Raw genomic sequence first — 55,146 nt, 5'->3', positions numbered from 1 at the left:
CAGAAATCATCAACGTGTCTCCTTGATTTGGGAATTTGTGCCAGCAATATGCTCGGCAACTTGATTGTCAAAATCTTTGGGAATAGTAGGGGCATCAAACCAGATGTGTTTGATTGTTAGTAAAAGAACAATCTTAATTATTAATATGATTGTAATTTCTTTAACTAAGCGTCGATTAAAATCTTTTTTCACCAAGCTCATATATACAAGCCTATTGGACTGAATAATACATATTATTCATGACATCATTAAAAAAATAAACAACAAAAACAATTAAAATAAAAATATATTATTAAATTCATTAAAATCAATGGTTTGAATTAAAAAATTTTACTCTTAATAAAATAATATAAAGTATATTAAAACACTTGTATTTAAGTAAAAATAAACCAGACTAAAACAGTTGTATTTAAAGTTGTAAAACCAACTAAAATGCTAATAATTAAGTTTTAGACGAATTTAAATAACCTACAAAAAAGCTCGGATTATAGTGATATCATGTTTTGGTAGATAAAATTTTAATTTTATAATTTACTCTTTGGGTTTGAATTATCCTATGTGAGCTTTTCTTGTTGATCAAAATATATACATGATTATTGTTGTGGTGTAAATAAGTGATTTGATACGGCAATTTTTTTGGCAATGTAATGTGTTTGTTTGAAACGGATAAGAATAACTTGCGAGCGAAATTCTAATTCGCCAAATTCTGGTTCAACTTGAACATAATGAATTTGACCAAATTCGTCCCGGATGCGAGCTTGTGCAGAAAAACCTGGGCGGGCATTTCCGCTAGAGATTGTTGCGAGTCGGCCCAACAGGCTAGTATGATGATGCTCAAGTTGCGGTTTAATTACTTGATCCAGACAGTGAATCATGAATACAGTGAAAAATATGGCAATAATAAAAGCAGGCAGGATCAGGTAGAAGGGGGAAACAAAACTATGCTGCCTGGCAAAAAAAGCAAGCTGCAAAAAATAACCGGCAAAACTGAAATTAATCAGTAAAAAAACTAAAATAAGAACTTTTGAAAATTTGACATTCAGCAGTGGTGAATAGACCAGCCAGTTTGGAGAAATCTTTCGGATCAAATTGCTGGGACGGATACCTATATAAATGCCGATAGTTTCTGCCATACTTAACAGAATTAAAGCAACCACACTTAAATGAAAAGGCATCAAGTCATAGCTGAAAAAAAATTCTGGCATGGCAAAAACCTGAGAAATTATTCTGTTAAGTAAATTCCACCATCTGAATGTACCTGAATTTCAACTTTCGTCAAAAATTCACCTAAACACGGTCCAGAAATACATTCACCAGTTTCTACATTGAACAGCGCGCCATGAGTTGAGCATTGAATAAATTCCTGATCTTGATCCAGAAATTGATTTTCTAGAAACTCAAGTTCAACTTGCAGATGGGGACAGATATTTTGGTAAGCAAAAAATCCGCCATCGCACTGGGTAATAAAAATGGTATCTCCGCGAGAAATCTCATAAGAACGCGCTTCACGTTCAGGGATATCCTCGGTCATGCAAATCTTTTCCATGTTTAAGCACATTCAGTCTGGAAATTTTTGAGCAGTTTAGCATAGTTTTCAATATCTAAACGTGGGCCATATTGAGCAACAACTTCACTTGAAACAAGAATTGCAAGTTGAGTTGCATCTTCGAGAGACTTATTTTGATTTAGAGCGTACAAGAAAGCTCCTGCAAAGGCATCACCAGCACCGTTAGCATCTACAGCCGTCACTCGACGTCCACCTAAATGAAAATGTGTATTCGCCGAATATACAGAAGCCCCATTGGCGCTTTGTGTAATGACAATGGTATGGTTTTTTAATTTCAATTTGGCAAAAGCTTGATCAATCGTTTGAGTTTCTGTGTACATTATTGCTTCTTGTTCATTACAAAATAACAAATCCACACCGTCATCAATCAATTCGTCTAAACCGTCACGCGCATATTGAACCATGGCAGGATCTGAAAGTGATAACGCAATTTTTACATCATTTTCACGAGCAATTTGGCGCGCTTGTTTCACTGCTAAACGAGCAGATGGGCTAGTAGATAGATATCCTTCAATATAAAGCCATTTGGCATTTTTTAATGGCTCGTAATCTACCTGATCGGCAGAAAGTTCAGTGGTGATACCTAAATAGGTATGCATGGTACGCTCAGTATCAGGACTAATAAGCACCATACAGGTACCTGTAACGCCATCAGTTTTTGATTTTTCTGAAGTGAGAATATCGGCATCATTCAAACCATCAAGATAGATTTGACCCAATTCATCGTTTCCAACACGACAAGCATAAAATGCTGAACCACCTAAAGCACTAAAAGCTACAGTTGTATTGGCTGCTGAGCCACCACTGGCTTGACCTTTATAATCCTGAGAATCCAATAAAGTTTGATATAATGCGGTTTGAGTGGAACCATCAGTTAACTGCATGGTGCCTTTTTGCAAGCCTTGCTGGGCTAAAAAATCATCAGATACTTTAAATTCCTGATCAATAAGCGCATTACCAATTGCAAAAAGCTCTACAGTTGCCATGATTGTATTCACACGTAAAAAATCAAAGCACTCAGTTTACACGATTGTTCAGTTTTGCTGTAGTTCGATGAATAAATTTCATCAGTTTGCTGATAAAAAGCTAATTTATTCACCTTGATTTGATCAACTCATTCAAACTTAATACCGATTTTCGGGAAGCGGTTCAGTTCTACCTAAAATGGTTGATACTTTTTTGTGGATAGGCACAGAAATTATTGAAAAGATATTTTGAATTATTCAATATGGGTTCAATTATTCATTGGAAATTTGAGATAAATTTTGAATTTGGATAATTTGGTTTGAGTAAGCACAAAAATATACTAAAACAAAGGGATTGTGTCGGATTAAAACTACCAAATTGGTTTGATACTAAGGCTATAATGGAACCAAGTTAACGAAGAGAAATTTATAGGAGATCACATGACGGTAGATGTCACTGAAACCATTAATCAAACTGTACATCCTGCGTTTCAGTTGGTACGTCAACACCATGTTGAAGCTTTAGATATTCTAGTCTCTGAATATACGCATAAAGTGACGGGCGCTGTTCATTATCATCTAGCTACTTCACACGATGAAAATGTTTTTTTAGTGGCATTTCGCACACAGCCAATGGATTCAAAAGGCACAGCACATATTCTTGAGCATACTGCGTTATGTGGCTCGGAGAAGTTTCCTGTACGCGATCCATTTTTTCTAATGATCCGCCGTTCACTCAATACCTTTATGAATGCATTTACCGCAGCAGATTGGACGGCATATCCTTTTGCGACACAAAATAAAAAAGATTTCCAGAATCTATTGTCTGTTTATCTCGATGCAGCGTTTGCCGCAAATTTGAATCCTCTGGATTTTGCACAAGAAGGTATTCGCATTGAGCTTGAAAATGGCGAACCTGTGTATAAAGGTGTGGTGTTCAATGAAATGAAAGGGGCCATGAGCGCACCTTCAGATCAGCTTTATCATCAACTTGCTTATCATTTATTTCCAGAAACGACTTACCACTATAATTCTGGTGGTGATCCGAAAGATATTCCAGACCTTAGTTACGAGCAATTGGTTGAATTTTATAAAACGCATTATCATCCGAGTAATGCCGTGTTTATGACTTTTGGTAATCAAAGTGCTTATGAGTTACAAGAGCAGTTTGAAAAATTGGCTTTGGCTCAATTTGAAAAAGGTACCACACTTTATTCAACGCCTGAAAGACGTCTGGCTGCGCCTATTGAAGTTACTGAAACTTATGCGGTGGATAGCGAAGATTTAGCCGATAAAACCTATCATGTTCTGGCCTGGTTATTACCTCAGGCTAGTGAGATTAAATTGCGTTTAGGTATGCGTCTGGTTGAGGGTATTTTACTGGAAAATTCTGCTTCTCCGCTGCGCCATTATTTGGAAACTTGTGGTTATGCTCAATCTACAGGTCCACTGATGGGTGTAGATGACTCTAATTTTGAAATGACGTTCTATTGTGGTGTTCAGGGTTCAAATGCTGAAAATGCGGAAGAATTTAAACAGGGCGTTCTTAAAGTTTTACAGGATGTTGCATCTAAACCGATCGATCAGGCACAAGTCGATGCAATTTTGCATCAGATTGAGTTGCATCAACGTGAAATCAATGGTGATGGTATGCCGTATGGTTTGAGCCTAATTCTAAATGGTTTAAGTAGTGCGATTCACCACAATGATCCTGTTCATGTCTGGGATGTAGATACTGCGATTGATCAGGTGAAGGAAGAGCTGAAAGATCCGATGTGGTTGTCAAATCTAATTCAGACTTATCTTCTGGATAATTCACACCGTGTACAAATGACGCTGATTCCAGATGCAGAAAAGTCACTAAAAGAACAAGCAGAAGAAAAAGCGCGTTTGGCTCAAATTGGTGAACATTTAACACAAGCTGATCGTGTCGAGATTGAGGCTAATACTGAGGCATTGAAGCAACGTCAGGATACACCTGATGATTTAGATTTATTGCCTAAAGTTGGACTGGAAGATGTGCCAGCAGATTTGCACATTGTACAAGGACAACTCCGCGAGATTATTTCAAATCGCCATGATTATCCATTGAATTTATATCATGCGGGAACCAATGGCATTTACTATCAGCAGGTTTTAATTGAAATTCCTGACGAAGTCGTACATTCCCCTTATTTTAATTTATTGTCTATTTTAATGGGGGAAGTTGGTGCAGGGGAATATGACTATTTGACTTTACAGCAGTTGCAAACCGCAGTAAGTGGCGGTTTGGGAATGGGTGCTTCCTTACGAAGTAAGGTTGATGATAAAGGCAAAATTAGTGCATGGCTGACATTAACTACGAAATCTTTAAATGAAAAATTTGATGCCATTGGCTTATTAAAGTTAGCCTTTGAAAAGCTTCGTTTTGATGAGAAAGACCGCATCGTTGAGCTACTTCAACAACGTAAAACGCGTTGGCAGTCTCGTCTATCTGGTTCTGGTCATAGCTATGCGATGCAAGTTGCATCGCGGAACATGAGTGCGTTGGCACAACGCGACTATCACAATACGGGTTTGGGCGCTTTAAATTGGCTGAATGATCTGGTTGATGATATTGAAAAAAATGAAGATGCTTATAATCAATTGATTGCTGAATTAAAAGCGATTCATTTGAAGCTGCTACAGGCACCAAAACAGTTCTTGCTGGTGTGTGAAGAGCAGCTTTCTGAACAGTTGCTTGAAGAAATTCAAACTGTCTGGGACAAAGTTGAAATTGATAGCAATATCCCTAATCTTCAAAATATCGATTACCAGCCAAATGATCAGGATGAAGCATGGTTGATTCAGGCCAATGTCCAGTTCTGTGCATCAGCTTATCCAGCCGTTGACGTTTCAGATCCTGATGCAGCACCACTTATGGTTTTGGCGGCATATCTGCGTAACGGTTATTTGCATAGCGCTATTCGTGAAAAAGGTGGAGCTTACGGTGGTGGTGCAAGTTATGATGGCAATGCATGTTCATTCCGTTTTTATAGCTATCGCGATCCGCGTTTGGCAGAAACCTTTAAGGACTTTGATGCGAGTGTGGAATGGCTTTTGCATACTCAGCAGCAACCTCACCAACTTGAAGAAGCAATTTTGGGTCTGGTAGCGAGTATGGATAAACCAGGCTCACCTGCAGGGGAAGCGATTACTGCGTGTTATGCGCTGTTGCATGCACGTACGCCAGCATTTAGGAAAACCTTGCGCACAAGGTTGTTAAATGTGACTCTGGATGATTTGCAACGCGTTGCAAAACAATATTTAATTAACCAGAAGCCTACAAAAGCAGTAGTTGCTCCGTTTGCAAAACGACAGGAACTTGAACAGCTTGGTTTCCAAATTAAGCAAGTGAATTAAAACAAAAAACTGGAGAACTTTATGTCGTTCAAATCTTTTGAACGAGCACCATTAAAACTGAGTATGTTGAGCATGCTCAGTTGTATGGGTGTATCCGCAGCAAATGCTGAAATATCAACAAATGATACTGCTATTGCCAAAACTACAGTAGTTGCATCTGCTAGCCCTGCAAGTGCTAAAGCTTGTGTTGCATTGGATTCTAATGCAGACCGGTTAGCCTGTTACGATGCACTTTTTAAAGTGCCAGTGGATACGACAAATGCGATTGCGGCACAAGCTGCTGCGCCAGCCGAATCTGAACAGGCTAAAGCGCAACCTACCTCTTTGAAAGAAAAGGTGGGTAATTTATTTGCTCTGGAAGCTGATCCGCTTGATCCGAATGTTTCTTTGTTGGATAAACGTTGGGAATTATCTGAGAAAGCAAAGCTTGGAACATGGAATATTCGTGCCTTTAAGCCTGTATATTTGCTGCCTGTATTTTGGACAACCAAGAAAAATGAATTTCCTTCTAGTCCAAATCCCAATAACACGGTTGATGAAGATCAAAATTTAAAGTCATTGGAATCCAAGTTTCAATTGTCTTTAAAAACCAAAGCTTGGGAAAATATCATCGGTAACAATGGTGATTTATGGTTAGGTTACACTCAGTCTTCACGCTGGCAGGTTTATAATGGTGAAGAATCTCGACCTTTTCGAGAAACTAACTATGAACCAGAAGCAAGTTTGATGTTTCGCACCAATTATAAAGTCTTTGGTCTGGATGGGCGTCTGCTTGGTGTGACATTGAACCACCAGTCCAATGGTCGTTCAGATCCATTATCACGTAGCTGGAACCGTGTGATTTTTAATGTAGGATTTGAAAAAGATAATTTTGCCTTAATGTTACGACCTTGGATTCGTATTCAGGAAGATAGCAAAAATGACAACAATCCGGATATTGAAGATTATGTCGGACGTGGTGATTTAACAGCATTTTATAAATGGAATGATCATGATTTTTCTCTAATGTTACGTCATTCTTTGAAAGATGGAGATGATTCGCATGGAGCCGCTCAGTTTGACTGGACATTTCCCATTAGTGGAAAGTTACGTGGACATTTTCAGGTCTTTGATGGTTATGGTGAAAGTCTGATTGATTATAATCACAGAGCAACTTATTTTGGTTTGGGTATTTCCTTGATGGACTGGTATTGAGGCCAGAAAATTATATGTTTATCCGTATTTAATAAAATGCCCAACAAGTTTGTTGGGCATTTTATATTCGCGGGTTTCAATATTTAGCAAATTAACCAATTTGAATATCTGCACTCGGGTGCTTAAGCCGACTTTTCTTGGGTGTTGCAATTAGATAAGCCAATGTCAGTGGCCCTAAACGACCAGCAAACATCAGTAAACTGAGTACAAATAGACTGCCATTATGTAATTCGCCTGTTATGCCACGTGATAAACCCACTGTGCATGCAGCAGACACCACTTCAAAAAATAAATCTAAAAAGTTTTTATGGGGTTCTAAAACTAAAATAGTCATGAGTCCAATAAAAACCAAGCTTAACGTAATGATCACAACTGCAAGCGCTTTAAATGTACTTTCATAAGAAATGGAATGGTTAAATACCCGAATTTCATCATTACGGCGTAAAAAAGAAACGACACTCAGAACCAAAATAAAGAAAGTACCTACTTTAATACCGCCTGCTGTACTGAGAGAACCACCACCAATAAACATGAGAACCATGGTGAGTAAAGTTGAGCTATTCATTAAAGATGCGGTATCAATGGTGTTAAAACCAGAAGAACGCGGGACAGTTGCTTGAAACCATGCATTGATGGCCTGTTCCCCCAATGTCATTTGATTAAGCGTTAAAGGATTATTTGCTTCCATTAACCAAATCAATAAAAAACCACTCACATTTAAAATGGCAATCGTGGATAAGACCACTTTGCTGTTTGTACTTAGCTTTTTCCAACGTTTATTTTGCTTAATATCCATAAGTACCAAAAAACCGATACCGCCTAATATATAAAGAAAACTAATAGCAAGACAGGCAAAGTAATGGCTTTGAAAACTTATTAAACTATCCGGGAATAGGGAAAATCCTGCGTTGTTAAAGGCTGAGACACTATAAAAAAATGCATAATACAACGCATGAGTAAATCCGAATTCTGATGTCCAGATCATTGTTAGAATCACTATTCCAGTTATTTCAAAGAATAGGGAATAAAAAAATACGGACTGTGCAATAGTGGTGACTTTAGAAAGACTGGTTTGGCCCAGAGAATCCTGTGCCATCATTTGTTGTTTAAGCCCCAACTGAGGAGCTAGGCTTAATGCTGCCAGTATCGCAAAGGTCATAAAACCCAAACCGCCACACTGAATCAAAAAGAGTAGGATAAGTTGTCCAGTTGTGGTGAGAGACTGACCAACATTAACTACTGACAGGCCCGTGATCGTTACAGCAGAAGTTGCGGTAAAAAGTGCATCCATCCAGCTCAAATGACCATTATTGGCCACTGGTAATTTAAGTAAAAGCGTTCCCGCAATAATAAAACTTAAGAATCCCAATGCTAAAAGAGAAGGAGGGCTTAAGTTAAATGTTTTATTTTTAAATTTTTGTTTCATCATGACTTAAAAATCGTTTTGAAAGTTTTTTGAGTGGTTCAAGATGACCTTCTACAATCAAAATATCTTTTGACTGAACTGTATAAGCCGGATCTGGATCATAAATAATATCTTTCCCGCGTTGTAATAAAATTGTTCTAACATGTTGGGTCGCATCGATTAGACCTAATAAATGCACCCCATTTAAATGTTTGGGGATTTCAATCTTGACAATGAAATGATCATCATTGAGTGCCATATAACGACTGACCATTGGGTAGTTCAATGCTTGGGCGACACGTACTCCCATATCTTCTTCTGGATGAATAATTTTATCGACATGCAGATGGGATAAAATCATATGGTGTGCTTTCGTTTTCGCTTTGACCCAAATTTTAGGCACACCTAGATTTTTTAGATGGAGTACGCACAAGATACTGGCTTCAATATCTTCACCAATGGCAACCACAACCGCTGCACAATTTTTAATATTCAGTTCTTCAAGCACATGTTCATCACTGGCATCTGCAATAACCGCGTGAGTCAATTGATCGCTGACATCCTCAACATTGCGCTTGATGGTATCTATACCAATGACATCATGCTTTAACTGAGCGAGCTGTATGGCGACAGTCGCACCAAAACTTCCTAAACCGATGACAGCAAATTGGGCCATATTCAACCTGATAATATTTGTATGCATTGGAGCTTGATAAGAATGAATTCGCTTTTTCATTCTCAAGATAAAATTTATCTTTTATAAAAACCAGTTCGATTAGACTTCCCTGCATTTAGCAGTTTACCTATATATGTATGTGCTTCACTGATGGTTTTGTCTAAGCCGTAATTTTCCTGAGTTTTCCTTAAAAGATCAAATCTCAACACGTCCTAAATCTTGGATAAAGTGTTATTTATCCAGTTTATTATTTTTAAATAAGTTTTAAAGCAAAGAAGTGTTAAAAACCGATAAGGCGTGTGACATCGTCCTTATCGGTTGTTGCCCTATAAAAATTACTTCAAGAAACGTTGATAACCAATATTTTGAGTAATTTCTTCATAAGGGTAGGTAATATTTTCAAGTGTTTCGATTAACACATCCGGGTTTTCCTGTGTATCTGTCGCTTGTAATCCAACCAATACGCGACCTTCAGCAGCGCCGTGGTTACGATAGTGAAATAGGCTAATATTATGAGTAGGGCCCAAACGCTCAAGAAATGTGAGCAATGCACCTGGACGTTCTGGAAATTCAACGCGGAATAAGCGTTCATTTGCAATATTGGCATGACCACCAATCAAGTAGCGAATATGTAGTTTAGCAACTTCATCATCCGATAGATCATCAACTTCATACAACTCTTTCAAATGGTTGTAAATTTCCTGACGTTCTGCTTCGCCAGATTTTAGACTAATTCCAACAAACACTTGCGCTTGATCACTCTCACTGGCACGGTAATTAAACTCAGTGATATTACGACCATGTAAAGCACGACAGAAATTTAAAAAAGCGCCTTTTTGTTCAGGAATTGTCACAGCAAAAATTGCTTCTTTGCGTTCGCCCAATTCGGTACGCTCAGCAATATAGCGTAACCGGTCAAAATTCATATTTGCACCGCAGACAATCGAAACGATGTTTTTGTTTTGAAGCTGATGTTGCTCTACATATTTTTTAATGCCCGCCAAAGCCATTGCTCCAGACGGTTCTACAATACTACGGCATTCATCAAAAGTATCTTTAATCGCAGCACAGATTTCATCAGTATTAACCAAAATTACATCACGTTCTACAATGGGGCCAGAGTTATCTGATTTTTGCAATTGAATAACTTCAAAGGGTTTCTCACCAATTTGGGCTACAGCAGTACCATCTGCAAATAAGCCAACGTGGGGCAAGATCACGCGTTCATTTGTTTCAAAAGCCGCTTTTAAACAGGCCGATTCGTCATATTCAACAGGAATGACTTTGACATGGGGAGCAACGTCACCTAAATAAGCAGCGACACCCGCGATTAAACCGCCTCCACCGACTGCCACAAACACATATTCAACATCACGCCATTGACGTAAAATTTCATTGGCAATTGTTCCTTGTCCTGCCATGACCAATTCATCATCATAAGGTGGAATAAAGGTCATGCCTTCATCTTTGGCACGTTGAATTGCGTATTTATTGGCCACATCAAATGAGTCACCATGCAATACCACTTCACCACCCAGACGCTTTACGGCTTGTACCTTAATATCAGGTGTAGTTTTGGGCATGACAATAATGGCGCGAATTCCTAACTTTTGACCAGAAAGAGCTACGCCTTGGGCATGATTACCGGCCGAAGCAGTAATTACGCCGCGTTCCAATTGAGATTTCGGAAGCTGACTAATACGATTGTAGGCACCGCGTAGTTTAAACGAAAAGACAGGTTGTAAATCTTCGCGTTTAAAGCAAATGTTATTGTTAAGCTTTTCACTAATTCGTGGCGCTGCTTCGAGTGGGGTTTCGATTGCAACATCATACACCGTTGCCTGTAAAATTTGTCGAACCAAACGAGACAGCATGTTAATCTTCCATCTAACAGTTTAAAATAAACGATTATTGTAACAAACCCCTACACATTTGCGCCGATTAATTCGCCCAAATGTGAAAAATAGTTGAGTGATGTCATGAGCCTGTATGCGACCCAAGATGAGAAAAAACAAGCTGCTGCGCAAGCCGCTTTAAAACACTTGCCAAGAGGTGGCATTTTAGGAGTGGGAACGGGCAGTACAGTTAATTTTTTGATCGATTTATTGCCAGAATTACAGCTTGAGGCTGCAGTAGCTAGTTCGCAGGCAACCGCAGAGCGTTTACAAAAGCTAGGTATCGACGTGGTCGATATGAATCATGTCGGTGGACTGGACGCATATGTTGATGGTGCTGATGAAATTGATCGTCATATGCATATGATTAAGGGTGGCGGTGCTGCACTCACACGTGAAAAGATTGTTGCCTCTATTGCTAGGAAGTTTGTCTGCATTGTTGATGATTCAAAATGGGTCGAACAATTAGGACGTGAATTTCCATTACCTGTCGAGGTAATTCCAATGGCACGTTCTGCGGTAGCTCGTAAAATCGTCACTTTAGGCGGTGATCCTGTTTATCGTGAAGGTGTGGTGACAGATAATGGTAATGTAATTTTAGATGTTTATAATTTGAATATTTTAAATGCACTTGAGCTTGAGAAAACCCTGAATGATATTCCTGGTGTGGTGACGAATGGCATATTTGCACTGAATCCTGCCACTATTGCCATTGTTGCAACCAATCAGGGTATTGAAGAACGTACTGCGATTTAATGCAATTGCAACCATTACCCGAAATTAAGATTGTTAGACATGTAAGGGCAAGACGTTTGCGCTTACGTGTCGAACCGCATCAAGTGCGCTTAACCGTACCCTTATTTTGTACAAAAAAACAAATCCAGCAATTTTTAGATCAGTCACAGGACTGGTTAATGCAAACGTGGCAAAAACAAACTCAACAACAACTCGCAAATTCAAATTTTCAGCATATTCGCTTTTTCAATCAGGAGTTGCCGTATCAGATCATCTCTCGTAAACAACACAAAAATTATATGATTGACTCTGAGCAGGCATGTATTTTTATTCGAGAAGATAAAGGCGCTGTGGTATTGAAAGACGTGGTTTATGAGTACGCAAAACAATATTTACCTTTATATTTGGGCGAGATTAGTCAGCAAATCGAATTATCTTTTAGCGATTGTAGTATCAAACGACCTAAAACGCGTTGGGGAAGTTGTAGTGCACAGCATAATATTATGCTGCATGCGGGTTTGGTCTTAATGCAACCAGAAATTGTACGTTATGTATGTGTGCATGAATTGGCGCATACTCGCTATTTTAATCATAGCGCTCAATTTTGGGCAGAAGTAGAAAAATTTGATCCCGACTATTTAATACACCGTAAACAATTGAAGAGTTACCAACTACCTGCATGGTGGTATTAGGAGCTGTAAGATTTTACAGCTCCTAACTCTATTTATTTAATTGAAAGTACAGCTTAGTTGTTCGTTTTCCAATTGCGCAGGAGAAGTATGTTTATCTAAGCCAGCACTTGCAGATAAAACTTTATTGGCTTTAATTTTAAGCTGTATGAATGGATATTGTTGAGAACTATTACTTGGCTCGGCAGATCCGCTATTTAGAATATATTCCTGTGTCGATGCGTTCACTTGTAATAGATTATCTGTACTTCCGCCATCCAGAGTAGATTTATAACTTTGACTTCCTTGACTTAGTTCAATTTCACCCGTAGCTCTAATTTTCAGTACACAGCTGTTGGCTTCATAACGACCAATTAGGTATTCAATAGTTGGGAAGTTGAGATCTGTATTGTCATTATTAATGCCGCTAATGCCTTGCTTGCAAAGATAAATAGAATCTCCACATATACTTGATGTTGTAAATCCAACAGCGCGACGATAGTCACCAGCGCCAGCAGTACGAATAAGTAAAGAGGTGTATGGAGTATCCGGGGTTCCGCTATAGGCTCGTTCTGTTAATGCCTTATAGCCTATACTATTTAAACTTGGCTGAAGCTGACGAACAGCTAAATTAAGCACCGCATCTTTTAAACCATTTGCAAACTGATCACGGGCTGTTTTTTGATTTGCTCCAATACCCGGAGCTGTATTTAAGAGCGGATCGGTATTTTCAACCGTCGTTACGAGTGGTGTAAAATCAGTTTTATTGCCAATTACACTTTTACCATCGAGATAACCATCTGCTAAATCAAGCGCAATGTTTTGAGTAAACTCTGAATAGTAGCTACTAGTTTGATTATGGGTGTTATACCAATAGACAAAATAGCCAAAACTTAGATAACTATCTAAATAAGTATTTTGTGGTAATGTCGAATAGCTTAGATTAGTTAAAGCATTAGCATTTGTAATAGTGGGCGTGTTTTCATTTTTAAAGGCATTCAATAACGCAGTGTTTATATCCTGCATTGCCATAATGAAATGAGTATCGTTGATTTTAGAGGTTTCTATATTTTCATCAGGTAACTGCCCCGCACGAACTAAAGCACGTTGATAAACGGCTTCTGAAACAGGGCTAACAAAAAATATTCTGGATTTAGTCGAGGTTGGCCAAAGTAATGCATGATAGGTTCCATCTAGAGTTACATATTTATCATTAATAAAGTCATAAATTTGTGAGTTCTGGCTGGCGGTAATTTCAAGGCGATAAATTCGATTTGCTTTCTCAATAGGAAATTTCAGAACAGATGATGTCCCGCTAAAAGATGCGATTTCGGTTACGACTTGATTACTACTATTATCATAAAGTTTAAGATTAACATTGCGCATTTCCAATGGAAGTTTTATTAGAACTTCATTAGGTTGCAACGTACTGCTGCTTGAATTGTCCTCGTTGGTCTGTGATGTTGGAGGGGTGTTAGAGCTTCCTCCACAACTGGCCAAATAAGTGCTGAGTATTACAATGCCAATTGATTTAAATAGATTGGTATATTGATATTGTCTGCTTTTAAAAAAAGGCATTCCTTCACCCCTGAAGTTTTAGTCATCCGTGCCAACCAAGGAATCAGTTTTATCATCACTGATAATCTATTATTTAAATTAGAGATTTAAGTCCTTGTCATTTAACGACATAAAATACTTTTTTATACCTTAAAATGGCTTTTAAAAGTTTTATCCAGTTTAAACTATTGGCTTTATTTCATTTTATGCTATCTCAATATAACGGCTAAAGTAATTTTTGACCAGTGGTAGAGTATGTGACAAATACTTTATTACCTCACTTCACGCTATCTACTTTAAAAAGCTTTTTTGAGCATGTGGAGTTGATTGTAGAAATCCAAGTAAACTGCCATACTATCCGCCATTCGGTTGAAATTTAGAGGTAATGATCGTGGTCTCTGTCGGAATTGTTGGGGGAACTGGATATACAGGCGTTGAATTATTGCGTCTTTTATTACGACATCCGCAGGTCACTGTTCAAATACTTACTTCACGTACAGAAGCGGGTAAACGTGTTGCAGATATGTTTCCAAGCCTTCGGGGTCATACTGAGCTTGAATTTTCCGATTTAAATCTGGATAGTTTAAAACAATGTGATGTGGTTTTTTTTGCTACTCCGCATGGGGTCGCTATGCAGCATGCAAAAGAACTGGTTGCAGCCCATACTAAAGTTATTGATCTTGCGGCTGATTTTCGTCTGCAGAATTTAGAACAATTTGAGAAATGGTATGGTTTACAACATAGCTGCCCAGATATTTTAAAAGATTCGGCTTATGGTTTGTCTGAGTTAAATCGCGAGAACATTAAAAAAGCTCATGTAATTGGTAATCCAGGTTGTTATCCTACGACAGTCCAATTAGGTTTAGCGCCATTGCTCAAGTCTGAACAAGATTTGATAGACCCTTCAAGTATTATTATTGATGCAAAATCAGGGGTATCGGGTGCTGGCCGTAAAGCGAGCATGGGGATGATTTATTCAGAAAATGCTGATAATTTTAAAGCTTATGGTGTAAATGGACATCGTCATCATCCTGAAATCGTTGAAGCTCTGGAAAATATTTCAGGTCAAAAAGGTGTATTTGATCACATTGTATTTGTGCCGCATTTAGTGCCGATGATTCGGGGAATGCTCAGTACAATTTATGTCGATTTGACTGAAGAAGGTGCAAATACTGATCTTCAGGCGCTGTACGAGCAATTTTATGCTAATGAAAAATTTGTGGATGTGATGCCTCCTAACAGTTCACCTGAAACACGCAGTGTAAGGGGAGCAAATGAGTTACGAATTGCATTATATAAACCTCAACCGCATAAACTAATTGTGCTGTCAGTGCAGGATAATCTGGTTAAGGGTGCCGCAGGTCAAGCCGTACAAAATATGAACTTAATGTTTGGCTTTGCAGAAGATGCAGGTCTAACAGGCATAGGTTTATTACCATAAAAAACGCTTTTAAACTTCACACACATTTAAATTTCGATTTAAATGTGTGCTTTGGTTCTATCTTCAAATTGAGATGGTGATGCAGAATACTGAACAAATAAATAATGATGATCTACAAATGCCTAAGCCTTCATTTTGGCACACGAATAGACCATTGGTAATTGGAGCAGTTGTTCTGATTTCTGGTAGCTTTCTATTGGGTTATACGGTGGGGCATCGTCAGGGATTAACCGTTGTCGGTTATGATGCCGATGCAGAGCAATTGGTGGAAGTCGTTCAAAAACAGAAAACTGCACTGGATGCGGTCAATAAAAGTTTAAACGCAACCGTACAAGAGCGTGATGTCGCTGTAAGTAATGCCAATGATTTATATCAGGGGATTACACAGGCAAAAAATGACAAGGCACAAATGGAAGGCATGAGTGCGATTTATCGTGAAGTTCTGCGTCAACGTGGTGGCTTAAGTCTCACGATTCAGAATTTAGCTATAAAACCTTTACCTGAAAATGCTTTTGAGTATCAACTTGATTTAGTGCAAGTCAGCCCAAATAAACGTCGTGCTGCTGGATCTCTAGAAATGCGCTTGATTCAGGGTGATGAAATACTGGTTGTACCGTTAGAAGATAATAATTTTAATTTTGATGATTTTGAGCGTTTAACAGGACGCTGGACGATGCCAAAAGGATTTACTCCGCAGTTTATAGAGATTCGTTTGACAGGTTCAACCCCTGTAACCAAACGTTTTAGTTGGCAGCGCGGTAAACCAGTCGATGCAGAATCTGCTTTTGTTGCAGAAATTCCCCAAGCAGAAGCAAACGCAAATTAAGAGTGAATCAAAGAGTATATGCGAACCAATAAGCGACAAATTAGTTTAAAAGACGTGAAAGCTTCCTTTTACCAATCTGGATATGTCGATTGGCATATCAATCCGCGCTTAAGTGATTCGCAGAGCAATGAGGCAGACGGTGATGTCGCGATACAAACCGCTGAACCTCAGCTAAAACGTCCACCTATGTATGCTGTGGTATTATTGAACGATGATTACACTCCAATGGACTTTGTAATTGAAATTTTACAACAATACTTTGCATTGAATCTTGACCAAGCTACTCAAGTAATGCTAACAGTACACTATGAAGGTAAAGGTGTTGCTGGCGTCTATCCACGAGACATCGCGGAGACCAAAGCAAACCAAGTAAATAATTACGCTCGATCCCAAGGTCATCCATTACTTTGTCAGATCGAACCCAAAGATTAAGGGGGTCGTATGCTCAGTCGTCAATTAGAAGTATCCTTACGTTTGGCTGTAAGCATGGCTCGTCAAAAAAGGCATGAGTTTCTGACTGTAGAACACTTATTGCTGGCTTTGCTCGATAATGATTCAGCTGTAAATGCGCTTAAGGCATGTGGTGCTGATATAGTTTCATTGCGTAAAGAGCTAGAAGAATATGTAGAACAACATACGCCTAAGCTTGGTGAAAATAACGATCAGGCTCCACATCCAACTGAAAGTTTTGATCGTATTTTGCAGCGCGCAATTTTCCATGTGCAATCTAGTGGCGGTGATCGTACTGTTGAGGGTGCAGATGTATTAGTGGCAATGTATTCTGAACGTGATTCTTTTGCGGTTTATTTGTTAAAACGTCATCAAATTAATCGTTTGACTCTGACACAGTATTTGTCTCACGGTACACGTAAAGAAGACGTCCAGCCGGAAGAAGAAGTTGAAGATATTGAGGGTGATGCATCTGCATCTTCAAATGCAGGTCCATTGGAACAATTTACCCTCAATTTAAATAACGAAGCGCTGAAAGGCAAAACAGATCCTTTGATTGGTCGTGAAAAAGAGATTGAACGTACTGCACAAATTCTTTGCCGCCGTCGTAAAAATAATCCGCTTTTGGTGGGCGATCCGGGTGTAGGTAAAACCTCTATAGCAGAAGGTTTAGCGTGGTTGATCGTTAATGGCAGAGCGCCAAAGCCGCTTGCAAATGCTGAAGTTTATAGCCTTGATATTGGTGCTTTAGTTGCAGGAACCAAATATCGTGGTGATTTTGAAAAGCGTTTAAAACAACTTTTAAACGCTTTAAAGAAAAATCCAAACGCGATTTTATTTATTGATGAAATTCATATGATTATTGGTGCTGGTTCAAGCATGGGCAGTACCATGGACGCATCAAATTTAATCAAGCCTGCACTGGCTAATGGTAGTTTACGTTGTATTGGTTCAACGACTTTTCAGGAATATCGTCAAGTTTTTGAAAAAGATCATGCCTTGTCTCGTCGTTTCCAAAAAATTGATGTAAATGAGCCAAGTGTTTCTGAAACCATCGATATTTTGCGTGGACTCAAAACCAAATTTGAAGATTTTCATCATGTTGAGTATGAAGATAAAGCCTTAGTTGCTGCGGTTGAACTGTCCTCTAAATTTATTAATGATCGATTCTTGCCAGATAAAGCCATCGATGTCATTGATGAGGCAGGCGCGCAACGTCGTTTAAAAGCGGAAGCAGATGGCACTCTGATTACTATTGAGAATATCGAAGACATTGTTTCCAAAATTGCACGGATACCACCGAAAACCGTGTCTAAAGATGATAAAGCTGTTCTTGGATATCTGGAACGTGATCTTAAGCGTGTGGTCTTTGGTCAGGATGAAGCGATTGCCGCATTGGCATCCGCAATCAAACTTTCCCGTGCGGGTTTGAAAGCTCCCGATAAACCTGTTGGTAGCTTTGTATTTGCTGGTCCAACTGGGGTCGGTAAAACAGAAGTGACTAAGCAATTGGCCAAATTGCTAGGAGTGGAGCTGGTACGTTTTGATATGTCTGAATATATGGAGCGTCATGCAGTTTCACGTTTGATTGGTGCGCCTCCAGGCTATGTTGGATATGATCAGGGTGGTTTATTAACAGATGCCATTCATAAAAATCCACATTGTGTATTATTGCTGGACGAAATTGAAAAAGCGCATCCTGATGTGTTCAATTTGTTGCTGCAAGTCATGGATCATGGTGCTTTAACTGACAATAATGGTCGCAAGTCTGATTTCAGAAATGTAATTATTGTTTTAACGACTAACATTGGTGCGGAAAGCATTTCTAGAACCAGCATTGGTTTTACAGAGCAAGACAATAGTAATGATAATCAGGAAGCAATGAAACGTGCTTTTGCACCTGAATTCCGAAACCGTCTTGATGGTGTAATTCAATTTAAAGCCTTACCAACTTCGGTGATCGAGTCAGTCGTTGATAAATTCCTAACGGAATTACAAGCCCAGCTGGATGACAAAAAAGTGGTGCTTGAGGTTGACCAATCTGCGCGTGATTGGTTGGCAGCGAATGGTTATGATCGTTTAATGGGGGCACGCCCAATGCAACGATTGATTCAGGAACATTTGAAGAAGCCACTTGCTGAAATGATTTTATTTGGTGAGTTGGCTGATCATGGTGGGAATGTCGCGGTTTCTGTGAAAAAAGAAGAGGGCAAAGAGGTTGGATTACAGCTTTCTGTCTTTGAAGATCAAACGGCCGAGCCTGCTTAATCGATGTTAGAATATCTTTCGATAACCCGAATATTGAGTGTATTCGGGTTATTTTTATTGACAGCGATTGCTGAAATTTTAGGCTGCTATTTCCCTTATCTAATTTTAAAAGAAGGAAAAAGTGCGTGGTTATGGATTCCCACTGTAATTAGCCTTGCTGTATTTGTATGGCTTTTAACCTTACATCCAGCCGCTTCTGGTCGTATCTATGCGGCGTATGGTGGGATTTATATTTTTACGGCACTCATGTGGCTTCGATTTGTTGATCAGGTTGCATTGACACGTTGGGATCTTTTAGGTGGCCTAGTGGTTTTAATGGGTGCATGTTTAATTATTTTACAACCGCAAGGTTTGATCCGATAGAGCCTAAACCTAATGTTTAAATGTAAAAAAACGCTGTTTGAACAGCGTTTTTTTATCGAAAAATTTTAATTATTTTGAATTTTCGTTAAGTAAAAATTCCATTAAAGCTTTTTGCGCATGTAATCGATTTTCAGCCTCATCCCATACTACAGAATTTTTGTGATCCAGCATATGCTCTGAAATTTCTTCGCCACGATGCGCAGGTAAACAATGCATAAATAAACAATCTGGATGAGCAATATCCATGAGTTTTTCATTGACCTGAAAGTTTGCAAATGCTCTTTCACGAAGCTTTTGTTCTTCTTCTTGTCCCATGCTTGCCCAGACATCCGTCACAATTAAATCTGCATTTACTGCCGCATCTTCAGCATTGTCAAAAACTTCAACACAATGCGCAAATTCAGATAAAAACTCTGGCTTGGGTTCATAACCTTTAGGTGATGCAATTTTTAATTTAAATCCCATCATATGGGCAGCTTCGATATACGAGTTGCACATATTATTACCATCCCCAATCCAGGCAACAGTTTTACCTTTAATGCTCCCACGATGCTCCTGATAGGTTTGCAGATCAGCGAGAAGCTGACAAGGATGATGATCATCTGTTAAGCCATTAATCACGGGAACTTTTGAATAAGAAGCAAACTGTTCAACGATCTCATGACCGAAGGTACGAATCATGACAATATCTAGCATACTGGAAATAACGCGGGCAGAATCTTCAATTGGTTCACCACGGCCTAATTGAGTATCACGTGGTGAAAGAAAAATAGCACTACCACCAAATTGATTAATCCCTGCTTCAAAAGAAATGCGTGTACGTGTACTCGATTTCTCAAAAATCATTCCTAGAACTTTACCTACAAAAGGCTGAAATATCTGTTTCTCATGCTGTAAGCGTTTTAGTTCGCTCGCACGATCTAAAATATGGTGTAATTCCAAAGAAGATAAGTCGCGTAAAGTTAAGAAATGCCGTAGAGCCATAGTTACTCCACAATAATTGTTGTTAAACAACAATTAGTTGCTGATAAATGAACGAAAAAAGAATCAAATACTATACTACACGTATTTGAAAATGCAAAGAAATTAGCTTATTCGATGGCCATTCAAAAACACATCGACGCAATATTCAATGTGATCAAGAATTTCTTGATGATCAATAGTCATGGGAACTCCCATAATGATTTTCCATTCAATATTACGCAATATGCCAAAATACATCATGGCAGAATTAAAAGGTTGAGGGCAGTAGATTTGATTTTGTTGTGCGGCTTGCTCCAAAGCGCAGGCAATGGTCTTTTGCACAAATTCTGGGCCACGTTCATGTAAATATAAAGCCAATTCTGGATCACTTTGAGAACGTTCAATAACCAAACGCATAAAAGCAGCGTTTTCAGTACAGGTAATTTTTTGGTAAAAACCAATAAGAGTTTGAATCAAATAACTTCTTAAATCTTGAATATGGCTATTAAATGCAACACACATATTTTTAAAAAAAAGTTCACGTCTATAATCGCAGATGGCTTTAAACAATCCTTCTTTGCTACCAAAGTATTTATAAATAGATGCTTTTGAACCACCAGCATGATTAACAATATCATCCAGAGAAACGGCCTCATAGCCGCGTTCTAAAAATAACTCAGTGCCACTTAACAAGAGCGCTACTCGGCGTTCGTGTCCTCGTCTGGTTTGTGGCAGTTCGCAGCAGGCGTGTTGAGTCATAAGGTTCAGTGTTCTCTACATAAAAATAGTGAAAATTTAAGAAATTAAACGTCTTAATGGCAGTATAACAAAAATTAATAGAGCTGACTGTAAAGGTGGCTTTATCGATAAGAGCTTATGTATATATGGGTACAAATATGGAAGATTCAACAAAAAATGTTTTAAGGTGCTGTAAATAAGCTAATTCGCAAAATATTTACGATTATATATGTAGGGTTAACGAAAAATAGTAGGGACAACGTTTGAGGGTGGATAGATTAATGGATATTCGAGCTAGATTTTTTGCATCATTTTTAAAAATAATTAAACAGTCGTCATTTTTAAAATTAATATGATTCAAAGAATCCTAGAGCTTATAGATCACAATCATTCAATTATATTCATTAAATTAAAAAATGAATTTTTGTTTAGATGTTCATTTATGTCGCATTTTCTGAAATTTATGTGCACCATGTTGACTACTTTTTAAAGGTTAATTAAAGAAACTGTGTAAAAAAAAGACACTTAGCGCGTAAAATACAAAAACTAAAACTAAAGTATAACAAAAAAGGAATTTTTTAATCTTTTCATTTTTTTTCAAGAGCGTATAAAAAGAGCTATTATCAATCGATAATAAGTAATAATTAAAAGTTGGCTTGATAATTGCAACTAGGAAAAACAAGCTCATCCTTTAGTATCTTTGAATAATACCAACAGATACCAAAGGAGAGAACTTATAATCAAGGAGTTTTTATGAAACATTCAGCGACCTCACTACTTGTATCTGCACTTATGGTTTTTACAGTCGGAGGAGCAACACAGGTTCAAGCTGCCGATACATTGGCAAAAATTCAAAAGAGCGGAAAAATTATTATTGGGCATCGTGAATCTTCTGATCCAATTTCTTATGTAGTGGGCGGTAAACCAGTCGGTTATGCAGTTGATATCTGTAATAACTTTGCCAATGAAATCAAGAAAGACCTTAAGATGCCAAATCTTAAAGTTGAATATAAAGCCGTGACTTCATCGACCCGTATTCCTGAACTTCTATCAGGCAATATTGATATGGAATGTGGTACTACAACTAACTCTAAACAGCGTCAGGAACAAGTAGGTTTTTCAACCAATTACTATGCAACTGAAGTCCGTATGGCTGTTAAAGCTAATTCTGGTATTAAGAGTCTTGGTGACTTAAATGGTAAAGCGGTTGTAACAACTCAGGGAACTACATCTGATAAGTACATTAAAATGAATGAGCGCGGCCAAAAAATTAATGTACAAAACATTTATGGTAAAGACCATGCAGATTCATTCTCAATGATGGCTTCTGGTCGTGCAGCAGCATTTGTGATGGATGATAATATTCTGGCAGGGCTTATTGCTAAGTCATCTAACCCGAAAGAATTTGCAATTGTTGGCCCTGTATTATCCTCTGAACCCTATGGCATCATGATTGCCAAAGATGATCCAAAATTTAAGGCAATTGCAGATCGTACAGTAAAAGGCATGTGGAAATCTGGTCAGATGGATGCTTTATATAAAAAATGGTTCCAGTCAGCCATTCCACCTAAAAATACCAATTTGAATATGCCACAAAGTCAATCGTTTAAAAAATTAAAAGCAAATCCTACTGATGCGGGTATTTAACTCATCATTTTAATGAATAGTAGGTAGACCGTTGGCTCATGTAGTGATTTTTACTGCATGAGCTGTGCTTTTTTGAATTTTAATAAAAGGGGCAGCTATGTCAGTTGGTTCATTAAACTGGACTGCATTTTGTGCTGAATCTAATGAATACGGAATGGATAAAGCCGCATGGGCTGAATCAGTCTGTAAAGGATTAGGTAGCGCAAGTTATTCTCCTTATGCCGATGCACCTACATGGCTTCAAATGCTAGGTTCAGGCGTATTTACGATGGTTTGGACAGCCGTTGTTGCGTTTTTAATTGCATTCTTGTTAGGGTCATTACTGGGTATTATTCGTACTTTACCTAACAAACCTTTAGCTTTTATTGGCAACTGCTATGTTGAAATTTTCCGTAATATTCCTTTAATTGTACAACTTTTCTTCTGGGCTTTTGTATTTCCTGAGTTTCTACCTGACAGTTTGAGTTCTGGAAGTGGAGATATCGTTGCAGGTGGTTGGTGGAAAAATATTTTAAATACTCATCCAGCTGTTATTGGTGTTTTTGCTCTGGGTCTTTATACAGCGGCACGCGTTTCTGAGCATATCCGGGCGGGGATTAATACAGTATCACGCGGTCAAAAATATGCTGCTTCTGCACTTGGTTTTACTACAGGTCAAAGCTATCGCTATGTGATTTTACCTGTGGCTTATCGGATCGTTTGGCCGACCATTACGTCTGAAGCCATGAACGTTTTTAAGAATTCGGCAGTACTCTATGCACTCAGTGTACTCAATTTCTTTGCCTATACTAAAACGATGCGTGAAGAGACTTCTCAAGATATTGTTATTCTAATTTTATCTACGCCAGTATATTTAATTATCACTTATGGCATTAAATTTGTGATGGCTTGGATTGAGAAAAGAATGGCTGTGCCTGGTTTAGGCTCGGGAGGGAAGTAATATGGATTTTAGTTTATTACAACATCCTGATGTGATTCACGCATTAAAAGAAGGGTTTATTTTTACCCTTACGGTAACAGTTTTAGCTATGATTGGCGGGATTCTTATTGGTACGCCTCTGGCAATGATGCGTTTATCCGATAACTTTGTAGCGCGTAATTTTGCCAAGTTTTATGTGGATGTTTTTCGTGGTATTCCACTGATTCAGGTCATTTTTATTTTCTATTTTCTGTTGCCTAAAGTATTTGCTTTCCAGTCGGACACGTATTGGGGGCCATTATTTTCTAGTGTGGTTACGTTTGCTATTTTTGAAGCAGCGTTCTTTTCTGAGATTGTACGTTCTGGTATTCAGTCTGTTTCAAAAGGTCAGGTGAATGCGGGTTATGCATTAGGCTTTACCTATGGTCAATCCATGAAATACGTAGTGTTACCACAAGCTTTTCGCAATATGTTGCCCGTGCTTTTAACACAAACGATTATTTTATTTCAGGATATTTCGTTGGTCTATGTAATCAGTGCGCCAGACTTTTTAGGCCGTGCAGATACGCTAGCCAATACTTATGGCCCTGAAACAAAAGCAACCTTTTATTTTATTGTAGCTCTGGTTTATTTCTGTAGTTCGTTCTTGCTTTCGCAACTCGTTAAACGATTACAGCAGAAAATTGCCATCATTCGCTAATTGGAGATTTTAAATGCCAATGATAGACATCCAACATATCTCTAAATGGTATGGTGATTTTCAGGTTTTAACAGATTGCACCACTAGCATTGAAAAAGGGGAAGTGGTCGTCGTTTGTGGCCCATCAGGTTCTGGAAAATCAACATTGATTAAAACAGTCAATGCACTTGAACCCATACAAGAAGGCAATATTTTAGTCGATGGAGTATCACTGCGTGATCCTAAAACAAATCTTGCCAAATTTCGTTCAAAAGTCGGAATGGTATTTCAGCATTTTGAACTATTTCCACATATGACAGTACTTGAAAATTTAACGGTTGCACAGGTTAAAGTACTGAAACGTTCCGTGGCGGAAGCTCGTGAAAAAGGTGTGAAGTATCTGGAACGGGTAGGTTTACTTGCTCATAAGGATAAATTTCCCGGACAGCTTTCTGGCGGGCAACAGCAACGTGTCGCGATTGCCCGTGGACTATCAATGGATCCGATTTGTATGTTGTTTGATGAACCCACGTCTGCACTTGACCCTGAAATGGTGGGTGAGGTTTTAGAGGTGATGATGCAACTTGCCAATGAAGGCATGACTATGATGTGCGTAACGCATGAGATGGGCTTTGCTAAACGTGTGTCAAACCGTGTTATTTTCATGGATGAAGGTAAAATTCTGGAAGATTGTGCGACAAGCGAATTTTTTGGTAATTTGCATGCTCGTCATGATCGCGCCAAATTGTTTTTAGATAAGATCCAAATGATGCATTAAAGGTCTCTATAGTAAAAGGGAGCTGATAATTCGGCTCTTTTTTATGGATTAAAAATTTATAATTTATTTGCAAAAAACCACAGATGTACTGTGGTTTTTTTAAACAGAAATGAATTATAAATTTTTCTGTTAATTAGAAGCTATATTTTGCCATTAAATTCAAACGTGAATAATCACCATCATTTGACTTGGTAGGATCAAGCTGTTCAAAAATCTTACGTTGACCATAGGTATATTCCACGCCTAAATCAATTGCTTTGGTCGGGCTGTAGAACGAATTGACAATGATATTATACAAGGTTTTATTTAAACCATCACGTGTCGTTGCTGCAGTGGCGGCACGTGACGCAAAATCTGCATAACCATTATCATCTTTATACCAGATACCGCCAGCTGCAATCGTTGATCTGAATTTTGGACTCCATGTGCGCGAATAACCAATAAGTCCTGAATCAAACTCACTTTCTGAAATATTTAAGCTACCATCAGCATTGCTTGAAGCAACATAAGCGGGGTTGCCGTAAAGTAAATAACGGTTATCACCTTTAACGTGATAGTAGTTGGCAAATACTGTGTCTACATCGGTAATTTTATATTTGGCACCTAAACCAATACCCCAGCCAAGTTTTTCTTCGTCGTTGCTGTCATTGGTAGAGATACGATTTTCATGTAGAAGTGCATGTGCTTGGCCTAAAAATTTATTATCAGCTGTTTTAAAATCGTATCGGGCAGTAACGGCAGGGAATCGGTTACCACCACTCGAAGTTGTACCATTGGCATTGACCGTCGTGTTCGCTGTAGTAATGTTGTCAACATCACCACCTTCCAGTGCAAGCAACAATTTCTGGTTGGCATCAATTGGTTGAGTATAGCGAACCTGAACAGTACGCGTTGAACCATAACCCATTGGCCCATTGAAGTCGACCGTTTCAGGGGCGGTATCGACATTGACAAACGGAGAAGTGGTTTGTCCTGCTAACCATTTTCCGACATTTACATAGGCATGACGCACACGTAATGAACCTGTACCATTTGTTCCTGATGAGCCCATAAAGTCAGCTTCAATTTTACCCGTAATTTCACCAATATCACTTGGACGAGAGAAATCCAAACCAAAACGAGTCGTTGCAGCAGACACGTTTAGTGCATCTTCGGTTGCATTGGCTGAGTTTAGAGGAACTTTGTTGGTTGGATTACTGATATTCGTTGTATCGGCATTCGTGCCTTTAAAGTCATACGTGGCATCTGCGCGGATACTACCATACAACTTCACTTGAGTTTGACCATCTGGCAAAGTTAACCAGCCTGGTTTTGCATTGGCTGGAGCTGGTGTAGCTGGCGCTTGTGCAAGAACTGGGGCTGGAGGTGGAGTAACATAAGCGGGTCGAGCTTTTTGTTCTGCCACGATTTGTTTTTGAGCTACTGCCTGTTGTTGGATCAATGCGCGAAGTTCTGCGACTTCTGAACGTAATTGTTGGATCTCTTGCTGCTCACTTGTTGCTGCAAAAGTTGGAAAAGAGATTGCTGTTAGCCCAAATGTACTCATGCAAAGTACTAATTTATTAAGTTTGATCACGATGACTCCAATAATTATGATAAAAGCTCAAATCAAAAAGCTTCATATTTTTGCAAACAAGAATAGTGCCAATAATTAAGTCAAGCTAATGAGTCTTTTTTTTGTTTGCTTAAAAAATATTCAATTATTTAAATAAGACCATTTAAATATTCAATTTGTTAAAAACAAAGAGGGAAATTTTATTAATGATTCAGTTTTAAATCATACTTAAATTCATTTAATAAACTAAATTTGGAAAAAAATAGTAATATGTGGGGTTTGTATGAAAAATAATTTAAATTTGACTTGGTTTTTTATGATTTTAGGGAAATAATCCCATATAGATATTGGTACTTTATACATCAGGGTGTGATGGGGATCGAAAAGAGTGATCTACGGATTGGGAGATACGTAGATCTGACCCAAAAGGTCTCAATTCGGCTTTGACAGGATTAACCACAAGTTAATTACAAGACGCATTCATTTATCAGTGAAATAGTCGTCACAAGTAAACAAGTGTTTTCCCTTGACCCTGTAAAAATTGAATAACTATAAACGTTCCAATAAACCACAATAGTCTGATTATGATTGCGGAGTAACGATGGAACTGGATCGTTTTGATAAACAAATTCTTGAAATATTAACCCATGAAGATGTCAATCTGAATGAGCTTTCTGAGCGTATCAGTCTTTCAGTTAGTTCAGTTCATCGACGTATTAAGCACTTAATTGAAACCAATATCATGAGTAGTCTCAAACGTGATATTAATTTCGCTAAACTTGGATTTAGTTTGCATATTCTTTTACAGGTTTCATTAAGCAAACATGATACGGAAACGTTTGACAAATTTTTGACTGAAATTGAAGATATTCCAGAAGTCACCAATGCTTTTTTGGTCACAGGGCAGAGTGCTGATTTTATTTTAGAGTTAGTTGCTCGTAATATGGATGATTATAGTGATATTTTGCTACGCCGAATTGGAAAAATTGATAATGTAGTGGCATTACATTCGAGTTTCGTAATTAAGGAATACAATGTATTTAACTGTTATAAACTATTAAACAAATTATAAAAAAAACGCGCATAAAGTGCGTATGTGATTAGTATTGATAGATGCTTAACTTTAATTAAATTATAATTTTCAATGCTTTATGATTTATGGTGAAAAACCATTTGATATGTTTTTTCATTAAATTTAAGATCTACTGCAACAAAAGTGCAGCAAGATTTTAGTCATGGCAACATTTCAAAAGCGCAATGGTAGAGTCACCGCTACAGTTCGAATCAAGCATCATCCTGCAAAAAGTAAAACCTTCAATACTAAAAAAGAGGCTAAATCTTGGGCGGATGATCTTGAGCATCAATTAAAGAATGAAAATAATAAAATATATACTCACGTGACACTTGAGCAAGCATTAACTGAATATCGAGATACGGTTTCTACAACCAAGAAAGGTGCAAAACAAGAAAAGGTGAGAATCAATCAACTCTTAAAATTAATGAATGTCGAAATTTCACTGTCAGACATTAACAAAGAATTCTTAAATAGCTTTTTAGACTTTAGGTTAGAAAAGGTGAGTCCTTCCACTGCAAAACGTGATATGCAGCTTCTATCCTCAATTCTTACCTGGTGCGTAGAGAAGAAATTCTGGCTGAATGCATCACCGATGACAAACTTTAAACTTCCTCAGGCGAACCCACATAGAGAACGGGTCATCTATGAACACGAAATTGAGCTTTTACTGAAGCACTTGAGTGGTGAGTTAAAGTATATTTTCATGATTGCGTTAGAGACTGGCATGAGGCTAGGCGAGATCTGCTCACTGGAGTGGGAGCGGATTTACTTGGACAAGCATTATTTGCATCTTAAAACCACCAAAAATGGGAGATCAAGAGAAGTTCCTTTGAGCAAAGTTGCTATTCAAACCTTCAAGCAAATGAACCCAAAGAAATCTGGTTTAATTTTTAATTATCAATCTCAATATGCGAGTTCAGATTTTATGAAGGCTCGTATTGAAGCAGGATTGAACGATTTGACCTTTCACGATACACGGCATACTGCAGCCACTCGTATCGCAAAAAAACTGACATTGCTCGATCTGTGTAAAATGTTTGGGTGGAGTGATCCAAAACGGGCGATGATTTACTACAATCCAACCTCTAGTCAGATTGCAGCATTGCTTTAACGGCTTTAAGTGAGTATTTACCGCGTATATCCTTTAACTTGTGCTTCTTACGCATACCGTTAAATGTATGCCATGTTAGCCCTGGTATGCGCTTAGTAAGCTCTGTAATTGTTAATAGCTCATCGTTCTGATCGGCTAAGGCTTTCTTAACTGCATTTTGACAAACTTGGTCCATTAAATGGACCAGTTCGTCAACCGGCATTGTAATAAATCGAACCTCTGTCATCTTGTTTTCCCCTTGAAAAATTTATTGCGCATAGCAGAAGCGTGTTGAACACCAAAAATACATATTTAAGATCTCATTTTTTCAAAAGACTGCTGTCGAGCGACCTTTTGGTTAGTTAGTAGGGAAACCGATACATCCTTGATGAGTTCATTTCCCTGTAAGATCTGTTGTTTTGCATGGAGAGCCGTAGTTGCTTCTACACGTCCACGTAAGTTGCCTTTGCCGTGAAGCTTGGCCACATACTTGAAGATGTAGGTTTTTAAGCACTCCAACCCTCCAAATCCTTTTTTGCTCTGCATGCCTGTACAATCTGAGGCTCAAAGCGAGTTCCCTTGAAATATTGATAAATTGGTTTTAAAACGGCTTCTTCTTTAGCAAACTGAATATCTTTTAAGGCCTTTTGAAAGTCCTGAGTCAGTTGCTGCGCTGTATTAGATGGGGCATGCTGATTCTGTTGCTGAACCTTAGGCTGCTGGCGTGTTTGCTGATTTTGCTGATGGTGCTGATTTTGAGCAGGCGTCTTTTGCTGTTCATGAAATGCGTCTGTATCAGGATCTTGTGTGTCATCAATCAGAAATAGTCCATTTAAGGCGTATTTACGTGCATAGGAGCTTGACGCACCAAAGGTCTGCGCGACGTCCATGCCTTTCTTGTCGATATCGACACCTGCATGGGCTGTAATCACCGTCTGTCTGCCATCTGCTTCTGTAAAGATAGCTTTAGCGGTAATTACGACTAATGGGCCAACTTGCTGTACTTCATCACTTACAACAAGTGTTGCACCATACTTATGCAGTAAGGGCTTTACTGCTTCCAGAATATCTTCACAGCTACGATAGTGGAAATTACCAAATTTGTTGAATTTGCTTTTAGGTGCTTTTAGCTCAAGCTGGATGAGTTGCAATGTACTAAATGCATTCATTGCAGTTAAGTTCTCTGTATTTACGGCTACATTCATCATCATATTCCTCAAGCGTTGTTGTATTGTTTGTTACGGTAGGCGATACACTGTTCTTTGCTGTAACGGGGCGACTGAGTAGCTACCCGCCGTTTAATAGCACGCTGATAGTTGACTACTTTCTTGATACTAGGCTTAAGCCATTTAACTGTTAATTCATCTTCAGTAATGGAGCGAGGTTCACTGTCTGTCTTGTCTTTCACTAGTATGGTGTGCCAGTCAAATGCTCGTTCAGAACGTCCACCGAAAAATTCATTGTCAAAGTTAGGGGTGTAATTTTCAGACACTCTAACCATATAAATTTTTGGACCAAGACGCAGGGTGTAATAACCATTTGAGTCTTTCCCCATATATTCTTCGAATGGGGTGGTATAGTGTTTCTTTTGCATCACATGCTCCACAATATTGTTTGTTTCGGCTGTTGCGAATTCAGAACTTGAAGCACTACGCTGAGTAGTGTTTCGATTCGGAGAGGTAGGGGTAGGTTTACTGAATCCACACTTTATAAATGGTGTCACAACCCTAGTATTTACATACCTTTCAAGCTGGTGTGCGCCATAACTTGTCGGTTGTATTTTGTACTGTGATTGAGTAAAAAATAAGCACCTTATAATGTAAGAAACTGGCTTAAAGATAATCATGTTTTATCCTCAGCCAAATGATTCTTCTCAATATATGTAGCGATGAGAGTGTTGATATTGCGATGATCATTACGATCTGTGAAGTCACTGTATTCTTGTCCGCCAATTGACGTAATGCGGTCAATTGCCAAGTTGGTGATTTCAATCACTTCATGTTCTGAACCGATAACACCGTAGTTTTCTTTATGCATCTCAAAATCAAAGCTTGTATAGATATAGAAACCATCAAGCTTCATAACCGCTTCACCTGAGCTTTTATTGTTATCGACTTTAATTGCTGAAACACCATATTCAGTAGGTTTAGATAGCGGATAGGTTGTGATTGGTGTAGGTTTTTCAGAAACTAGGGCATATGCGCCTGTTAAACCGAATAGCATTGATGCACCAATTGCTACATGCTTCATTCGAAGCTGAAAGCTTGATCTATTGTGATTCAATGTGTTTTGTTCCATAATGAACTCCATAACACTTGTGTTGTAGATAAGAAGCCCTGTTTTGATGTGAGAGTCGGCAGGGCTTTTTGTTGGCTTTATGGATTTATATTAGCATACTAATATTAGTAGTCAACAGGATTATCAACGAAATATTAGAATACTTATTTTATGGAGTTTGGTTTATGTATTAATAGACAAAAGAAAACCCATCACATGGATGGGCTTTTGAAAAAAAATTAAATGATCTTATTTTTTAGGTTCTTCAACAAACTCTTTAAAATCTGCTTTACGAATCATGGCGTGAATGCCTTTTGTACGGTCCACTACTTGAGAAACTTGGAAATCAGTCGCTGCACTTAAGTATGCGTAAGCAATGGCTTCATCAATACCAAATTCATTCTTTAAGAATGCAATAGCTTCACGAGTTGATTTTTTCATTGCTTCATCAAGATCAGGATCTAGACCGGGAGTAATCCAAAATTCTGCATTTTCAGCTAAAGGTTGTTTAATCTCTTTACCTGGTATTTTATCGCGTCCAGATTTGAGTAGTGTGATTTTTAAAGTAGCTCGTGCAGATCCTTCCAGTGCGGTTAATGCAACTTCACCATCTCCCTGAACAAAATGACTATCTCCAGTGTAGAACATAGCTCCTGGAACTTGAACAGGGTAATAGGCCGTGGCACCAGCACCTAACTCATTAATATCAATGTTACCTCCAAAGAAAGAAGGAGGAACAGAATTAACAGGTTCGCTAGTATTTGCCGCTACACCCATCGTACCCATAAATGGATAGAGTGGAAAACGTATAGATTTTCCAGAATCAGTTTTCATAACACCTTCATACTCTCCTTTAGCATTCTTCTCGATAGGAGTGAATATAGAGACATTGCCAAATGAAGCTGGATCTTTTACAGAGGGATTTGGGCTAGCTGGAGTTTTAGGAAATTCACCTACTAAGGTGCCTTTGCCATGACGATTTGAAATTACACCATAAGGAACACGGGGCTCAACTTTGATGATCTCAACCTTTAAAACATCGCCTGGCATTGCACCTTCAATAGCCACAGGGCCAGTAATAATATGAGGACCATCTTTAAAGAAATCATGTTTTAAATCAGATTTCGTTATCATTTTAGCTTCTTCTAAAATGTATTCTGATTTGACACCTTTAGAGTTAAAGTATTTTTCAGCGTCACGCCCCTGATCTTCAAGTAATCCTTCATGTGAAACCGTATCAAATGTAATAGTGCTTCCTGATGGAACAGTTAGGACTGATTTTGTATCTTTATTTGGCAAATATCCCCATTTGATGGTCGACAGAGTAGAAGGTACATAATAATTACCAGAATATGGTCCACTTTTAAGCAAGGTCGGTTTATCAGAGATTTGCTTTAATACTGTAAAATCGTCCGCATATGCTGAACCGAATGCAGAGCACCCCATGACAAGTATTGATAAAAGTGACTTTTTCAAAATAACCGCTCCATTTTAAGCAAAATTTAAGGAAAGTGTTATTTTGAGAAGCAAGATAAGTGCCAAGTATACAAAACCCGCACGAGGCGGGTTTAGACTTGAAAATAATTATTTGATATCAGAAAGTGATTCTAAAATATATTTGGGTCTGCTGTTGCCCACACGAATGACGGTAAAAGTTACTTTAGCAGTTTTTTTGTACCATTCAGTATTGAGCTTTTCAGGGTTTTCTATATCTTTACTTATTTTACCTCTAATGACCTCTCCTTCGAGATCTGTCTTAAACTCAAAATTTCTTGCAGAGGGCAAAGCTCCTTGGAAATACCCTTTGAATGTTAATTTTTCTTCATGCATATTTTGATCGTCAAGACGATTGATTGCGTATTCAAGTTGATTATTATCACTAAATTTGAAAAATTTATTATCAAATTCTAATCCACACTTCGCATTTTGCTCATCAAGAAATGCAAGAAAATCATGAATTTTATGAACAGCTCGTGGATGAATTTCTTCAATTAGGTCATTGAGATCATCATCAGTTCCAGTAGCTGCAACCTCAAATAATTTCCTAATTTCGTCTACAGCCTTTTCAACAATAGATTGTTCTGGGCATAAATCAAATGCATCAGGTCGCGGTAGTTCGAATTCAAAACCAAAAGAACCAATAGCTGTTCCAGTAATCATTAATTGATTAGTATGACTATCGGGTATTGGACCCATAAAATTTAGATTTCCCGATAATCCAGCGGAAACAGTAGCAACAGCTTCTGAAAAAAATTTCGTCGCTTTTGCAGCAAAATTTGCAGAAATAGCCTCACTACCGACAACTGGTGAACCCCTAAATGTTAATTGGGCTTTCTTCCTTAGGTGATAAGGGTTAACCTGCAAAAGTGCATTTTTAGCACTATCTAAACGGTTTTGAAGACTAATGCGGTCAAATATATTTGCTTCTGGGATTCCTTTTATTAGCTCTTCTAATGTTGAAATCTCAGAAGTTAAATTATTGAATTCAGAAATATTCATACTAACTCCTTTTCAATTTCGGTTAATAGAAAAAAAGCTGCACTATCTTCATTTGGAGATAATGGAACCTGTAAAAAGCCTTTCCACATGTTATCACTTTTCCTATGTGACCACATGCTGTACCAATAACTTAGCATTTTAGCGGTGTAATCCACAAACTCACTTCCAAGTTGCATGCCATATGCATCGACCTGAAACAAAGGTTTGGTATATTTAGTGTCTATTAGTTTACTAAATTCTTGAATAAATTCTGATGTAATTTCATTGTTTGGAAATTCGGGCAAGTAAAAAAAAGTAACAACATCCATATCATTTGGATCTCGATTCTCTATCATCTCAACATTTTGACAAAAACTCCCATCTATCCATTGGAATCCCCTTGTCACATGTTGTTGGTATATCTCATATCTATACTCTAAGAAGCCTTTTAAGATACTTATTCTTTTATTGGATGTAGCAAAATGCGAAATAATCTCTATGATATCGACAACATAGGGGGACCTATCGTTTGAGTGTCCTAGTTCACCTGGCCTAATAGGTGGAATTACTCCACTAGAATTAAATTTAGGAATCAAAATCATAGCCCCTTATTTTTCATCACTCTTCCTAATACGTTTTGGATTTAATCTATAACTCGATGTCAAATTGAGACGGATTAAAAGTTTATTCACACTGAATATTTTCTTTAGCTTTGTAAAAATCCAATGCTGATTTCAAATCATTTAGCAGCTTAGCTTCGGTATAGTGATTATTTTCACTTTTAAGCAGAGCTGGCATGTAGTTCTTCTTATATTCAGCAGGGTAGTCTTTGCAAAGTATTTGAGTTTTTTCCTCACGTGACGTATTCGTGTTATCTAATTTATCCAAGTAAGAACTGATGATAGCATCAGATTTTTCAAATTGTTTAGATACAATACCATCGACCTTAACACCTTGATCATCTTGTGGTTTTTGACAACCCGCAAGAGTGATCATTATTGCCAGTATTATTTTTATCTTCATTTCAGTTTTCATCAATAATAATATGATCTTAAATTATTTTTATCCATTTAAAGAATTTAGGTCATCACTTCTCAGAATATTTTCCTAAAAACTCGTCTATCCAGCCTTGAGCTACATCCAGATTGGTTATGTCAGTCAGTTTTAGAGTAGTCTCTTCAGCTTCATTGAAACCTTCAATGATTGCCTCAAAGATATTTGCCTCACTTATGATTTCACGAGCCATTTCCGCGGGGTCATAGCTTTGCTTGGCTTTCTTAAATCCTGTTATTTGCTTATCAATTCCGTCGCCAATTTTACCTAGTGCAAGTTTAAATTCTTGGCGATTAATCGTTAGTGCAGTTTTTGATTTATTAAGTGTTGCGATCATTATTTTCTCGTTCTCTAAATGGTTTAAAGTACTTGGCATTCCATCACATTGATTTCTTAATACTTAAAAACTCTATTGTGAGCCACAACCACACCAATTATTGAAATTTCTATCTGTGTAGAGTTAAGTGTAGGAAAGTCAGGGTTTAATGGTACGAGTTCAATTACATCTACACCAAACTCATTAACACCTATCACTCTATATTTCTTAAATGTTGTTCTGGCAACACCGTGCTGGATTTCTTGTGCAATTACCAATGAACCCGGTTTAGGCTCTAAAGAACCGTCAACTACCAATTCATCACCTGGCACAAACTCTGGAGCCATGCTTAAGCCTTCCACTTTTAGAGAGAATACACACTCAGGTCGTGCTCCCTCGTAAGTAGTCCAGCTTGTTCCCAAAGGATTTAGACCGTCATATCCAACTTCGTGAAATAACCCAGCTTGAACATAATCAAGCAAAGGGATTTGTCTTAATGGGGAATTAATGAAAGAAACATTACTTTCAAACTTATCATTATCTAATTTAGATGAATTTGGCAATTCGCCAGTTTGCAGCCAATAAGCATCTACATTCAGAAACCTGGCAATTGACGGTAGGTGAGATGATGAAGAAACCAATCCATTCTCCAATTGACTTAAAGCTGATTGAGTAATTCCAATCGCCTCAACTACATCCTTTTGAGATTTGCCTGCTTTTTTTCTCGCTTCTTTAAGTCTAGCGCCAATCATATCTAAAACCTCAAAAACCAAAACTAAGGATATTAGACACCTAATATTTTATCAAATTAGAATACTTATTGACTATATATTAGAATGCTAATAATATTAATTAAATTACTTATATCTGTGAGATGGCTATGCAAACCATTTACCAAAATCTTGTGGAGTATTTTGGCGGACAAGATGCTGCCGCAAAAGCTCTAAATGTTAGTCAATCAAATATTAGCGGCTATACATCTGGTCGCTGGAATATGTCTGCAAAAGTAGCAATACGTGCAGAGAAAGCCACTGAAGGAAAATTTAAAGCTTTTGATTTATGTCCAGCTTTAAAAGAATTCCAGTCACTAAGTGCATAGGTAACTTCATGAGCAAAGTATTACCTGAGCTATCAGAAATAGCCCGCAATAATGCATCGTTAATATTGCGACACATTAATGCAAGTAATCAAAGCAAGGTTGCGGAGCAGGTTGGAGTTGATGCTAGTACTCTATCGCGACTTAAAAATGATAAGAAAACCAGTGGCTTGACAGAGCTTGAATTTATTGGAGTTTTATTGAGTGCTATTGGGTTAAAAGTTGTGCCTGAAAGTGATGTGTATTGTTCGCCTGAAATTGCCGAAGCAACCAGAGTTTATCTAGCACATGCATTCACATCACCAGAATATATTCGAATTTTATTTAAATAATAAAAAACCACTATCTGCGCGAACAGTAGTGGTTGGCATTCATAAACTTACAAAGGTAATGAACATGACAAATTTAACAGATCAGCAACTTGAAGACAATCGGGAATTTTTAGTGGGTGATGTGGTGGTGATTAAGGACCACGTATTAGGGCCCTATTTAAGTGATTCAATTTTTCACATCATCGAATACAAAGAAGATTTCTTAGGAGGTCATGTGCAAATGCAAGACTCTTCAGGAAAAATTTGGACTTCTGGGTGTCAACATCCTCGACTTGCAGAACCAATTGAAATCAAATTTTGTCGCCGTTTGACTGAGGCTGAAATCGCTTTAACGGAGGTGCCATGAATACACTTCCAGAACATAAACATATTCAGGTCATTCAGTCATGGTATGAACCCGCGTTACGAACTCTGTCTAAGATTCTGGCCAAAAAAGAAGAAAACCTTAGAAAAATTAATCGTGATATTAAGAATGCCGCCGTTAGTCGTGATGAATATGTTGAGGCTTTGCTAAAAGATCATCGTACTTTGTACCACTCCCACGCGAGTGAAATTATCTCGAGTTTATATCGTGCAGGAAAAATCCGTTACTTGGGTAAATTTATTCAGATGAATGTAAGGGATGGTGCAGCATGACATCTATAGCTCACCCAATTATCCGTTATCACGGTGGTAAATTCTGCATCGTTGATTGGATTATTTCAAAATTTCCTGATTTAGGGCTGGACCATATCGAACCAGAATTCAAAGGTGGTGATTCAAGTTCTGAAAATTTACAGACTATGTGTAGATCCTGCAATTTAGCCAAAGGTGCGAAATACGATGGTGTTGATCGGAGGGATTTATGAGCTTAGATGCCACAAACTGGGCTTGGAGAAAGCGCCAGGTTCAAAAGAAAGGTGGTTCATTAAAACCCCTTAAAAAATTGGTTCTCCTTTCTCTTGCAGATCGTGCAGGCGAAGACCACTGCGCTTATCCAAGTATTGCACGTTTGGTGGAAGATACCGAGATGGAGCGCAAGACAGTTCTCAAAATTATTAATGAGCTAATTGAAGATGGTTTAATTGTCGATACAGGTGAGCGTAAAGGACGTACCAAGCAGGTTAAAGTCTATCAATTAGTCGGTGTAAATGGACGTGAAACAGTGCCAATAACGGTACTGTTAGATAGTGAAAAAGAGGATTTAAACAGTACCAATATTGGGACTCTTTTAGATATCAAAGAGTCCCAACAATGGAACAGTTCCAACAACGGAACAGTTCCAACAATTCCGTTAAAGAGTCCCAACAATTCCGTTAAAGAGTCCCAACAACGGGACACGGAATCTTTTAAAGAATCTTTTAATGAATCTAAAAATAAAAATACTTGGCTTTGCTTAAAAAAACTTCGTGAAGAAATTGCACAAGCTAATCCTGATTTAAATCCAATGGATCTGTTTCAATCCTCTTGGTTTGAACGAGAGAAAAATGCATTTGAGCGATTCAACGAATCAAAACAGCTTTGTGATGATCTTATGGTTTATCACTTTGCTGATTGGTTACTCAACGCCAAAGGCAAATACCAACCACGAGAGCATGTTCAAAGGGCAAATTATGTTGGACAGGCTCAACATTCATCATCGGCAGCGCATCTTACCGAAAAACAGATTTCAGCGTTTTCGCTCAAGTTAGCGCACCATCCCGAGTTCGCAGGTTTCTTTGCTCGGGCGGGTGAGAGTTATGAGCAACTCGCTGCACGTATCGCCGTAAAACTTTCTGATCCTTCACAAGCAAAAAAATGGGAATCGTATCTCACCCAAGTTGGATTTAATGGCTCATTGAGGGGTGTTGCATGAAAAATTTAAAAGTGGGTTCAAGAGTCAAAGTTGATTTCATAAGCGAATCAAAAACGATCTATTCAGGCAAACGCTTTATAGGTTCCGGTGTTGTTGATCGTGTTGAAGATGGGCGAGTTTATGGTCGTTTATATGATGGTCGGCCGTTTATATGATGGTCGGCCGTTTATGTGCTTTCCTGAAGATGTTGAGGTGATCGAAGAGCAAGGGGGACAAAATGAGAAATAAATCCCATATTGACCGCTTCGATACATACTTGCAAATCATTAGTTTTGCTATCGAAAACAAAAGACGAATTTCTTCAAGTGATTTGATTCAAGAGATGGGTTTGACGCTGAGATCAGCACAACGCTACTTAAGCGACTTGGTCAAGGCAGATTGGCTGCTTACTGATTATTCATCACCAAGGGGATATATGCCGTCAGACAAGGCTAAGAAAATATTTAAGGTGGAAGTATGAAGAATCTTTTTTTAGTTGGCGATAAAGTCCAGCATGACGTTGAACATTGGAAGCAAGCAACAAGCACATTGACAGTGACACACATTAAAAATCTTGTGGTGGCTGCAGTTGATGACAGTGGGCAAAAGTTTGTTGGAAATTATGGCTGCTTTACTTTGATCAAACGAGGTGAGTCTAAGTGACCTCAATAAGCCTTGCCGAATACCGTACTAAATTTCTAGTAAAGAAAGGTAAGAAACGCCGTTCAGTTAAATGCCAAAGAGTTCAAAGCGAAGGTGAAGTTACATTGGCAAGGCATTTAAAAGCTTTAAAAATAGCGTTTGAACAAGAATACAAGTTTCATCCTGAACGAAATTGGCGGGCTGATTTCTTGATAACAGGGACGAATATTTTGATTGAAGTGGAAGGCGGTATTTGGAGTAACGGACGACATACAAGAGCAAAAGGTTATCTGGGGGATATGGAAAAATACAACGCGGCAGCGGTTTTGGGTTTTAAGGTCCTGCGGTTCAGTACGCAGCAAGTAATAAGCGGTTTGACGATAAAGCAGATTGAAGATTTGGTGAGAGGTGGTTTGTGATGAATGCAGCGGTAACAATAATGCAAGCAACGGATTGGTCCAAATACAGTCTAGAAGAATGGCTTTATCAGTTTGGGGCATGGATGTACTCAAACACTGGAATTTGTGGTAAGAGCATAAATCCGATTGCTGTCGCTATGGATCAGGCAGTAACAAAGCGGAAGAAGTTTAAGCTTGGTGTTAAAAAGAAGCGTCAAATGATTGCATATTACATTTCAAGTGAAGAACAACCTACGGTTAGGCGTAAAGGCTGTGCTTGTGAAATTACAGATAATGAAGCACGTGCTGTACAACGCCTCATCTTGGACATGCAAGGTCAGTCAGAAATATTAGATGAGTGGCTTGATGCTGTTATTGACCGTTATTTTTATGGGAACTCATGGCCTAACATGGTGATTAAGGTCGGGCGTGTAGATAACCCTACAATCTTACGCTCAGAAATGGATGCTCGTTCTGATGTGAAATGTGGTTTAGCGGCGCTTCATAGTCGATATGGATTTATTAAATATAAATAAGCTACTTAACTTGACCCTGTACAGGTAATATGGCATATTTCTGTTATAGTGGACGAAGTTATAGTAATTCACTAAGTATTTAAAAGCTCATCATTCGATGGGCTTTTTTGTTGTCTGCAAAAAGACAACCAATGTATCCGATCTGATTTCGTCACAGATTGAGTTAGCCTCAGAGCCTTAAAATTGGGGTGACACCCCGCCCAATGGAATTGAAAGACACAGGGCGGATCAATAGCTAACTTTGAGAAGTTTATTGTGTTGAGTAGCGGTAGATCAGTTGCCGAGCTGATCAATATCGTAATCTAAGGCAGGGATGTGGCAGATCACCACGTCTTTTTAAATTTTAAAGTTAATATAGTGTATGTCTTCTATGCTATTGTCTTGATTTTAATTTAAGAGTTAATCTCATGAGCAAAGCAAAAACCAATTATAAAATTAAACATATAGCCTCAGGAAAGGTTTTTAATATTTATTCATTTGTTAGTACTGAGCTAACAGGAAGCAGGAATCTTGCTGATCCTTTATTAAGATCATCATCTCAATTTTTTGATGAAAACCACAATAAAATTGATATTGAAAAACTTGACGAGAGTGAAATATCTATAGGTTCTAAAATTTTAGTGGGGATTATCGGTTCAGACAAATTTGAATATGAAGTTATTAGTATTGATTAACACAAATTTAATCTAAAGCCTCCTTCGGGTGGTTTTTTATTGTCAGACATGGCTTACTTTATTTGTGAAAAAATGGTATCTATTTAACAAATTTAAATAAATTAGCCCAATGAAAAGATTCCCAATGCGGCCTATAGTGGTTGTTTCACCTTGGACCACTGAACAAGATATTTTTTTAATCGAAAACAGTGACATGCCCAATGAAAGCCTAGCTTTAAATTTGCCATTCTCCTTAGACGAAATTATTGCACGCAAAAAAGTCCTAGGGCTGATGAGACGCCAAAGACACATGATAAAAGGATTTAGGTGAACTTATTTACAACAATTTACTAAATTACTTTAATTTTCACGTAAAGTGATCATGCAGGAATTAGAACTTAATTTCTGTAATCAGCCTTGATAGCCCATATTGCTAAAACAGTATGGGTTTTTTTATGAAAACTTAATTAACGATGATTCCATAAGATGTACAGAAAAATTAAACCTAGTATTGTTAGCACTATCAATATCGTGGTAATGCTCATGGAGTTGTCTCAATAAGGGATAGAATTAGTTTTTCTAATTAATTCCTATTAAATAGGTTTCTTAACGTTTGGTAAACAATTATCTAGAAAGTTCTGTATGTATTTTTCGATAACAAACCTACAAATGTGACATTATTTGCTATTTTGGATGTAATAGAGAAGTAGTAATAGGGCAATGATTGCCAACAAAACATAAGGTATTTGAATCATCATTTTAAAGTCCTGATCGTTTTTTTATCATTGTACAATTACATCGCTTAAAAAATAATTAGGAAATATTAAGTTAAGTATTAGAAGTATTGAGGTGAGCATGGAATTTAACCAGTTGTTCACAATAAAGTCACATGATCAGATTACAAGTGTTATTGCTTATTTGCAGAGCAACTATTTATGGAAATAGACATATATAAATCCAAAACCAAAAAATTGCCGTTAAAACCCAAACCAAGAACAAAACCACTCCCTAAAGCTAAGCAAAATTATCTCGAAGCTGAAGAAACCCTATTCCAAGAACTAGAAGAAAATCTCATTGGTTATCGCCGTAGATTTAAATTTGAATCAACAAAAAATTGGCGGTTTGATTTCTATATTGTGAAATTGAATCTTCTCATTGAAATCGCGGGTAGCTCTTGGGCGGTGGGTCGCTGTGGCAAAAAGATAGCGAATGCATATAGTAAATATGATTTAGCTGAAGAACTTGGGTATCAACATATTCGTTTTGATCCGTGTAATATCGAATCAGGTTATGTGATTCATTGGATTAAGAGCGAATTAGCGAGATTAGAAAATGGACCAGATCAGACCATTCCCGAAGACTGACTTTATCGATCAAGCTGAAGAAGAGGAAGCAATTCGTATAATCGCTGCACCGGATCTAAAAGAGTGGGTGATTGCCAATTTCTTAACTTTAGGTGGTGAGCTGCACAACCCAGACCATGACCATATCGCTGAACTGCTTCATGACGACGAAACTTTTTTGGCATTTGCTTGGGCATCATCTGCCGCCGTAGCTAAAAAGCGAATGGTATTGGGTCAATGTGAAAAAGTGATGTTTAATCAGGGTGGATGGAAGAAAGCACGACAAGAACAACAGATGCGTGATTGGTTCGGCTTTGTACCTGTTTATCTTATTACAATTGATGCCAGCTTTTGTGAACAAGCGAGTGATCGAGAGTTTTGTGCTCTCATCGAACATGAACTCTATCACATCGGTGTTGAGCGTGACGAAGATGGTGAGCCGCTCTATAGCGACATGACTGGCCTACCAAAGCACTATTTAGCTAGCCATGACGTTGAAGAATTTGTCGGTGTAGTCAAACGCTGGGGCGCAAGTGATAGTGTTAAACGTTTGATCGAAGTCGCAAAACAAGCGCCGTTTGTATCAGAGAAAAATATAGCTGCGTGCTGTGGGACTTGCATTATTAATTGAGCCTCCGGGCTCTTTTTTTTGCCTGTCTTGTACGACGTAGCACGACAAAGGTGAGTTTATGGCAGCACTAAAAGAGCCTGTAAAAATATTTATAGTTCAGTCTCTTGCTTGCTTTGAAACACCTCAACAAGTGGCTGACTCGGTAGAAGAAACCTACAACATTAAAATTGACCGAAAACAGTGCCATAGTTACGACCCAACTAAATATGCAGGGCGCAACTTAAGCAAAAAATTAAAAGATCTTTTTTATGAGACTCGTAAAAAATTTCAAGAAAACATTTTGGATATCCCAATTGCTAATAAGGCATTTCGTTTAAAAGAAATTCAGAATATGTACGAAGATTCTGGGCGCAATAAACGGGCTAAACAGAATTTGCTTAAGCAGGCATTCCAAGAGACAGATGGGCGGGTGATACGTCAAGAAGTTACAGGTGCTAATGGTGGGGCCATAAAGACTGAGTCAGAGCAAAAACAATCTATTCCAACCTACACACCTGAAGATCTTGCGAAACTTACACCTCAAGAACTCTCGCGCTTAGCGATTAATGGAAAGTTATGACATATGCACTGGATGAAATAGCGCCATTAATTAAAGAATGGACGATCAATACACGGTTACCTGAAGTCATTGCGGAGATGACACGCCGTTACTACTACAAGGCAGTGATTGAACAAAATGAACTCAGCATTCAAGCTGAAATGTACAAGTGCAAAAATGATCCAGCTCACTGGTTTGATCACTGGATATGGACCTACGATCCGCGCGGCATGCCGTTTGGGTTGCCCGCTAATTTGCCGTTTGTGCTGCGCCCGAAACAGGTCGAGCTGATCGATTGGCTACTTGAACGTGAAAACACTCAGACACATGGCTTGATTGAAAAATCCCGTGATGAGGGAATGAGCTACGTTGTGCTTGGATTTTATTTGCACCGTTGGTTATTTGTTGATGGCTTTGCAGGTGGTGTAGGTAGCCGTAAAGAAGAACTAGTGGATAAAAAGGGTGATCCAAAAACCTTATTACACAAGTTCCGAGATATGTTTAGCAAAATGCCTGACTGGATGAAACCAAAAGGCTTTGTTGAGAAAGTTCATGACAACTACATGCGAATCATTAACCCGGACAATGGTGCAACTATCACGGGTGAGGCTGGCGATAACATTGGTCGTGGTGGACGTACCACAATGTACTTTCTTGACGAATGGGCATTCGTAGAGCGTCAGGAAGCGGTAGACGCTGCTATTTCGCAAAATACAAACGTTCATATCAAAGGATCAACACCTAATGGTATTGGTGATCGATTTCATCAGGATAGATTTAGCGGTCGTTACGCCGTGTTTACTATGCCTTGGCGGGCTAATCCAGATAAGAATTGGACTGTTATATATAACGGTAAGCTCATTAATCCTTGGTACGAAAAACAGTTGGCCACTTTAGATGATGTGGTTTTAGCGCAAGAAGTGGACATTAACTATGCTGCGTCGGTTGAGGGTGTATTGATTCCTAGTACATGGATTCAAGCTGCTCTTGATGCACATATCAAACTTGGCATTGAAGCCACAGGTGATCGTATTGGTGGGCTTGATGTTGCGGATGAGGGTAAAGATAAAAACTCACTCGCATGGCGTCACGGTATCGTGCTTAAACGGCTTGATACATGGTCAGGCAAAGGTGATGACATCTTTGGCACAACTCAAAAGGCAATGGATATCTCAATTGAGGATTCAATCGATACCCTGTTTTATGATGCTGATGGTTTAGGTGCGGGTGTGCGTGGCGATTCGAGAGTAGTCAACGATCAGCAGCGTGAAAAAGGATTGCCTGAGGTAGATGTACAACCGTTTAGAGGTTCAGGCGCTGTTCATGATCCAGATGGACAGATGGTAGAAAGTCGATTTAACAAAGACTTTTTTGCAAACCTCAAGGCTCAATCGTGGTGGTCCTTACGCCTAAGGTTCCAAGAGACATACCGCGCAATCAATGGGCGTGAGTATGATCCAGATATGCTCATTTCTCTATCTAGTGCAGATATTGATACCAAAGAGTTGGCATTACTTACTACAGAGCTATCACAGCCGACTTATACCAAAAATGGTGTAGGTAAAATCTTAGTCAACAAGCAACCAGACGGCACAGCATCACCGAACCGAGCTGATAGCGTCATGATCTGTTATAACCCGCAAGTTTCAGAGCTGAGTGTCTGGGGCAAGCTTTAATTCGAGAAAAATATGGGATTACTTAAATTTACTGCGGATAGTTTTCAAAACTTCGCGGCTCGGGTTGGCTTGGGCGCAGGAAGTCAACACGATCAGTCAACATACAATCCAAACTATCTAAGCCGTAACCGTGTCAAGCTTGAATCGATGTATCGTTCGAGTTGGGTAGTAGGTCAGGCAGTTGATGTGGTTGCTGATGATATGACACGCGAAGGCATTAATATGCGTGGACTAGAATCGCCTGAAGATGCTGAGGAAATCCAACAAGAGTTAGATCGATTGCAAGTCTGGGATAAGCTAAACAAAACAATTAAGTGGTCTCGTCTCTATGGTGGTGCAATCGCCGTGATGCTCATTGATGGGCAAAACGTCTCAACGCCGTTAAATATTAAAACCGTTGGTAGGGATCAATTCAAAGGTTTATTGGTATTAGACCGCTGGATGGTTACGCCCACACTTCATGATCTGGTTACTGAGTATGGACCATATTATGGGATGCCCAAGTTTTATGATGTGATTACTCATTCAGTAGGCTTGTGTGACCAACGAGTGCATTACTCGCGCATCATTCGTATGGATGGGGTTGAACTTCCATATTGGCAATCCATTGCTGAAAACCTATGGGGTCAATCAGTTATTGAGCGCCTAGAAGATCGTTTAACGATTTTTGATAGTGCAACATTAGGCGCTGGCCAGCTTGTTTATAAGGCTCACTTGCGGACATACAAGGTCAATGGTTTGCGGGCAATTATTGCTAAGGGCGGTCAGCTTTATGATGCATTAGTGAAACAGATCGAACAGATTCGCATGTGGCAGTCCAACGAAGGCATGACACTGATGGATGCAAGCGATACCTTTGAGACGCATCAATATAGCTTTTCTGGACTGGATGATTTACTTATTCAATTTGGACAGCAGATTTCAGGGGCATTGGGTATTCCACTTGTGCGTTTATTCGGCCAGTCCCCTGCGGGCATGAATGCTACAGGTGAGTCGGATCTGTCGAACTACTACGACAATATCAACCAGCAACAAGAAGGTCGTATGCGTACGCCGTTGCAAACGCTGATTGAAGTTGTATCGCTATCTAAGATGGGTAAGGCTTTACCTGATTCATTCAAATTTGACTTTGCTTCACTTTGGCAGATTGATGAAAAGGTTAAGGCTGAGGTGGCAAATACGATTGTTCAGGCTGTCTCAACTGCCGAGGAAAACGGTTTAATTAGCCGTAGTACTGCCCTTAAAGAACTGCGTCAATCATCTGAAGTTACGGGCGTGTTTTCGCATATCACCGATGAGGAAATTGAAAATGCGGACGATGATCCACCGCCACCCCGGAGCAAGTTAGAAGATGAAGAACCAAATCAACCGACTGACACCGCACCGGGCGCGGAAAATGGAGATAAGGTACAGTCAGCAGCTTAGAAAAATTGCTGGCTATATCGATACAATCGTTAAGGGCTTTGATGTAAATAACCCTCAAACCTATCCTTTGATTGTTGCCGCATTGAATGAGTACAGCAACACGCTAGAGCACTGGGCCAAGAATGCAGCTGGTCGTATCATCACTGACGTTTCATTGCGTGATGAGAAAACATGGCTCATTTACGCGCAAGACTTGTCACGTGGTGTGAAAGATCAGATTCGTAATACTGATGTCGGTGCGGTATATCAGCAGCTCTTACATGAGCAAGTACGATTGATTAAGTCATTGCCTTTAGATGCAGCACAACGTATTCAGGATCTATCGACGCGGGCGCTCATCGAGGGCAGCCGAGCGAGCGAAATCTCAAGCATGATCATGGCAAGTGGGCATGTGGCAAAGTCTAGAGCCAACACTATTGCGCGTACCGAGATTAGCCGAGCACAGAGCATTTTTACTCAAGCCAGAGCTGAGAATCTAGGTTCTGAGGGTTATATTTGGCGTACCAGTGAAGATGAGGATGTGCGAAAGAGACACGAGGAATTAAACGGAAAATTTATCTACTGGGATGAACCACCTATCGTGGACCTTAAATCTGGTCGCCGTGCTCATGCCGGGTGTGATATTAATTGTAGATGTTATCCCGAACCTGTTATTCCTGATGATTACTAGCCACCGAAAGGTGGTTTTTTTACGCCTAAACATAGGTGATGTATGGCAAAGAAAAAAACCAAAGATCGAAAAACAGTAGATCGTTCAAATATTTTTACCACTGGATTGATTGGTCGCACACGGGAAACCACACCTGAAGGCTACTTACTTTGTCGTGATGTTCGCCTTGCGCGTATAGGTGATCTTACTTATGCCGATGGTGAGGTACCCGTTGCCGCGGACATGACAGGGCAAATCACAATTTCACGTGGTGAAGATGTTTTATTTAATCCTCTAACGATAGCGAGTTGTGAAGGTAAGCCGATTACAGATGATCATCCTGAAGATTGGGTTACACCAAAAAACTGGAAAAATCTATCTAAGGGTACTGTACACAACGTTCATCGCGGTGAGGGTGAAGATTCTGAATTCATGATGGGTGATTTATTGGTAATGGATGAAGACGCCATTACAGCCGTCATGGGTGGGAAGGTAGAAATCTCTCTTGGTTACGATGCTGACTATATTGAAGTCGGCAAGGGCAAAGGGTTACAGAGCAATATTCGGATCAACCATATTGCATTAGTTGATAAAGGGCGTTGCGGTTCCCGCTGCTCGATAGGAGATAGTCTTATGTCTGACAAGACAAAAAAGAAAAAGGTTAGCTTTGCTGATCGTATTCGTAATTTGGTCAAAACCAAAGACGCTGAAGAAGCTGAGAAATTAGCCAAGGCGGTTGAAGATGAAGCACCAGATATTAAAACTGAGGATGATGATCCAGAGGATGAGCCAACCAAAACTGGTGATGCTGCGTTTCAGGCAGAAATGCGTAGTTTCATGAAAACCATGGATAAACGTATGTCTGCAATTGAAAAGAAAAAAACCAAAGACTCGGATGATCCTGAAAAGGAAACAGAAGACGATGATCCTGATGATGAGCCAACAAAGGACAATGGAGATCTAACAACTCCAAACCCAGCAAAAAAACTGAATGAATCTGGCACTCAAACGTATACGGGTGATTCACTTAAAGAAGTGATGTCACGTGCAGAAATCCTTTCCCCAGGTTATCGTCTACCAACGTTTGATAGCGTAAACAACGGCAAAGCCGTACTGAATGCTAAACGTGCTGTATTAAAGCAGGCCCATGCAACTGAAGACGGACAAAAAGCCATTTCGCCGTTTGTGGGTACTAACCCTGACTTTGACAAGTTACCCGCGCATACGATTGATGCTGCATTCGCTGGTGCTTCTGAACTCATCAAGCAGCAAAACAATATGAAAGGTGTTCGCTCTGGAATCTCTACCAAAGACTTTGGTAAGGCATCTCCATCACCAGCGGACATTAACGCTAAAAACCGTGCATTCTATGCAAACAAAGGATAAAACAAAATGAGCAACGCATTTTTATATCGCATGCCGTCTGGCATTCCAGGTGATGTTTCTCGTAAATCTCAATCAACCATTGAATCGCATCATGTGGGTGGTCAATTTGCTGCGTTCGGTCTATTCGGTAAATTGTCAGCCACGACTGGGGATTTTGTTCCGTTGGAATCTACTGACACCGCTGTATATGGGCTATTGGTTCGCGCATACCCAACTCAATCAGCTCAAAATGAACTTGGCAATGCGGTACCAGTTGCATCAGGTGTTCAAGATGTTTTAGTTCGCGGTTATATGACTGTCCGTTGTAATGCGGGTACTGCGAAGAAGGCTGGTAAGGTTTTTGTCCGTGTCGCTGCGGGGACCACTGTAAAACCAGTCGGTGGTATTGAAGCGGTAGCAGACTCTACAAACACAATTGAAATCACAAAAGCCATGTTTATGCATGATGCAGATGCACAGGGCAATGTTGAAATCGCATTCAATATCTAAAAATTCAACTTAAGGCACGGCTCGCATTTAGCGAGTTTTTTTGTGCTTGGAGAAAACAAAACATGGGTAAATTACTCTTAGCTCATTCCATGGCAGCTGCTGTGGCGATGGGTTCAAAACCAACACCTGTCCGTGCTCGCACACGTGACCAATGGCAAACATTTGATGCACAGACGATTGATAGCACTGGTGCATTTCTTGTGGGGGAACTTGAACGTTTAGATCCAACAATCCACGAGCCATTAGCTGATGTGACTTGGGGGCGTGATATTGATTTGCGCTCTGATGTCTCAATTGCTGATGAGGTGTCTAGTTTTAGTAATGCTACATTTGCAGCTGCTGGTGGTGCTTCACCAAAAGGAAAATCATGGGTCGGTAAAAATGCTGATACCATTGCAGGCATTGCGCTTGATATTGGCAAGACTGCGCAGCCATTAACATTGTGGGCCATGCAGTTAGGGTGGACAATTCCAGAGCTTGAGTCTGCGAAAAAACTTGGTCGTCCAGTTGATACGATGAAGCATACAGGCCTTACCCTTAAACACAACATGGATGTCGATGAGCAAGTTTATATCGGCGATGACGTCATTGGTGTTGAAGGTTTGCTGAACTCATCAAAAGTGGGTGCAACCAATGTCAATAAAGCATGGAAAACTGCAACTGCAGATGAAATCTTAGATGACGTTAATATGATTTTGTACAACGCTTGGATTGCATCTGGCTTCGCTGTATGCCCTTCAAAATTACTCTTACCACCAGAGCAATTTGGGTTGCTTGTGACACGCAAAGTATCTGATGCGGGGAACATTTCAATTCTTGAGTACATCAAAGTCAACTGTATCTCTAACGCGAAAAACGGCAATCCTTTAGATATTCAGCCATCTAAGTGGTGTGTAGGTCGTGGTACTGCCGGTACTGACCGTGCAATGGTGTACACGCAGTCAGAAAGCCGTGTCCGTTTCCCAATGGTGCCGCTGCAACGTACACCCATTGAATATCGCGACTTGCGTCAATTGACCACTTACTTTGGTCGCTTGGGTGTGGTCGAGTTTGTTTACCCTGAAACTGCATATTATGCAGATGGACTATAAGGAGATTTAAAATGTCTAAGACGGTTAAAATTCTCCTTACTCGCCCTTTAAATGTAAATTTAGGGCGAGATGAAAATGGGCAGGTTAAATCGGTTCAGCTTCATGCGGGCTTTCAAGAAGTTGAACAGGAAGTCGCTGAAAATTGGTTTGTTAAAGCACATTGTCAAGAAATCACCACTGATGATGTTCAAAATGCAGAGTTGCAAATGCAACTAGACAAGGCAAATGAGGATCTGGTTGTACTACAAGCCCAATCGGATGCGGCCACGGCTAAGATCATTGAACTTGAAAGTTCGATTAAAGAGCGTGATCAAAAGATCAAAGATCTTGAAATTCTGGTAACCAAAGCTGAGCAATCTCAAGCCCAATCGGATGCTGCTAAAAGTACGGACACTTCGGCTGCAGATACTGCAAAGACAACTAAGGCAAAATAATCATGATTACTGAATCATCCTTTCATGAAGCTATGCCCATGTTTGCTGATACTGTGGAATACCCCTCGTTTCAGTTCAATTTCTATTTAACCTTAGGAAAAAAACTGCTGCCTGTTTCACGTTGGGGTGATCCAAAAGATCCTGATAGCCTGATTGATTTTGGTTTAACCCTTTTTATTGCTCACTATCTCACGCTGTATAAACGTGCGATGGATGCAGCAAGTATTGGTGGTGATGCAGGTAAAGTCGTTGGCAATGAAACCTCAAAGTCCGTTGATAGTGTTGCCAAGTCAATGGATGTATCGGGTGTGATCAATACCGATGCAGGTCATTGGAACATGACAACGTTTGGCATTCAGTTTTATGAGCTCATGATGATGGCAGGTGCGGGAGGTATTCAACTATGAGCGGAATTACATCATCTGGTAATGGATTGATGGATATTCTAAACGCTGTCTCAGAACTTTCTCAGATCGAGGTATTAGTCGGTGTACCACACGGTGAAGCACGAAGTGATGGCGACGGCATGACCAATGCAGCCATTGGTTATTTGCTAGAAACTGGTTCACCCGCAATGAATCTTCCCCCACGCCCGCACTTAGTGCCGGGTGTTGAGGAGGTGCAGGACATCATCGGCGAAAAACTTTCGTACGCATTAGATGCGGCGCTCACAGGCAACATGAAGCGCATGTATTTCTATCTTGAATCGGCAGGCATGAAAGCAACGATGAATGTTAAAAAATTCATTAATGCAGGTGATTTTGTTGCACTGGCACCATTAACTATTCTAGAGCGTAAACGCCGTGGTCGTAAATCTGAAAAACCTCTTGTTGATACTGGTCAATATCGCAACTCTCACACTTACATCATCATGAAAAAAGATAAGGAGATCAAACGTGCCTAATTTAGACGTATCTGATGTTCTTCTTGATCCTGATTTTATGACGAAGGATTTGAAGTGTAAGCGGGTTTCTGTTGTGGTTGGTGGCAATGGACGACCTAATAAAACTGAGCAAGAGTTTCAATTTAGTGGTGTGGTGACAACAAACAGCGGTCAGAATATGGATCGCCGTGAGGATGGCACACTTATTAAGGGTGCGATCAACATTCACACCAAAACTCAACTGACCGCAGGTGATAATGATCATCAGGCAGATGAAATCACATGGAAAGGCAAAATTTACTATGTGGTTCAGGTGCTTGATAATTTGCATTATGGCCATGGTTTTAACAAAGCCATCTGCGATCTAAAACCACTGGGATAAATATGGGTGACTCTGCTACAGGCGGTTATATACCACCGAGCGGATCAGTTGCCTATGACCAAGAACTAGAAGATATATTTCAAGCTTTTATTGTGGGGATTACATCTCTGCAAGGTCATTTTGTACGTCCTCGATGGCAAGAAGATCCACCACCAATGCCAAACAAAGGTGAGAGCTGGTGTGCATTCGGTATTAAATCAATTCAACCTGATGATGGTCCATTGTTTGAACAACATGATGAGAGTATGGATTCCATTCGGCACGAGGCTTTAAAAGTTTTTTTATCGTTCTACGGCAATCAAGGGCAACAGACTGCACATATCTTCAGGGATGGTCTAGGCATTCCGCAAAATATTGCTCAATTACGAGAGCATAAAATCAAATACATAGGCTGCGGTGAAATCATTGCCGCACCTGATTTTCTGAACAATCAATACGTGCATCGCTATGATTTGATCGTCGATTTTAGGCGCAAGACTCAACGGACGTATGCAATCAAAACATTTAAAAGTTATCAAATCGATACTCATCGAAATTAGGAGTCTTCAATGACCTTACCTGTTTCTAATGTCGTAAATGTCAGCATTAGTCTTGCTGCATTAGCGGCAGGGCCACGTTCGTTTGGCTCATTACTGATTTTAGGTTCAACCAGTGGTGTTATTGATACCATTGAGCGTATGCGCGAATATTCAAGTATTAAAGAGGTTGGCGAATACTACGGAGTTGAAGATCCTGAATATATGGCCGCATTGGCATATTTCGGGCAATCACCTAAGCCACGAACACTTTATATTGGTTACTGGGATAAGGACACAACATCCGAAACTATTCAAGCTGCTGTTATAGCATGTTTGGATTCACTCAAATGGTACGGATTGGTTGTGGCATCAGATCTAAGCGATGAGCAAGTCTTATCCGTTGCAGCATTAATAGAAGCCGCTGATCCTGTACGTGTGTTTGGTCACACGACACAAGTTGAGGAATCTACAAGCCCAACAATCACAACAGACATCGCCTATAAGTTATCGAATGCAAAATACCGTCGTACATTTTGCATATTCTCAAGTCAGAATGCATATGCAGCAGCTTCAGTTTTTGGTCGTGCATTCAGTGTCAACTTTAATGGCACGAATACCACGATCACGCTTAAGTTTAAGCAATTGCCGGGTATTGCCCCAGAAGATTTAAAAATATCAGAAGCCAATGCGTTGACTGCCAAGCATTGTAATGTATTTGCCTCATACAACAATGACACCGCAATCTTACAAGAAGGTGTGATGTGTGATGGGTCATTTATTGATGAAATTCACGGTTTGGACTGGTTTCAAAATCATTTAGAAAATTCACTTTGGAATCTTTACTACACCAGCACCACCAAAATCCCTCAAACTGCAGCTGGTGTGAATCGTCAATGTGGTGTTCTTGAGCGCGCTTGCGAACAAGGTATGGCTAATGGGCTGCTTGGTGAAGGACAGTGGAATGGTGACAGCTTTGGCGCATTGAACACTGGTGATTATCTGCCCAAAGGCTTTTATGTGTATGCCAATAGCCTAGATGATCAAGCTCAGTCTGAACGTGAAGCACGTAAAGCCCCAGTCTTTCAAATTGCAGCAAAATTAGCAGGTGCAGTCCACTTTGCTGATGTTGTTGTATCAGTAAACCGTTAAGGAGCAGTTATGTCTACTTACAGCTTTATGGACACCCAATGCTCTTTAACGAGCGATGATGGTGTCATCGATCTTGGTTATGGCGCAGGTATTGCCGAGGAAGGCATTACCTTTGCCATGGCAGGTGACAAAAACACCATGACGATTGGTGCAGATGGTGAGGGCATGCATTCTTTGCATGCTGATAACTCTGGACAAGTCACGATTCGTGCCCTTAAAACCTCATCTATAAATGCCAAGTTGATGAACATTTATAACGCTCAAAAAGGCGTTACGCGTAAATGGGGTAAAAATACTATCACCTTAAACCATTCTGGATCAGGTGATAACCACACGGCATCTAAATGTGCGTTCAAAAAAGTACCCGATTATACCAATGCGAAAGATGGTGCAATGGTTGAGTGGGTGTTTGACTCTATTAAAGTCGATATGAAATATGGCACTTATGAATAAGGTTTAATTTGAAATGAATGAAATCATCTTAATTGGTGATCATGAGTATTCGATCGGGCGCTTAAATGCGCTCGATCAGTTTCATGTATCCCGAAAAATAGCCCCGATCATCCCTACACTCATGCCAATCATCACAGAAGTAGCTAAAGGCGATCTTGCAAAGGTTATTGAATCTCTGGATGTCGATGAGGCAAAAGAGAATCAGAATAATGATTTAAGTGGTCTTCAACCGCTTGCTCAAGCACTCGAACCGTTTATGGAGGCATTCGCTAAAATGCCTGAAGATGATGTGAATTATATTATTCACAAATGTCTAGCTGTCACTAAACGCGGATCTGCTGTTGTATGTCGTGGTCAGTCAATCATGTTTGATGATCTGGATATGGGGCAAATCTTGCCGCTTGTCATCGCTGTGATACGAGTCAGTATGGCAAATTTTATTCAAGGGCTGCTTATGAAGGCATCGAGCATTCAAACACAGTCCACATAAATTATAAAAGCTTACCTGGTGAAGAAGACTGGCTGATGCGGCCAGTCATCAAGGGTATGTGTAAATTTGAATCATTAAAAAATGGCAAAGTCGATTTAGCTGATATTGCATTGATGAATGATGCTTTGGATGTTTTTGCCGACAATGAATATTTGATCAATGAAGAGCGTGAGCGTAAATCGAAGTAGTTGTAAAACTGCATTTAACAACTCAAGTTGATTTTTCAAATTGTGAAAAAGTGAATAATGAACTTTAAAAGCAAAAAGCCAAGAATTGCAGTTCTTGGCTTTTCTGTTTCTCAACCTTAGGTGTGTAAGGATAAGAATATATATGAAGTATAACCCCAAAAACCGAATAAAGGTAGATGGAAAAATGAGCGAACAAGGTGCTGATAAAGCAGGTAACAAACTAGCAAACGCGGCAATTATCGCAGCTTTATGTTTTGGAATAGCAGCGCTGATAGCAGCATTTGGATTGGCATATAAAAATATTGCAGGTTAGTAAGGTGATTTCATGGCACAAGAAGGTGTGATCCGCAACTTCATGGTTGCATTGGGTTTTAAAACTGATAATAGCGGTTTGGGCCAAATGCAAAATGCCATGAAAGGCGTTGAATTAAAAGCTGTAGCATTGAAAGGCGCATTGATGGCATTAGCTACTGGTGCAGTTATTGCGGTGCGGCAAACAGCAAGTGAATTAGATAAACTTTATTTCTCGTCTCAACGTATCGGCGCAAGTGCGACAAATATCACCGCCTTTGGTAATGCTATAAGCCAAATGGGTGGTAATGCTGAAACCGCATTAGGGACATTAGAATCATTAGCTGAAAAAATGCGTAATTCCCCAGGTTATGAGGGGATGATCAACAGCCTTGGCGTGAACACGAAGCAAACTAATGGTGAGATGCGCGACCGTGTCGAGGTTATGAAGGACTTAAGCGGTGTGCTTGCTCAAATGCCAGCATATCAGGCGAATGCTTACGCTAGTTCATTAGGTATCGATCAGAATACGCTGCTGGCCATGCGTGATGGCAAGTTTTTATCGAACATGGAGAAATACCAGAAGATTCAAGAGCAGCTTGGCATAAATGATGATCTGACAAAATCAGGCAATGAATTCATGACCGAGTACCGCGACTTAACAATGATGACCAAAACTGGTTTTCAAGTTATTGTCATGC

The 55,146-nt window shown here is 39.3% G+C and carries 69 protein-coding genes and 1 pseudogene (2 of these 70 only partly in view); 48 read left to right on the top strand and 22 right to left on the bottom strand.

Translation table 11 applies throughout. The features are described from left to right. The 5 genes from IAE20_RS03770 to IAE20_RS03750 form a co-directional block, all read right to left on the bottom strand. Positions 1-10, bottom strand: the 5' portion of a protein-coding gene (locus tag IAE20_RS03770; RefSeq protein ID WP_200459544.1) for a cytochrome ubiquinol oxidase subunit I. It extends 1,577 nt beyond the left edge of the window; only the first 10 of its 1,587 coding nucleotides appear in the window; it begins with the start codon at positions 8-10; its stop codon lies off the left edge, out of view. Next, entirely contained in the window at positions 10-201 is a 192-nt protein-coding gene (gene cydP, locus IAE20_RS03765) for a cytochrome oxidase putative small subunit CydP (RefSeq protein WP_200459543.1), read from the bottom strand. Before cydP ends, IAE20_RS03770 begins: the two co-directional genes overlap by 1 nt. A gap of 392 nt (positions 202-593) precedes the next feature. After that, positions 594-1,205 (bottom strand): OB-fold-containig protein, encoded by a 612-nt coding sequence (locus IAE20_RS03760; RefSeq protein WP_200481165.1) that lies wholly within the window; start codon positions 1,203-1,205, stop codon positions 594-596. Between the two features lie 17 nt (positions 1,206-1,222). Continuing rightward, entirely contained in the window at positions 1,223-1,531 is a 309-nt protein-coding gene (locus tag IAE20_RS03755; protein WP_200481164.1) for a Rieske (2Fe-2S) protein, read from the bottom strand. A gap of 17 nt (positions 1,532-1,548) precedes the next feature. Further along, a complete protein-coding gene (locus IAE20_RS03750; protein WP_200481163.1) occupies positions 1,549-2,553 on the bottom strand; it encodes an adenosine kinase in 1,005 nt (334 codons plus the stop codon). A gap of 420 nt (positions 2,554-2,973) precedes the next feature. Between IAE20_RS03750 and IAE20_RS03745 the strand changes: the two genes are divergently transcribed. Together IAE20_RS03745 and IAE20_RS03740 are read left to right on the top strand one after the other, a co-directional pair. Then, positions 2,974-5,913, top strand: coding sequence for an insulinase family protein (locus tag IAE20_RS03745; RefSeq protein WP_200481162.1), 2,940 nt, complete (start codon positions 2,974-2,976; stop codon positions 5,911-5,913). A gap of 21 nt (positions 5,914-5,934) precedes the next feature. After that, on the top strand, positions 5,935-7,107 hold the full coding sequence (locus IAE20_RS03740; RefSeq protein WP_200459538.1) for a phospholipase A: 1,173 nt from the start codon (positions 5,935-5,937) through the stop codon (positions 7,105-7,107). Positions 7,108-7,198: 91 nt separating this feature from the next. On the opposite strand, the gene IAE20_RS03735 is transcribed toward IAE20_RS03740, so the two are convergent. The 3 genes from IAE20_RS03735 to ilvA form a co-directional block, all read right to left on the bottom strand. Then, the gene (locus IAE20_RS03735; RefSeq protein ID WP_200459537.1) at positions 7,199-8,536 is read right to left on the bottom strand and encodes a TrkH family potassium uptake protein; all 1,338 of its coding nucleotides are present in this window, start codon (positions 8,534-8,536) and stop codon (positions 7,199-7,201) included. Beyond that, positions 8,517-9,188: a potassium channel family protein gene (locus IAE20_RS03730; protein WP_200459536.1), complete on the bottom strand. Its 672-nt coding sequence runs from the start codon at positions 9,186-9,188 to the stop codon at positions 8,517-8,519. Before IAE20_RS03730 ends, IAE20_RS03735 begins: the two co-directional genes overlap by 20 nt. A 335-nt stretch (positions 9,189-9,523) precedes the next feature. Further along, positions 9,524-11,062, bottom strand: a complete 1,539-nt coding sequence (gene ilvA, locus IAE20_RS03725) for a threonine ammonia-lyase, biosynthetic (protein WP_200481161.1) — start codon at positions 11,060-11,062, stop codon at positions 9,524-9,526. Between the two features lie 105 nt (positions 11,063-11,167). On the opposite strand from ilvA, the gene rpiA reads away from it, so the two are divergent. Further along, on the top strand, positions 11,168-11,839 hold the full coding sequence (rpiA, locus tag IAE20_RS03720; protein ID WP_200459534.1) for a ribose-5-phosphate isomerase RpiA: 672 nt from the start codon (positions 11,168-11,170) through the stop codon (positions 11,837-11,839). Beyond that, positions 11,839-12,510, top strand: a complete 672-nt coding sequence (locus IAE20_RS03715) for a SprT family zinc-dependent metalloprotease (RefSeq protein ID WP_200459533.1) — start codon at positions 11,839-11,841, stop codon at positions 12,508-12,510. The genes rpiA and IAE20_RS03715 overlap by 1 nt, the downstream gene beginning before the upstream one ends. A gap of 36 nt (positions 12,511-12,546) precedes the next feature. On the opposite strand, the gene IAE20_RS03710 is transcribed toward IAE20_RS03715, so the two are convergent. Further along, a complete protein-coding gene (locus IAE20_RS03710; protein ID WP_200481160.1) occupies positions 12,547-14,064 on the bottom strand; it encodes a hypothetical protein in 1,518 nt (505 codons plus the stop codon). Positions 14,065-14,428: 364 nt separating this feature from the next. Between IAE20_RS03710 and argC the strand changes: the two genes are divergently transcribed. The 5 genes from argC to IAE20_RS03685 all read left to right on the top strand — a co-directional run bounded on the left by argC (position 14,429) and on the right by IAE20_RS03685 (position 19,391). Then, complete coding sequence (argC, locus tag IAE20_RS03705) at positions 14,429-15,484, top strand: N-acetyl-gamma-glutamyl-phosphate reductase (RefSeq protein ID WP_200459531.1); 1,056 nt, start codon at positions 14,429-14,431, stop codon at positions 15,482-15,484. A gap of 73 nt (positions 15,485-15,557) precedes the next feature. After that, positions 15,558-16,310: a DUF6776 family protein gene (locus IAE20_RS03700; protein WP_200481427.1), complete on the top strand. Its 753-nt coding sequence runs from the start codon at positions 15,558-15,560 to the stop codon at positions 16,308-16,310. A gap of 18 nt (positions 16,311-16,328) precedes the next feature. Continuing rightward, positions 16,329-16,742 carry an ATP-dependent Clp protease adapter ClpS gene (gene clpS / locus IAE20_RS03695; protein WP_200459530.1) on the top strand — a complete coding sequence of 138 codons (414 nt, stop codon included), beginning with the start codon at positions 16,329-16,331 and terminating at the stop codon, positions 16,740-16,742. A gap of 9 nt (positions 16,743-16,751) precedes the next feature. Further along, positions 16,752-19,028, top strand: a complete 2,277-nt coding sequence (gene clpA, locus IAE20_RS03690) for an ATP-dependent Clp protease ATP-binding subunit ClpA (protein ID WP_200459529.1) — start codon at positions 16,752-16,754, stop codon at positions 19,026-19,028. A 3-nt stretch (positions 19,029-19,031) separates the two neighbouring features. After that, positions 19,032-19,391 (top strand): YnfA family protein, encoded by a 360-nt coding sequence (locus tag IAE20_RS03685; RefSeq protein ID WP_200459528.1) that lies wholly within the window; start codon positions 19,032-19,034, stop codon positions 19,389-19,391. A 69-nt stretch (positions 19,392-19,460) separates the two neighbouring features. Here IAE20_RS03685 and argF read toward each other — a convergent pair whose 3' ends face one another. Together argF and IAE20_RS03675 are read right to left on the bottom strand one after the other, a co-directional pair. Then, positions 19,461-20,375: an ornithine carbamoyltransferase gene (gene argF, locus IAE20_RS03680; RefSeq protein ID WP_200481159.1), complete on the bottom strand. Its 915-nt coding sequence runs from the start codon at positions 20,373-20,375 to the stop codon at positions 19,461-19,463. 102 nt (positions 20,376-20,477) lie between these two features. Continuing rightward, the gene (locus IAE20_RS03675) at positions 20,478-21,113 is read right to left on the bottom strand and encodes a TetR/AcrR family transcriptional regulator (protein ID WP_200459526.1); all 636 of its coding nucleotides are present in this window, start codon (positions 21,111-21,113) and stop codon (positions 20,478-20,480) included. Between the two features lie 732 nt (positions 21,114-21,845). On the opposite strand from IAE20_RS03675, the gene IAE20_RS03670 reads away from it, so the two are divergent. The 4 genes from IAE20_RS03670 to IAE20_RS03655 all read left to right on the top strand — a co-directional run bounded on the left by IAE20_RS03670 (position 21,846) and on the right by IAE20_RS03655 (position 25,115). Then, positions 21,846-22,739 carry an amino acid ABC transporter substrate-binding protein gene (locus tag IAE20_RS03670; protein ID WP_200459525.1) on the top strand — a complete coding sequence of 298 codons (894 nt, stop codon included), beginning with the start codon at positions 21,846-21,848 and terminating at the stop codon, positions 22,737-22,739. A 97-nt stretch (positions 22,740-22,836) separates the two neighbouring features. Next, positions 22,837-23,679, top strand: coding sequence for an amino acid ABC transporter permease (locus tag IAE20_RS03665; protein WP_200459524.1), 843 nt, complete (start codon positions 22,837-22,839; stop codon positions 23,677-23,679). A 1-nt stretch (position 23,680) separates the two neighbouring features. Next, positions 23,681-24,358, top strand: a complete 678-nt coding sequence (locus tag IAE20_RS03660) for an amino acid ABC transporter permease (protein ID WP_200459523.1) — start codon at positions 23,681-23,683, stop codon at positions 24,356-24,358. A 13-nt stretch (positions 24,359-24,371) separates the two neighbouring features. Next, entirely contained in the window at positions 24,372-25,115 is a 744-nt protein-coding gene (locus tag IAE20_RS03655; RefSeq protein WP_200481158.1) for an amino acid ABC transporter ATP-binding protein, read from the top strand. A gap of 133 nt (positions 25,116-25,248) precedes the next feature. Here IAE20_RS03655 and IAE20_RS03650 read toward each other — a convergent pair whose 3' ends face one another. Beyond that, on the bottom strand, positions 25,249-26,691 hold the full coding sequence (locus IAE20_RS03650; RefSeq protein WP_200481157.1) for a DcaP family trimeric outer membrane transporter: 1,443 nt from the start codon (positions 26,689-26,691) through the stop codon (positions 25,249-25,251). A 580-nt stretch (positions 26,692-27,271) separates the two neighbouring features. Between IAE20_RS03650 and IAE20_RS03645 the strand changes: the two genes are divergently transcribed. Together IAE20_RS03645 and IAE20_RS03640 are read left to right on the top strand one after the other, a co-directional pair. Further along, on the top strand, positions 27,272-27,742 hold the full coding sequence (locus IAE20_RS03645) for an Lrp/AsnC family transcriptional regulator (protein ID WP_200459520.1): 471 nt from the start codon (positions 27,272-27,274) through the stop codon (positions 27,740-27,742). A gap of 163 nt (positions 27,743-27,905) precedes the next feature. Next, entirely contained in the window at positions 27,906-28,856 is a 951-nt protein-coding gene (locus IAE20_RS03640; RefSeq protein ID WP_200481156.1) for a tyrosine-type recombinase/integrase, read from the top strand. Here the strand turns inward: IAE20_RS03640 and IAE20_RS03635 are convergent. The 10 genes from IAE20_RS03635 to IAE20_RS03590 form a co-directional block, all read right to left on the bottom strand. Further along, complete coding sequence (locus IAE20_RS03635) at positions 28,831-29,082, bottom strand: hypothetical protein (protein ID WP_200459518.1); 252 nt, start codon at positions 29,080-29,082, stop codon at positions 28,831-28,833. The two genes, IAE20_RS03640 and IAE20_RS03635, sit on opposite strands and share 26 nt — an antisense overlap. A 259-nt stretch (positions 29,083-29,341) precedes the next feature. After that, on the bottom strand, positions 29,342-30,040 hold the full coding sequence (locus IAE20_RS03630) for an ERF family protein (RefSeq protein ID WP_200481155.1): 699 nt from the start codon (positions 30,038-30,040) through the stop codon (positions 29,342-29,344). An 11-nt stretch (positions 30,041-30,051) separates the two neighbouring features. Beyond that, positions 30,052-30,429: a hypothetical protein gene (locus tag IAE20_RS03625; protein WP_200481154.1), complete on the bottom strand. Its 378-nt coding sequence runs from the start codon at positions 30,427-30,429 to the stop codon at positions 30,052-30,054. A gap of 248 nt (positions 30,430-30,677) precedes the next feature. After that, entirely contained in the window at positions 30,678-31,133 is a 456-nt protein-coding gene (locus IAE20_RS03620; protein ID WP_200481153.1) for a hypothetical protein, read from the bottom strand. 228 nt (positions 31,134-31,361) lie between these two features. Next, entirely contained in the window at positions 31,362-32,558 is a 1,197-nt protein-coding gene (locus tag IAE20_RS03615; RefSeq protein WP_200481426.1) for an acetamidase/formamidase family protein, read from the bottom strand. 138 nt (positions 32,559-32,696) lie between these two features. Further along, complete coding sequence (locus IAE20_RS03610; protein ID WP_200481152.1) at positions 32,697-33,611, bottom strand: hypothetical protein; 915 nt, start codon at positions 33,609-33,611, stop codon at positions 32,697-32,699. Next, on the bottom strand, positions 33,608-34,192 hold the full coding sequence (locus IAE20_RS03605; protein ID WP_200481151.1) for a DUF6932 family protein: 585 nt from the start codon (positions 34,190-34,192) through the stop codon (positions 33,608-33,610). Before IAE20_RS03605 ends, IAE20_RS03610 begins: the two co-directional genes overlap by 4 nt. Positions 34,193-34,274: 82 nt before the next feature. Next, positions 34,275-34,613: a hypothetical protein gene (locus IAE20_RS03600; protein ID WP_200481150.1), complete on the bottom strand. Its 339-nt coding sequence runs from the start codon at positions 34,611-34,613 to the stop codon at positions 34,275-34,277. 64 nt (positions 34,614-34,677) lie between these two features. Beyond that, entirely contained in the window at positions 34,678-34,980 is a 303-nt protein-coding gene (locus tag IAE20_RS03595; RefSeq protein ID WP_200481149.1) for a hypothetical protein, read from the bottom strand. Positions 34,981-35,036: 56 nt separating this feature from the next. Continuing rightward, positions 35,037-35,711, bottom strand: a complete 675-nt coding sequence (locus IAE20_RS03590; RefSeq protein ID WP_200481148.1) for a LexA family protein — start codon at positions 35,709-35,711, stop codon at positions 35,037-35,039. Positions 35,712-35,839: 128 nt separating this feature from the next. Here IAE20_RS03590 and IAE20_RS03585 point away from each other — a divergent pair, with 128 nt between their 5' ends. The 33 genes and pseudogenes from IAE20_RS03585 to IAE20_RS16745 all read left to right on the top strand — a co-directional run. Then, a complete protein-coding gene (locus tag IAE20_RS03585; protein ID WP_200481147.1) occupies positions 35,840-36,058 on the top strand; it encodes a YdaS family helix-turn-helix protein in 219 nt (72 codons plus the stop codon). An 8-nt stretch (positions 36,059-36,066) separates the two neighbouring features. Next, positions 36,067-36,387, top strand: a complete 321-nt coding sequence (locus tag IAE20_RS03580; RefSeq protein ID WP_200481146.1) for a CII family transcriptional regulator — start codon at positions 36,067-36,069, stop codon at positions 36,385-36,387. Positions 36,388-36,451: 64 nt separating this feature from the next. Further along, positions 36,452-36,733 carry a hypothetical protein gene (locus IAE20_RS03575; protein WP_227610754.1) on the top strand — a complete coding sequence of 94 codons (282 nt, stop codon included), beginning with the start codon at positions 36,452-36,454 and terminating at the stop codon, positions 36,731-36,733. Continuing rightward, complete coding sequence (locus IAE20_RS03570; RefSeq protein WP_200481144.1) at positions 36,730-37,023, top strand: hypothetical protein; 294 nt, start codon at positions 36,730-36,732, stop codon at positions 37,021-37,023. Before IAE20_RS03575 ends, IAE20_RS03570 begins: the two co-directional genes overlap by 4 nt. Beyond that, positions 37,020-37,235, top strand: a complete 216-nt coding sequence (locus IAE20_RS03565; RefSeq protein ID WP_200481143.1) for an HNH endonuclease — start codon at positions 37,020-37,022, stop codon at positions 37,233-37,235. Before IAE20_RS03570 ends, IAE20_RS03565 begins: the two co-directional genes overlap by 4 nt. Continuing rightward, positions 37,232-38,221 (top strand): annotated as a pseudogene (locus tag IAE20_RS03560) (helix-turn-helix domain-containing protein). The gene IAE20_RS03565 and the pseudogene IAE20_RS03560 overlap by 4 nt, the downstream one beginning before the upstream one ends. Positions 38,222-38,320: 99 nt before the next feature. Beyond that, positions 38,321-38,449, top strand: coding sequence for a hypothetical protein (locus tag IAE20_RS16850; protein ID WP_265092572.1), 129 nt, complete (start codon positions 38,321-38,323; stop codon positions 38,447-38,449). Next, a complete protein-coding gene (locus tag IAE20_RS03550; RefSeq protein WP_200481142.1) occupies positions 38,439-38,681 on the top strand; it encodes a hypothetical protein in 243 nt (80 codons plus the stop codon). Before IAE20_RS16850 ends, IAE20_RS03550 begins: the two co-directional genes overlap by 11 nt. Then, positions 38,678-38,863, top strand: a complete 186-nt coding sequence (locus IAE20_RS03545; protein WP_200481141.1) for a hypothetical protein — start codon at positions 38,678-38,680, stop codon at positions 38,861-38,863. The genes IAE20_RS03550 and IAE20_RS03545 overlap by 4 nt, the downstream gene beginning before the upstream one ends. Next, a complete protein-coding gene (locus IAE20_RS03540) occupies positions 38,860-39,261 on the top strand; it encodes a DUF559 domain-containing protein (protein WP_200481140.1) in 402 nt (133 codons plus the stop codon). The genes IAE20_RS03545 and IAE20_RS03540 overlap by 4 nt, the downstream gene beginning before the upstream one ends. Then, complete coding sequence (locus IAE20_RS03535; RefSeq protein ID WP_200481139.1) at positions 39,261-39,776, top strand: hypothetical protein; 516 nt, start codon at positions 39,261-39,263, stop codon at positions 39,774-39,776. The genes IAE20_RS03540 and IAE20_RS03535 overlap by 1 nt, the downstream gene beginning before the upstream one ends. Positions 39,777-40,183: 407 nt before the next feature. Beyond that, positions 40,184-40,450, top strand: coding sequence for a hypothetical protein (locus IAE20_RS03530; protein ID WP_200481138.1), 267 nt, complete (start codon positions 40,184-40,186; stop codon positions 40,448-40,450). 109 nt (positions 40,451-40,559) lie between these two features. Then, positions 40,560-40,760, top strand: a complete 201-nt coding sequence (locus IAE20_RS16750) for a hypothetical protein (RefSeq protein ID WP_227610752.1) — start codon at positions 40,560-40,562, stop codon at positions 40,758-40,760. A 604-nt stretch (positions 40,761-41,364) separates the two neighbouring features. After that, the gene (locus tag IAE20_RS03525) at positions 41,365-41,793 is read left to right on the top strand and encodes a hypothetical protein (protein WP_200459502.1); all 429 of its coding nucleotides are present in this window, start codon (positions 41,365-41,367) and stop codon (positions 41,791-41,793) included. Then, a complete protein-coding gene (locus IAE20_RS03520; protein WP_200481137.1) occupies positions 41,762-42,403 on the top strand; it encodes a putative metallopeptidase in 642 nt (213 codons plus the stop codon). The genes IAE20_RS03525 and IAE20_RS03520 overlap by 32 nt, the downstream gene beginning before the upstream one ends. A 58-nt stretch (positions 42,404-42,461) precedes the next feature. Further along, positions 42,462-42,962: a DUF2280 domain-containing protein gene (locus IAE20_RS03515; RefSeq protein WP_200481136.1), complete on the top strand. Its 501-nt coding sequence runs from the start codon at positions 42,462-42,464 to the stop codon at positions 42,960-42,962. Further along, complete coding sequence (locus tag IAE20_RS03510; protein ID WP_200481135.1) at positions 42,959-44,617, top strand: terminase; 1,659 nt, start codon at positions 42,959-42,961, stop codon at positions 44,615-44,617. Before IAE20_RS03515 ends, IAE20_RS03510 begins: the two co-directional genes overlap by 4 nt. A gap of 12 nt (positions 44,618-44,629) precedes the next feature. Beyond that, entirely contained in the window at positions 44,630-46,042 is a 1,413-nt protein-coding gene (locus tag IAE20_RS03505) for a DUF1073 domain-containing protein (RefSeq protein ID WP_200481134.1), read from the top strand. After that, complete coding sequence (locus IAE20_RS03500; protein ID WP_200481133.1) at positions 46,014-46,712, top strand: phage minor head protein; 699 nt, start codon at positions 46,014-46,016, stop codon at positions 46,710-46,712. Before IAE20_RS03505 ends, IAE20_RS03500 begins: the two co-directional genes overlap by 29 nt. Positions 46,713-46,754: 42 nt before the next feature. After that, on the top strand, positions 46,755-48,077 hold the full coding sequence (locus tag IAE20_RS03495) for a DUF2213 domain-containing protein (RefSeq protein WP_200481132.1): 1,323 nt from the start codon (positions 46,755-46,757) through the stop codon (positions 48,075-48,077). A gap of 6 nt (positions 48,078-48,083) precedes the next feature. Continuing rightward, on the top strand, positions 48,084-48,566 hold the full coding sequence (locus IAE20_RS03490; RefSeq protein WP_200481131.1) for a hypothetical protein: 483 nt from the start codon (positions 48,084-48,086) through the stop codon (positions 48,564-48,566). Between the two features lie 62 nt (positions 48,567-48,628). Next, positions 48,629-49,657 carry a DUF2184 domain-containing protein gene (locus IAE20_RS03485; protein ID WP_200481130.1) on the top strand — a complete coding sequence of 343 codons (1,029 nt, stop codon included), beginning with the start codon at positions 48,629-48,631 and terminating at the stop codon, positions 49,655-49,657. 11 nt (positions 49,658-49,668) lie between these two features. Next, a complete protein-coding gene (locus IAE20_RS03480; RefSeq protein ID WP_200481129.1) occupies positions 49,669-50,091 on the top strand; it encodes an STY1053 family phage-associated protein in 423 nt (140 codons plus the stop codon). A gap of 2 nt (positions 50,092-50,093) precedes the next feature. After that, positions 50,094-50,498, top strand: coding sequence for a DUF4054 domain-containing protein (locus IAE20_RS03475; RefSeq protein ID WP_200481128.1), 405 nt, complete (start codon positions 50,094-50,096; stop codon positions 50,496-50,498). Continuing rightward, positions 50,495-50,995: a hypothetical protein gene (locus IAE20_RS03470; RefSeq protein WP_200481127.1), complete on the top strand. Its 501-nt coding sequence runs from the start codon at positions 50,495-50,497 to the stop codon at positions 50,993-50,995. Before IAE20_RS03475 ends, IAE20_RS03470 begins: the two co-directional genes overlap by 4 nt. Beyond that, positions 50,988-51,356 carry a hypothetical protein gene (locus tag IAE20_RS03465; RefSeq protein WP_200481126.1) on the top strand — a complete coding sequence of 123 codons (369 nt, stop codon included), beginning with the start codon at positions 50,988-50,990 and terminating at the stop codon, positions 51,354-51,356. Before IAE20_RS03470 ends, IAE20_RS03465 begins: the two co-directional genes overlap by 8 nt. Before the next feature lie 2 nt (positions 51,357-51,358). After that, positions 51,359-51,895, top strand: a complete 537-nt coding sequence (locus IAE20_RS03460) for an LIC_12616 family protein (RefSeq protein WP_200481125.1) — start codon at positions 51,359-51,361, stop codon at positions 51,893-51,895. A 9-nt stretch (positions 51,896-51,904) separates the two neighbouring features. Next, on the top strand, positions 51,905-53,023 hold the full coding sequence (locus tag IAE20_RS03455; RefSeq protein ID WP_200481124.1) for a DUF3383 family protein: 1,119 nt from the start codon (positions 51,905-51,907) through the stop codon (positions 53,021-53,023). Between the two features lie 9 nt (positions 53,024-53,032). Beyond that, positions 53,033-53,476 (top strand): phage structural protein, encoded by a 444-nt coding sequence (locus tag IAE20_RS03450; RefSeq protein ID WP_151981674.1) that lies wholly within the window; start codon positions 53,033-53,035, stop codon positions 53,474-53,476. Between the two features lie 13 nt (positions 53,477-53,489). After that, positions 53,490-53,966: a phage tail assembly chaperone gene (locus IAE20_RS03445; protein ID WP_151981676.1), complete on the top strand. Its 477-nt coding sequence runs from the start codon at positions 53,490-53,492 to the stop codon at positions 53,964-53,966. 35 nt (positions 53,967-54,001) lie between these two features. Then, a complete protein-coding gene (locus IAE20_RS03440; protein WP_200481123.1) occupies positions 54,002-54,154 on the top strand; it encodes a DUF6889 family protein in 153 nt (50 codons plus the stop codon). Between the two features lie 142 nt (positions 54,155-54,296). Continuing rightward, on the top strand, positions 54,297-54,467 hold the full coding sequence (locus IAE20_RS03435; RefSeq protein WP_200481122.1) for a hypothetical protein: 171 nt from the start codon (positions 54,297-54,299) through the stop codon (positions 54,465-54,467). A 12-nt stretch (positions 54,468-54,479) separates the two neighbouring features. Next, positions 54,480-55,146: the start of a hypothetical protein gene (locus tag IAE20_RS16745; protein WP_227610750.1), read on the top strand. The gene runs 2,111 nt beyond the window's last position; only the first 667 of its 2,778 coding nucleotides appear in the window; the start codon lies at positions 54,480-54,482; the stop codon falls past the right edge of the window.

This window comes from Acinetobacter sp. S54, from assembly GCF_016624945.1.
Classification (GTDB): Bacteria; Pseudomonadota; Gammaproteobacteria; order Pseudomonadales; family Moraxellaceae; genus Acinetobacter.
The sequence above is the reverse complement of the archived record's forward strand: the minus strand, read 5'-3'. Positions and strand labels throughout refer to the sequence as shown.

What these genes read in the sequence shown, in the direction of transcription:
- cydP (WP_200459543.1), bottom strand. Translation starts at nt 201, where the DNA reads ATGAGCTTGGTGAAAAAAGATTTTAATCGACGCTTAGTTAAAGAAATT.
- IAE20_RS03760 (WP_200481165.1), bottom strand. Translation starts at nt 1,205, where the DNA reads ATGCCAGAATTTTTTTTCAGCTATGACTTGATGCCTTTTCATTTAAGT.
- IAE20_RS03755 (WP_200481164.1), bottom strand. Translation starts at nt 1,531, where the DNA reads ATGACCGAGGATATCCCTGAACGTGAAGCGCGTTCTTATGAGATTTCT.
- IAE20_RS03750 (WP_200481163.1), bottom strand. Translation starts at nt 2,553, where the DNA reads ATGGCAACTGTAGAGCTTTTTGCAATTGGTAATGCGCTTATTGATCAG.
- IAE20_RS03745 (WP_200481162.1), top strand. Translation starts at nt 2,974, where the DNA reads ATGACGGTAGATGTCACTGAAACCATTAATCAAACTGTACATCCTGCG.
- IAE20_RS03740 (WP_200459538.1), top strand. Translation starts at nt 5,935, where the DNA reads ATGTCGTTCAAATCTTTTGAACGAGCACCATTAAAACTGAGTATGTTG.
- IAE20_RS03735 (WP_200459537.1), bottom strand. Translation starts at nt 8,536, where the DNA reads ATGATGAAACAAAAATTTAAAAATAAAACATTTAACTTAAGCCCTCCT.
- IAE20_RS03730 (WP_200459536.1), bottom strand. Translation starts at nt 9,188, where the DNA reads ATGGCCCAATTTGCTGTCATCGGTTTAGGAAGTTTTGGTGCGACTGTC.
- ilvA (WP_200481161.1), bottom strand. Translation starts at nt 11,062, where the DNA reads ATGCTGTCTCGTTTGGTTCGACAAATTTTACAGGCAACGGTGTATGAT.
- rpiA (WP_200459534.1), top strand. Translation starts at nt 11,168, where the DNA reads ATGAGCCTGTATGCGACCCAAGATGAGAAAAAACAAGCTGCTGCGCAA.
- IAE20_RS03715 (WP_200459533.1), top strand. Translation starts at nt 11,839, where the DNA reads ATGCAATTGCAACCATTACCCGAAATTAAGATTGTTAGACATGTAAGG.
- IAE20_RS03710 (WP_200481160.1), bottom strand. Translation starts at nt 14,064, where the DNA reads ATGCCTTTTTTTAAAAGCAGACAATATCAATATACCAATCTATTTAAA.
- argC (WP_200459531.1), top strand. Translation starts at nt 14,429, where the DNA reads ATGATCGTGGTCTCTGTCGGAATTGTTGGGGGAACTGGATATACAGGC.
- IAE20_RS03700 (WP_200481427.1), top strand. Translation starts at nt 15,558, where the DNA reads ATGGTGATGCAGAATACTGAACAAATAAATAATGATGATCTACAAATG.
- clpS (WP_200459530.1), top strand. Translation starts at nt 16,329, where the DNA reads ATGCGAACCAATAAGCGACAAATTAGTTTAAAAGACGTGAAAGCTTCC.
- clpA (WP_200459529.1), top strand. Translation starts at nt 16,752, where the DNA reads ATGCTCAGTCGTCAATTAGAAGTATCCTTACGTTTGGCTGTAAGCATG.
- IAE20_RS03685 (WP_200459528.1), top strand. Translation starts at nt 19,032, where the DNA reads ATGTTAGAATATCTTTCGATAACCCGAATATTGAGTGTATTCGGGTTA.
- argF (WP_200481159.1), bottom strand. Translation starts at nt 20,375, where the DNA reads ATGGCTCTACGGCATTTCTTAACTTTACGCGACTTATCTTCTTTGGAA.
- IAE20_RS03675 (WP_200459526.1), bottom strand. Translation starts at nt 21,113, where the DNA reads ATGACTCAACACGCCTGCTGCGAACTGCCACAAACCAGACGAGGACAC.
- IAE20_RS03670 (WP_200459525.1), top strand. Translation starts at nt 21,846, where the DNA reads ATGAAACATTCAGCGACCTCACTACTTGTATCTGCACTTATGGTTTTT.
- IAE20_RS03665 (WP_200459524.1), top strand. Translation starts at nt 22,837, where the DNA reads ATGTCAGTTGGTTCATTAAACTGGACTGCATTTTGTGCTGAATCTAAT.
- IAE20_RS03660 (WP_200459523.1), top strand. Translation starts at nt 23,681, where the DNA reads ATGGATTTTAGTTTATTACAACATCCTGATGTGATTCACGCATTAAAA.
- IAE20_RS03655 (WP_200481158.1), top strand. Translation starts at nt 24,372, where the DNA reads ATGCCAATGATAGACATCCAACATATCTCTAAATGGTATGGTGATTTT.
- IAE20_RS03645 (WP_200459520.1), top strand. Translation starts at nt 27,272, where the DNA reads ATGGAACTGGATCGTTTTGATAAACAAATTCTTGAAATATTAACCCAT.
- IAE20_RS03640 (WP_200481156.1), top strand. Translation starts at nt 27,906, where the DNA reads ATGGCAACATTTCAAAAGCGCAATGGTAGAGTCACCGCTACAGTTCGA.
- IAE20_RS03635 (WP_200459518.1), bottom strand. Translation starts at nt 29,082, where the DNA reads ATGACAGAGGTTCGATTTATTACAATGCCGGTTGACGAACTGGTCCAT.
- IAE20_RS03630 (WP_200481155.1), bottom strand. Translation starts at nt 30,040, where the DNA reads ATGAATGTAGCCGTAAATACAGAGAACTTAACTGCAATGAATGCATTT.
- IAE20_RS03625 (WP_200481154.1), bottom strand. Translation starts at nt 30,429, where the DNA reads ATGCAAAAGAAACACTATACCACCCCATTCGAAGAATATATGGGGAAA.
- IAE20_RS03620 (WP_200481153.1), bottom strand. Translation starts at nt 31,133, where the DNA reads ATGGAACAAAACACATTGAATCACAATAGATCAAGCTTTCAGCTTCGA.
- IAE20_RS03615 (WP_200481426.1), bottom strand. Translation starts at nt 32,558, where the DNA reads ATGGGGTGCTCTGCATTCGGTTCAGCATATGCGGACGATTTTACAGTA.
- IAE20_RS03610 (WP_200481152.1), bottom strand. Translation starts at nt 33,611, where the DNA reads ATGAATATTTCTGAATTCAATAATTTAACTTCTGAGATTTCAACATTA.
- IAE20_RS03605 (WP_200481151.1), bottom strand. Translation starts at nt 34,192, where the DNA reads ATGATTTTGATTCCTAAATTTAATTCTAGTGGAGTAATTCCACCTATT.
- IAE20_RS03600 (WP_200481150.1), bottom strand. Translation starts at nt 34,613, where the DNA reads ATGAAGATAAAAATAATACTGGCAATAATGATCACTCTTGCGGGTTGT.
- IAE20_RS03595 (WP_200481149.1), bottom strand. Translation starts at nt 34,980, where the DNA reads ATGATCGCAACACTTAATAAATCAAAAACTGCACTAACGATTAATCGC.
- IAE20_RS03590 (WP_200481148.1), bottom strand. Translation starts at nt 35,711, where the DNA reads ATGATTGGCGCTAGACTTAAAGAAGCGAGAAAAAAAGCAGGCAAATCT.
- IAE20_RS03585 (WP_200481147.1), top strand. Translation starts at nt 35,840, where the DNA reads ATGCAAACCATTTACCAAAATCTTGTGGAGTATTTTGGCGGACAAGAT.
- IAE20_RS03580 (WP_200481146.1), top strand. Translation starts at nt 36,067, where the DNA reads ATGAGCAAAGTATTACCTGAGCTATCAGAAATAGCCCGCAATAATGCA.
- IAE20_RS03575 (WP_227610754.1), top strand. Translation starts at nt 36,452, where the DNA reads ATGACAAATTTAACAGATCAGCAACTTGAAGACAATCGGGAATTTTTA.
- IAE20_RS03570 (WP_200481144.1), top strand. Translation starts at nt 36,730, where the DNA reads ATGAATACACTTCCAGAACATAAACATATTCAGGTCATTCAGTCATGG.
- IAE20_RS03565 (WP_200481143.1), top strand. Translation starts at nt 37,020, where the DNA reads ATGACATCTATAGCTCACCCAATTATCCGTTATCACGGTGGTAAATTC.
- IAE20_RS03550 (WP_200481142.1), top strand. Translation starts at nt 38,439, where the DNA reads ATGAGAAATAAATCCCATATTGACCGCTTCGATACATACTTGCAAATC.
- IAE20_RS03545 (WP_200481141.1), top strand. Translation starts at nt 38,678, where the DNA reads ATGAAGAATCTTTTTTTAGTTGGCGATAAAGTCCAGCATGACGTTGAA.
- IAE20_RS03535 (WP_200481139.1), top strand. Translation starts at nt 39,261, where the DNA reads ATGAATGCAGCGGTAACAATAATGCAAGCAACGGATTGGTCCAAATAC.
- IAE20_RS03530 (WP_200481138.1), top strand. Translation starts at nt 40,184, where the DNA reads ATGAGCAAAGCAAAAACCAATTATAAAATTAAACATATAGCCTCAGGA.
- IAE20_RS16750 (WP_227610752.1), top strand. Translation starts at nt 40,560, where the DNA reads ATGAAAAGATTCCCAATGCGGCCTATAGTGGTTGTTTCACCTTGGACC.
- IAE20_RS03525 (WP_200459502.1), top strand. Translation starts at nt 41,365, where the DNA reads ATGGAAATAGACATATATAAATCCAAAACCAAAAAATTGCCGTTAAAA.
- IAE20_RS03520 (WP_200481137.1), top strand. Translation starts at nt 41,762, where the DNA reads ATGGACCAGATCAGACCATTCCCGAAGACTGACTTTATCGATCAAGCT.
- IAE20_RS03515 (WP_200481136.1), top strand. Translation starts at nt 42,462, where the DNA reads ATGGCAGCACTAAAAGAGCCTGTAAAAATATTTATAGTTCAGTCTCTT.
- IAE20_RS03510 (WP_200481135.1), top strand. Translation starts at nt 42,959, where the DNA reads ATGACATATGCACTGGATGAAATAGCGCCATTAATTAAAGAATGGACG.
- IAE20_RS03505 (WP_200481134.1), top strand. Translation starts at nt 44,630, where the DNA reads ATGGGATTACTTAAATTTACTGCGGATAGTTTTCAAAACTTCGCGGCT.
- IAE20_RS03500 (WP_200481133.1), top strand. Translation starts at nt 46,014, where the DNA reads ATGGAGATAAGGTACAGTCAGCAGCTTAGAAAAATTGCTGGCTATATC.
- IAE20_RS03495 (WP_200481132.1), top strand. Translation starts at nt 46,755, where the DNA reads ATGGCAAAGAAAAAAACCAAAGATCGAAAAACAGTAGATCGTTCAAAT.
- IAE20_RS03490 (WP_200481131.1), top strand. Translation starts at nt 48,084, where the DNA reads ATGAGCAACGCATTTTTATATCGCATGCCGTCTGGCATTCCAGGTGAT.
- IAE20_RS03485 (WP_200481130.1), top strand. Translation starts at nt 48,629, where the DNA reads ATGGGTAAATTACTCTTAGCTCATTCCATGGCAGCTGCTGTGGCGATG.
- IAE20_RS03480 (WP_200481129.1), top strand. Translation starts at nt 49,669, where the DNA reads ATGTCTAAGACGGTTAAAATTCTCCTTACTCGCCCTTTAAATGTAAAT.
- IAE20_RS03475 (WP_200481128.1), top strand. Translation starts at nt 50,094, where the DNA reads ATGATTACTGAATCATCCTTTCATGAAGCTATGCCCATGTTTGCTGAT.
- IAE20_RS03470 (WP_200481127.1), top strand. Translation starts at nt 50,495, where the DNA reads ATGAGCGGAATTACATCATCTGGTAATGGATTGATGGATATTCTAAAC.
- IAE20_RS03460 (WP_200481125.1), top strand. Translation starts at nt 51,359, where the DNA reads ATGGGTGACTCTGCTACAGGCGGTTATATACCACCGAGCGGATCAGTT.
- IAE20_RS03455 (WP_200481124.1), top strand. Translation starts at nt 51,905, where the DNA reads ATGACCTTACCTGTTTCTAATGTCGTAAATGTCAGCATTAGTCTTGCT.
- IAE20_RS03450 (WP_151981674.1), top strand. Translation starts at nt 53,033, where the DNA reads ATGTCTACTTACAGCTTTATGGACACCCAATGCTCTTTAACGAGCGAT.
- IAE20_RS03445 (WP_151981676.1), top strand. Translation starts at nt 53,490, where the DNA reads ATGAATGAAATCATCTTAATTGGTGATCATGAGTATTCGATCGGGCGC.
- IAE20_RS03440 (WP_200481123.1), top strand. Translation starts at nt 54,002, where the DNA reads ATGCGGCCAGTCATCAAGGGTATGTGTAAATTTGAATCATTAAAAAAT.
- IAE20_RS03435 (WP_200481122.1), top strand. Translation starts at nt 54,297, where the DNA reads ATGAAGTATAACCCCAAAAACCGAATAAAGGTAGATGGAAAAATGAGC.